Raw genomic sequence first — 56,190 nt, forward strand, 5'->3', positions numbered from 1 at the left:
ACCCCACTCGGCCGCACCGGCGAGCTCGGGACCGCCCGGCCGGTCATCGCCGGTATCCGGCCCGAACGGCTGCGGCTCGGTGGCACCGCGGGCTGCATCGGCGGCACCGTGCGGCGGGTCGAGAACCTCGGCGGCGAGGAGCTCGTGCAGCTCGCGGTCGGCGCGACCGAGCTGTGCGTGCGGGCCCCGCGCCCGGCCGGGGTCCGGGTCGACGAGTCCGTCACCGTGCGGGCCGATCCCGCCGACATCCACCTGTTCGACCCCGGCACCGGCCTGCGGCTGACTTGGCAGGCGCCGCAGGAGAACTCGCTCTCGCGACCGGCGGCGGCCGTGCCCGTCGCCTGACCCAGGCACCCATCACCCAGGCACCCATCGATGAGGAGAACCACCATGACACGCACCCGGCCCGTCCTGGGCGCGGTGTTGGCCACCGTGCTCGCAGTGAGCGGCTGCGGCCTGGGCGGCACCGCGTCCCCCGGTCCCGCGAACACCACGCGAATCCCGGAACTCGCGCCCGGACAGCAGGTCTCGATCGTCTTCGAGTCCTACAACTACGGGATGGCCGGGGCCTGGACCGACACCTTCGACGCCCTGCTCGCCGAATTCGGCGAGCGGTATCCGAATATCACCGTCACCGCGCGGAAGCCGCAGGGCAACAGCCCGAATCCGGCCACCGACACCATCTCCAGTATCCAGAACCAGCTGGTCGCGGGCGCGCCACCGGATGTCGCCCAGCTCGGTTTCAGCGATCTGGACTTCACCGTGCGTCAGCTGGGAGCGGCCCCGCTGGATCTGCTGGTCGGGCGCGACGAGGTCGACCGCGCCTTCGACGGCGCACGCCATCCCTACGCCCCGCGCGCCCGCACCCTCGACGACTGGGACGGCCACACCTACGGCATGCCGTTCGTGTTCTCCACGCCCGTCCTGTACTTCAACGCCTCGCTGTTCACGGCGGCGGGGCTCGACCCGGAGCGGCCGCCCACCACCTGGGCCGAGGCCGCCACCGCGGCCGCCCGGATCGCCGAGCGCACCGGCCGCGGCGGCATCTACCTCGACTGCCTGACCAAGTCCGCCATGGACTGGTGCTTCCAGTCGCTGGTGCGGTCCAACGGCGGCCGCGTCATCTCGCCGGACCGGCGCACCCTCACCTACGCGGAGGACCCCGCCGTCGAGGTGACCCGGATGGCGCGGGATCTGGTGACCTCCGGCGCCATGCCCGTGCTGAACCAGAAGCAGGGCTACGAGGCGTTCGCCCGCGGCGAGGAGTCCTATACCCGGATCGCCCGCGACATCGGCTATCTGCCGCTGCGCACCGGTCTGCTGGGCGAGCCCGGCGCGCTCGCGGAGTGGGCCGCGGCGGACCCGCTGCTGGCGCCGAATGTCGCCCAGCTCGCCACCATGGAGCCGTGGGTCTCGATGCCCGGCGACAACTATCTGCAGGTGCGCGACGGGATGATGGAGGCGGTCGAGGCGATCGTGTTCCAGGGCAGCGATCCCCGGTCCACGCTGGCCGCCGCGCAGGCGGCGGGCACCGCACTGCTGCCCGCGTCATGAGCGGGTTCACGCTGGTCCAGCTCACCGACACGCACCTGCGCCCGGCCGGGGAGCTCGTCCACGGCGCGGTGGACACCGACCGGAATCTGCGCCGGGTCCTCGACCAGCTGCGCGGCGCGGACCGGCACGTGGATGCGCTGGTGCTCTCCGGCGACCTCGCCGACACCGGGGCGCCCGCGGCCTACCGGCGGCTGCGGGCCCTGGTCGAACCGGTCGCGGCCGAGCTCGGCGCCGCCATCGTCTATGTGATGGGCAATCACGACGACCGGGCCGCCTTCGCCGCCGAACTCCTCGACCACGATCCGGTGGACCCCGCCGTGCCGCTCGACCAGCACACCGAGGTGGCCGGGGTGCGTATTCTCGCGCTCGACAGCACCACCCCGGGCCGCCACGACGGCAGGCTCGAACCCGGTCAGCTGGATCGGCTGGTCACCCACCTGCGCACCCCCGCCCCGCGGGGCACGGTGCTGGTGCTGCACCATCCCCCGCTGCCCGCGGCCGTGGCCACCGTCGACGCCCTCAAGCTCTCCGGCGCCGACCGGCTGGCCGAAGTCGTGGCCGGGTCGGATGTGCGGATGATCCTGTGCGGGCACAACCATCTCACCGGTGCCGCGGCGCTGGCGGGGATCCCGGTGTGGATCGGGCCCGCGCTGTCCTACCGGATCGATCCGATGGCACCGGTGGGCAGGCACCGGGGTTTCACCGGATTCGGCTACAGCCGTATCGATCTCGTCGGGTCGACCATGCTGGCCACCGCGATCGAGGCGACCCCGGCGACCCCGCTCTACGACCGGGCCGAAGCCGAGGTGCTCGCCCAGCTGGCGGCGCTCACCGAACGGGCGGGCTGACATGTTCGTCCTCGATCCCGAACCCGTCACCGTCTCCCCCGTCCCGGCGCGCCGCCGGGTCACCCGGCGCGCGGCGGCCCGGCTCGTCGCTCCCTACCTGTATCTGGCTCCGGCGCTGATCCTGCTGGTGGTGTGGACGTATCAGCCGCTGGTGCAGGCCGTGCAGTTGTCGACCTCGTCGTGGAATCTGCTGCCGACCGCGCCGATCCGTCCGGTCGGCACGGCGAATTACGCGCGGCTGCTGGACCTTCCGGCGTTCTGGGGCTCGCTGGGCCGCACCGCCACGCTGATCCTGGCCTGCTGCCGTTCACGGTGGTGCTGCCGGTGCTGCTCGCCCCGGCCGCCCAGCGGGTGTCCGGCCGGGCGCGCACGCTCTATCAGGCGCTGGTGTTCGCGCCGTTTCTCGTCGCGCCCGTCGCGGCGGCCGCGGTGTGGCGGTGGCTGCTGCATCCGGGGACCGGCTTCGTCGACCGGCTGGCCGGGTCCGGGCGCAACTGGGTCTACGACACCGCGACCGCGCAGGCGGTGATCGTGGTGATCACCGGCTGGCAACTGCTCGGATTCGCGGTGCTGGTGGTGGCGGCCGGGCTGGCGGGCATCCATGGCGACTACGGCGAGGCGGCGCGGGTCGACGGGGCCACGCCGGGGCAGATCCGGCGCTGGATCACTCTGCCGCTGCTCTCGCCCACCGTGCTGTTCCTGGTGTGGATCTCGGACAGGGTGGCCGTCCATGATGATTGACCGATTCCGCCGCGCGGGCAGCCACCTGCTGCTCGCCGGGACGGCACTGGTGTGCGTGTTCCCGATCTACTGGCTGTTCGCGACCTCGCTGCGCACGCCCCAGGATGTGGGGTCGCTGACGCCGGTGCCCTGGCCGCTGTCGATCGAGAACTATCTCGACGCGGCGCGGAAGGTGGACGTCGCCGGGTTGATCCTCAATACCGGTGTGGTGGCGACACTCTCGGCGGCCGGGCAACTGCTGATCGCGCTGCTCGGCTGCGTGCTGCCCACCCTCTGCTCGGCGCTGGCGATCCTGCTGCTGCGCCAGCACATGGACGGATTCCCCAAGGAACTCGTCGCCGCCGCGAAGATGGACGGCCGCGGCTCCTGGTCCATCCTCTGGACCGTCGTCGTGCCCACCCTGCGCCCCGCCCTGGCCGCGCTGGCCATCCTGCTGTTCATCAACGCCTGGAACGAGTACTTCTGGCCCGCGGTGGTCCTGCGCCGCTCCGATGCCGTGCTCCAGCTGGGGTTGCGCAGCTTCATGAGCACCGAGGGCGATCAGTGGGGTCCGCTCATGGCCCTGGCCGCCCTCGCCTGCCTGCCCGTGCTGCTGCTCTACCTCGTGCTCCAGCGCCACATCGCCGACGCCTTCGTCCGGTCGGGCCTGCGATGAGACCCGACCGGGCGATCACTGGCGGTAGGTGGCCAGGAAGCGGCCGATGCGTTCGATGATGGCCTCGAGCTCGTCGGCGTGCGGCAGGGTGACGATGCGGAAGTGGTCGGGGCGCGGCCAGTTGAAGCCGGTGCCCTGGACGATGTGCATCTTCTCCTGCAGCAGCAGGTCGAGGACGAACTTCTCGTCGTCGTGGATCGGGTACATGTCCAGATCGATGCGGGGGAAGGCGTAGAGCGCGCCCTTGGGCTTCACGCACGAGACACCCGGGATGGCGTTGAGGGCCTCCCAGGCGCGGTCGCGCTGTTCGCGCAGGCGGCCGCCGGGCAGGGTGAGGTCGTAGATGCTCTGATGCCCGCCGAGAGCGGCCTGAATGGCTTGCTGGGCAGGGACATTCGCGCACAGGCGCAGACCGGCCAGCATGGTCAGGCCCTCGAGGTAGCTCGCGGCGTGCTGAGTGGGGCCGGAGACCACCAGCCAGCCCGAGCGCAGACCGGCGGCGCGATAGTTCTTGGACAGACCCGAGAATGTCAGGCACAGCAGGTCGGGGGCCAGCGAGGCGATGGCGGTGTGTGCCAGGTCGTCGTAGTAGATCTTGTCGTAGATCTCGTCGGCGAAGACCACCAGATTGTGCCTGCGGGCGATCTCGAGGATTTCGCGCAGGACCTCGGGCGGATACACCGCCCCGGTCGGATTGTTCGGGTTGATCAGGACGATGGCACGGGTGCGGTCGGTGATCTTGGCGGTGATATCGGCCAGGTCGGGGTACCAGTCGGCGCCCTCGTCGCACAGGTAGTGCACGGGAGTGCCTCCGTTGAGGGCGGTCGCGGCGGTCCACAGCGGGAAGTCCGGGGCCGGGACGAGGACCTCGTCGCCGGTCTCGAGCAGGGCCGTCATCGCCATCATGATCAGCTCCGAGACACCGTTGCCCAGGAAGACCTCCTCGACATCGACATCGTCGACACCGAGGGTCTGGTAGTACTGCACCACCGCGCGCCGGGCCGAGAGCAGCCCCTTCGAGGAGGTGTAGCCGGTCGAGGACGGCAGCGTACGGACCATGTCCTGCAACAGGTCCGGGGGCGCGTCGAAACCGAAGATCAACGGGTTGCCGGTGTTGAGCTTGACGACGTGATGCCCCTCGGCCTCGAGCCGCGCGGCCTCCTCCGCGACCGGGCCGCGGATCTCGTACGACACTCCCGACAGCTTGCTGGACTGCTTGACCTGCATGAACATCCCTCCGAACCGTGGTTGCCGCACACACTACTTGGTATTTCCAAGATTTCACTTGGTTTTTCCAAGCCACTGGTTAAAGTAGTACACGTGCCACGCCGAAGCTACGACCACTACTGCGCGGTCAGCCGTGCCCTCGACCTCGTCGGCGACCGGTGGACCCTGCTCGTGGTCCGGGAACTGTGTTCCGGGCCGCGCCGCTACAGCGATCTGTTCGCCGATCTGCCCGGGATCAGCACCGATATGCTCGCCACCCGTCTCAAGGATCTCGAACGCGAGGGCCTGCTCACCCATCACCGCAACGGTATGCGGTCCAGTTACGAGCTGACCGCGTCGGGGCAGGCGCTGCGGCCGGTGCTCGACGCGCTCTCGGCCTGGGGCGCCCCGCTGCTCGGCGAGCGCAAGCCCACCGACGCGGTGCGCGCGCACTGGCTGGCGCTGCCGCTGGGTCGCGCGGTCGCCGCCCTGGTCCCCGAGGGGACCGTGACGGTCCACATCGGCGAGACGGTGCTGCACTACGTGATCACCGCCGACGGCGTCACCCACCACGAGGGCCCGGCGCACGCGCCCGATCGGGAGCTGCGGCTGGATCTGGCCGAAGCCACCGAGATCGCCACCGGCGCCCGCGCGCTCACCGCGGGCTAACGGCGCCGGAAGGGTTCGGCCAGCTGGTCGAGATAGCCCACCGGATAGTCCGGATGCGCGGCCATGCCGAGCCGCGCTCATCCGGACAGCTCGGTGGACGGGTGCACGGTCCGGAGGCTAGCCGGGATCTCAGGCCGACAGTGCCGTCACCTCGTCGGCGGCGTCCAGGCACGCCAGGAACAGCGAGACGGCGGGGTTGACCTCCTCGGCCCGCCACACCGCGTACACGTCCAGGGTCGGCACCGGGTCGACGAGTTTCACCGCCACCGCGTGACCCTGCGCCGCGCCCATCCCCATCGCCACGGCCCGCGGCAACGAGGCGAAGCCGACCAGCGGACGGACCGACACCAAGTGCGCGGTGGCGCCGGGATCGTCGGCGGTGTGGGTGATGTGCAGGGCGATGCCGCTCGCGGACGCCGACCGCAGGATCGTGTCGTACATAGCCGGGCACTGGTCGCGGCCGAACAGCACGCATTCCTGGTCGCGCAGCTCGGCGAAGGAGACTCCGGGGCGATCGGCCCAGCGATGCCGCCTGCCGACCACCGCCACCAGCGGAATCCGGTGCAGCAGGCGGCGGTGCCGGAACTCCGCGGTGCCGGGATGCCCGTAGACCAGGGCCACGTCCAGCGAGCCGTCGGCCAGCCCGGCCAGTTGCGGTCCGGTGCGCTTCTCCCACAGCGAGACAACGACATCGGGATGCCGTTCGGTCATCGTGGTCAGCGCACCCGGAAGCACGTGCTCTTCGGCGATGGCGATGAACGAGACGAGGTGCCGTAATTCCATGACGCCGGGCTCCTTCCGCGTCCCTTCACGCTAACGGGGGCGGATAACCGGCGGTGAATGCCGGATGACATCGCGGCGCTCACTTGGCGTCGCCGTAGCAGTCCACCACCGCGGTGGTGAAGGGGAAGCGCACCGGCGTGGGGCCGAAGGCGAGCAGGCCCGCGGTGTCGGCGGCGGTGGCGATCGCCGCGACGACGGTCGCGGCCTCCGGGGCCGGGCAGTGCACGATCACCTCGTCGTGCTGGAAGAAGACCAGTTCGGCGCGCAGCCCGGCCTGCGCGATGCTCCGGCGCAGGCCAGCCAGCACCAGCAGCGCCCAGTCCGCGGCACTGCCCTGCACCACGAAGTTGCGGGTGAACCGGCCCCTGGCCCGGGCGGCGGGGGTGCCGGTGAAGCCGGACAGGTTCTCCTCGGCGGGCACCGGTGGACAGGTGCGGCCCAGCCAGGTGCGCACCAGCCTGCCCTCGACCCCGGCGTGGGCGGCATCGTCGACGTAGGCCACGGCCGCCGGATAGCGGCGGCGCAGGGCGGCCAGGTGGGTGAGGGCGTCGCCGGAGGTCTGGCCGTAGATGGCGCCGAGCAGCGCGAGTTTCGCGCGGGCGCGGTCGCCGCCGAACCCGCGGGCGGCCAGGTCGGCGTAGAGGTCCTCGCGACGGCCCGCGGCGTCCATCAGCGCGGGATCGCGCGAGACGGCGGCCAGCACCCGCGGCTCCATCTGCGCGGCGTCGGCGACCACCAGCGTCCAGCCCGGGTCGGCGCGGATGGCCTGCCGGATGATCTTCGGGATCTGCAGGGCGCCACCACCATTGGTGGTCCAGCGCCCGGAAACCGTGCCGCCGGGCAGGTATTCGGGGCGGAACCGGCCGCCGTGCACCCACTGGTCGAGCCAGGACCAGCCGTGCGCGGTGTGCACGCGATACAGCGATTTATAGGCCAGCAGCGGCGCGACGGCGGGATGGTCGATGCGCTGCAGTTCCCATTTCCGGGTGGAGGACACTTCGACCCCGGCGCGGGCGAAGGCCCGCACGATCTCGGCGGGCAGGTCGGGGCGCACGCGGACGCCGAAGGCTCGCGACACCTCCTCGGCCAGCTCCGCCATCCGGCGCGGTTCGAGCCCGCCGGGAAAGCGCTCCCCCAGCAGGGTGTCGAGCAGTTCGCGGTGGATGTCGGCGCGCCACGGGATCCCGGCCTGCGACATCTCCGCGGCGACCAGCATGCCCGCCGACTCGGCCGCCAGCAGCAACCGCATACGGTCCGGGTGCTCGGTCTGCGCCGTGCGGGCCAGCTGACCGGCGTATACCGCCAGCAGGGCGGCGAATTCGTCGACGCCGGGCGGCAGCGGGACCGGCGCCGAGTCGAACAGCGAGGGCTCGGTGTCGGCGGCGCGCGCGGGGGCGTCCTCCGGGACGGGCAGGTGGTGCAGCCGCGCCCAGGCCGCCGCCAGCGATCGCGCCTGGCCGGACTGTCCCTGTTCGTGCCCGATCAGTAGGGCCTCGGCGGCTTGCACGTCGTAGCAGCGCTCGACCCGCACGCCCGCGGCGAGCAGCGGGCGGTAGATCTCGGTGGTCGAGCGCCAGACCCAGCGTTCCACCTCGGGCCGGGACCGCACGGCCTCGACCAGCGACGCTTCCGTGCGCACCGGGCCCGCCGGATTGCCCTGGGAGTCGAGCGGGCACAGGCGTGCGCCACCGTCACCCGACTCCGCTATCGCCCATCGCACGGTCCGAGTCTGGCAGCGGGGTCCGACAAACTAGCGCGCTGCCCGCGCCGGGTCGAGCGCGGCGAGGAACTCGGTGACCAGCGCGTTGTAGATCGCGGGCTGTTCGAGGTTCGGGAAGTGCCCGGCGTCCTCGATGGTCACCCGGCGGCCGTAGGGCACCGCGCGCAGCAGGGTGTCGACAGTCGCGGTGAGTTCGGGGGCGTCGGCGGCGCCGTCGACGGCGAGCACCGGGACCGAGATCCGGCGGGCGCGGCGCGCGACATCGGCGACCGGTACCACCGGGTCCGGTCGCGGCTCGGCGTATTTGGCGAGGGTCCGCGCGGCCGCCCGGCGGAGGTGGTCGAGGACGGCGGGGTCCACCTCGGTGGGTGCGCGGCGCGGGCCGACCGCCCACTCGACGAAGCCGTCCAGCCAGGCCGGGAGATTCCCGCCTGCGAGGGCGGCGTCCTGGCGGGCGAGCAGTTCCCGCGACCAGCTGTCGCGGTACTCCGGTTCGCCGATGCCGCGGCCGCCCACCACCAGACCGGCCACCAGGTCGGGGTATTCGAGCGCGGTCTCGACCGCGGTCATCGCGCCCATCGAAACACCCACCAGCACGGCCGATTCCACGCCGAGGTACCGCAGCAGGGCCGCCACGTCGTCGGCCCGGCGGTACGGCCCGGTCGCGACCGCGGACGCGCCGTGCCCGCGCGCGTCGGGGGCGATCACCCGGTGCTCGCGGCGCAGGTGCGCGAGCTGGGGGCCGAACAGCGAGGAGTCCACGAAGGCCGCGTGCAGCAGGACGACCGGGCGACCGGAGCCGCCGGTGTCGCGATAGGCGAGAACGCCGCCGGGGGCGTGGAAGGTGTGGTGATCGACCGAGTCGGACATGACAACCAAGGTGTCATAGTTTCGGAATATTGACAACCCAGGTGTCATACTGAACGGCGTGACCGAACACTCGACATCCGACGATCGCGCGCGGCGGCTCCTGACAGTCTTCGCCGAGGTCGGCGTCCTCTACCGGCAGGTGTATCGCCGGATCGAGCAGGACACCCTGGCCCAGGGGATCTCCGTCGGTATCCGCGCCGTCCTGGAACTGCTCGCCGGAGGCGGGCCGCGAACCGTTCCGGAGCTGGCCCGCACGCTGGCGCTGAGCAGGCAGTTCGTGCAGCGCACCGTCAACGATGCGGCGCAGGCCGGGCTGGTCGAGATCCGGGACAATCCCCGGCACCGCCGGTCCTCGCTGATCGCGGTGACCGATCGGGGCCGGGCGGCCCTCGACACGGCGACGGCCCGCGAGCTCGCCGTGCTGCGCGATCTCGGCGGTGACCTGACCGAGGCGCAGGTCGACGCCTGCCTGGCGGTGTTACGCCACCTGCGGATGTCCTTCGCCGATTCCGAGGGCACGGCCGATGCCGCCCCGTGATTTCGGGGTTCCCATCCGCCGAACGGGGGACGACATCGGACGCACACCGCCTCGATCATGAAATCCATGTCCGCTGTACGAGTTCTCGCCGCCCTCGCGGTGACATCCCTGCTGGCCACCGGCTGTGGCCCGACGACCACGGCGTCCTCGGCGCCCACGGCCGCGGCCCTGGCCGCCCAGGCCGACGCCGTCCCCACGCCCGAGATCGCCTGGGCCCCCTGCGCCGAACCCGGCCTGGCGGGCGACGACTGCGCCCGGGTGCCGGTCCCCCTCGACTACGCGCGGCCCGACGGCCCGGCGGTGGACCTGGCCGTGGTGCGGCAGCGGGCCCTCGATCCCGCGCACCGGATCGGCACCCTGTTCACCGCGGCGGGCGGGCCCGGCAGTTCCGGCATCGACTGGGCCGCCGGGGGGCCGATGTTCCCGGGCGTGGTGAGCGAGCGATTCGACGTGGTCACCTTCGATCAGCGCGGGATCGGGCGCAGTGCCGCCGTGCGCTGCTTCGCGGATTCGCAGGCGCAACAGGACTTCTGGCTCGGCTTGCCGATTCCGCCGACCGATGGGAGCGAGGAGCAGGCCGTGACGGACGGCAGTGCCCGATTCGCCGAGGGCTGTGCGGAGTTCGGTGGTGATCTCATCGCCCATCTGACGACCGCCGACGCCGCGCGCGACCTCGAGCTGCTGCGCCGCGCCGTCGGCGACCCCGCGCTGACCTACGAGGGCGGTTCCTACGCGAGCTATCTCGGCATGACCTACGGCGCGCTGTTCCCGGATCGGGTCCGTGCCCTGCACCTGTCCTCGATCGTCGACTCCGAGGGCTACACCCTCGACACCCGCGCCGATATCGCGCGCACCGCCCGGGGCACCGAGGAGGTCCGCGTCGAGTTCGCCCGGCTGTGCGCCGAGGCCGGGGTCGCACGCTGCCCCTTCGGCGGTGGATCCGCCGACCACGTCCTCACCCGGGACACCTCGCTGCTCGAACAGTCCGCCGCGGCACCGATCCAGGTCGGGAGCGGCGACACGGCGATCACGGTGACCCACAGCCAGCTCGTCCACGCGCACGCCATGCTGCTCTACCGCCCGGACCAGGGCTGGCCCGCGCTGGCGGCCCTGCTGAGCGAGCTCGCGGCGGGCCCGGACGGCGATCCGGAGGTGGTCGGTCAGGTTCTCGGCGCGGTCACCCTCACCGGCGACTTCCTGGACTCCTTCGTCGCGATCTCCTGCGCCGACAATGCCGTCGGCCGCCACCCCCACCGCTGGCCCGAATTCGCCGCGGACAGCGCCGCGCAATCCCCGTTCTTCGGGCCGTTCTGGCTCTACCTCCGTCAGCCGTGCGCGACCTGGCCGATGCCCGAAGACGGGTTCCCCCAGCGGTTTCCGGGCCCGTGGCGCTCCTCCGTCCCGGCGCTGCTGGTGAACAACCGCTTCGATCCGGCCACACCGCTGTCCGGTGCCGAACGGGCGGCCCAGGCTTTGGGTGGGGCCCGGCTGGTGGTCGTCACCGACGGCTACGGTCACGAGCCGACCGGTGACTGCGTGACCGAGTTGCGCGAGCGCTATCTCGTCGACCTCGTCGTTCCGGCAGCCGGGACGACGTGCACGGTCGACCGGCTGCCGTTCGCGGATTAGCGCCGGGCGAAGTCCAGCAGGTCGCGGGAGAGGCGGTGACGATGGATGAGGTCCCGCACCACCTCGCCCGTGCCGGGGTCAGTCCCGCAGCAGGGGCAGCAGCTGGGAGCCCTGGCGTTCGATCTCGCGCAGGTAGGGCGTGTCGGACAGGACGAAATGGGTGATGCCGAGGTCGCGGTACTTGCGCAGGGATTTCGCGACGTCCTCGGCGGAGCCGACGAGCCAGGTGGTGCCCGCGCCGCCGCCACCGTAGCGGCCCGGGGCGGTGTAGAGGTTGTCGTCGAGCACGTCACCGCGCGCGGCCAGATCGAGCAGGCGTTGCTGGCCGACGGCTGCGCGGCGGCGTGGATTCGCGCCCGCACCGGCGCTTTTCGCCATCTCGGCGACCTTCGCCTCCGCGTCGGCCCAGGCCTGTTCGGTGGTGTCACGCACGAAAGTGGTGATGCGCAGGCCGAATTCGAGCGGAGCGTGCTCGCGGCCGAGTTCGTCGCTCAGCGCGCGCAGGCGTTCGATCCGCTCGCGGACACCGTCGAGCGGTTCGCCCCAGAACAGCTGCACATCGGCCTCGGTGGCGGCGACACGTTCGGCGGCCGCGGACGCCCCACCGAAATACAGCGTCGGATGACGGCGCTCGCCCCGGACGACGATCCGTGGCTGCACGGTGGAATCGGTGACCTGGAAGTGCTCGCCCCGGTAGGTGACGTTCTCCTCGGTCCACAGTTTGCGCACCAGCTGCAGGAACTCCCTGGTGCGCGCGTAGCGGTCGGCCTGGTCGCCCTCGCTGTCACCGTAGGCGCCCAGATCGTCCTTGCCCGAGACGATGTTCACCCGCACCCGGCCGCCGGTCAGGTGATCGAGGGTGGCGGCCGCGGCGGCGAAGTTCGCGGGCCGCCAGTAGCCGGGACGGATGGCGACGAGCGGTTCGAAGGTCTCGGTGCGCGCGGCCAGCGACGCGGCGACGGTGAGGGTGTCGGGCCTGCCCCAGCCGGTGCCGAGCAGGGCCCCCTGCCAGCCGTGCGTCTCGAGTGCCCTGGCGTGCGCGGTCAGGGTGTCGAGGCTGTTGTGCCCGGCGACGACGGGTTCCCCGCGATGACCCGGGGTGACCTGATTGGGGATGTACCAGAGGAATTCGAGGCTCACCCGCCGAGTATCGACCCGGCCGCGGCGCCCGCACCGTCGCGCGGCGGCGGCGCCGACCCCCGGCCGGGCCGCTGACCAGCGCAGATCCGCCCGATCCCGGAATAGAATCCCGCCGAGCGAGAATCAGGTGATATCGGCGCGATGGCGCAGCGTGTCCACCGCGGTGAAGGCCGCCGCCAGCAGGATCATCCCGGCCGAGACCAGCAGCGCCGCCTCGAGCCCGTGATGGAAGGCCACCTTGCCCAGCTCGAACGCCTCGGAGACCTTCGACCAGTACGGCAGGTACTGGGTGATATTGGTGCCCTCGGGAATTCCGCCCCGCTCGACGGCCTGGATGGCGTCGTACTGCAGGGTCGTCGGCAGACCCAGTTCGGTCATCCGAGCCTTGAGGTCCGCGGACAGGAACGAGCTCACCAGCGCGCCGAGCACCGCCACGCCGAAGGCCGACCCGATCTGGCGCATCGTATTGGTCACCGCGGCCGCCATGCCCGAATGCTCGGCGGGGACACCGGAGAGCACCGCGGAGGTCAGCGGCACCACGGCGATCCCGAAACCGAATCCGGCCACACCCATCGCGGCGGCCAGCCACGGATCGTCCACCGTGCCCGACAGCTCGTATCGGGTCAGCAGGATGCCGCCCGCGCCGAGCACACAGCCCAGGATCATCGGGGTGCGCGCGCCCCGGCGGGCCACCCAGTACCCGGCCACCAGCGCGCCGATCACGATGGTGACGGCCATCGGGACGAAGATCCCGGCGGTGCGCGCCCCCGAGTAGTCCCGCATCACCTGCAGATACAGCGCGGTGAAGAAGAAGATCGAGAAGATGCCGAAGTAGACGGCGAAGGCCACCACCAGCGCACTGCGCACGACCGATACCCGCAGATACCGGAAGTCGAGCATCGGTGCGCGGACCCGTTTCTCGACCAGTACGAAGCCGATCAGGGCGAGCGCGCCGATCGCGAACAGGCCGAGCACCGACGGCGAGGTGTAGCCCCAGTCCGGGCCGACGGTCGCGGCGTAGACCACCGTGCCGAAGGCGGTGGCGCCCAGCACCGCACCGGCCCAGTCGACCGGCTCCTGCCGGGGATCGGCGCTCTCGGGCACCGACCACAGCGCCGCGATCAGCGCCACCGCGCCGATCACCAGGTTGAACCAGAAGATCGAGCGCCACCCGTAGGCGTGCACCAGCACCCCGCCCAGGACCGGTCCGGCCGCCAGCGCCAGGCCCGAGACCGCCGCCCACACACCGACCGCCTTCGCGCGGGTCCGGTTGTCCGGGAAGATGTGCCGCAGCACCGACAGCGTGCCCGGTTCCGACGCCGCCGCCCCGAGGCCCATGATCGCGCGCCCGGCGATCAGCATCGCGACGCTGCTCGCCAGCGCCGAGACCACCGACCCGGCGCAGAAGATCACCAGGCCGATGATCATCACCTTCTTGCGGCCCCAGCGGTCGCCGAGCGAGCCACCGGCCAGCATCAGCCCGGCGAACACCACGGTGTAGGCGTTGACCACCCACTGCAGGCCGGTGACGTCGGCCAGCAGATCGCCGCGGATGTCACCGAGTGCCACACTCACCACGGTGGTGTCGAGGAAGGTCACGAACACCACGGCGACCACGGCGGCCAGCGCGACACCCGGCCGTCCCTGTGTCCCCGGCATTTTGATCATCGATCTCACCCGGCACACGGTACTGGCGAGTATCGCGCGGCGCCGACCCTCCGCGGCGCCGGACGGGCGGGCGCGCTCAGCCCGCGGCGGGCAGGACGCGCAGGATCGGGTCGTAGGCCCAGTTCAGGATGCGCTCGGCATCCTGCTTGGCCACGATGCTGCTGTGGTCGGAGCTGTGCAGGACCACGCCGACGAGCGGGATACCCGCGCGGACGGTCTCGAACAGCAGGCAGTGCCCGGCCGCGTCGGTATTGCCGGTCTTGATGCCGATGGTGCCCGGGTATTCGCGCAGCAGGCGGTTGGTGGTCTCCCAGGAGTGTTCCCGGTTGCCCGGTCCGGCGGGCACGAAGAAGTCCCTGGCGGCGACGATCTCCCGGAAGGCGGGCATGGTCATCGCCCGCACGGCGAGGGTGACCAGGTTCGCCGGGGTGGACAGAGTGGCGTAGTCGTGCGGCTCGGGCAGCCCGCTCGGATCGCTGAACTGGGTTCCGCCCAGGCCCATCAGCCGGGCGGTGTCGTTCATCCGGCCGATGAACGCGCCCTGGCCGGGGCCGAAGGACTCCGCGAGGGCGTAGGCGGCGTCGCAGCCCGAGGGCAGCAGCAGGCCGTAGAGCAGCTGACGGGCGGTGAGTACCTCGCCCGCGGACAGTCCGGCGGTGCTGCCGCCGTGCTTGCCGCAGTAGGCGAAGGCCTCCGCCGGGACGGTCACCGGGCGTTCCAGATCGTTGGCGGCGATCACCACGACCGCGGTCATCACCTTGGCGATGCTGGCGATCGGCACCGGGGTGTGCGCCTCGCGCGACCACAGCACGGTGCCGGTGACGCCGTCGGCCAGCGCCGCGCCCGCGGCCTGGACCCCGTCGGGTCCGGTGGCGGACCACGGTAGGAGATCGGCACTTCCGGTGGGACCGGCGGCCGCGACACCGTGACCGACCGCGACCACCACGACCCCAGCGACAACAGCGTGCAACACCCGGGCAAATGTCCGCATCGCGACATTGTGTCGCACCGGGACGCGCAAACGCGGGAACGGCACGCCGTGTTTCCGGCGCCGCCCCCCTGCCCGCGCGCGTCTGCGAGACTGGCACGGTGAGCGAATCGGATGCGGGGACCTATGTCGAAGCCGGTGAATTCCGCCGCGACACCAACTACATCACCACCCGGATCACGGCCGACGGCCGCGACGGTTATCCGGTCGAGTCCGGCCGCTATCGGCTCGTCGCGGCCCGGGCCTGTCCGTGGGCCAATCGCACGCTGATCGTGCGGCGGCTACTCGGGCTCGAGCCGGTGCTGTCGCTGGGGCTGTGCGGGCCCACCCACGACAAGCTCAGCTGGACTTTCGATCTGGACCCCGGCGCGGTGGACCCGGTGCTGGGCATCCACTACCTGCGCGATGCCTATCTGGCCCGGTTCCCGGACTATCCGCGCGGGATCACCGTGCCCGCGGTGGTCGACATCCCGACCGGACAGGTCGTCACCAACGACTACGCCCAGATCACCCTCGACTTCTCCACCGAGTGGACCGCCCACCACCGGCCGGGCGCCCCGCGGCTGTATCCGGAACCGCTGCGCGAGCAGATCGACGAGATCAATCGCGAGGTCTTCCGCGACGTCAACAACGGGGTGTATCGCTGCGGTTTCGCCGGAGCGCAGGACGCCTACGACATCGCCTACGCGCGCCTGTTCGCCGCCCTCGACCGGCTCACCGAGCGCCTGCGCACCCAGCGCTACCTGGTCGGCGACACCATCACCGAGGCCGATGTGCGGCTGTTCACCACGCTGGTCCGCTTCGATCCCGTCTATCACGGCCACTTCAAGTGCAACCGCGGCAAACTCTCCGAGATGCCGGTGCTGTGGGCCTACGCGCGGGATCTGTTCCAGACACCCGGGTTCGGCGACACCGTCGATTTCGGGCAGATCAAGGAGCATTACTACGCGGTGCACCGCGATATCAACCCGACCGGCATCGTCCCGGCCGGACCCGATCTCGCGAACTGGCTGACCCCGCACCACCGGGAGGAACTGGGCGGCAGGCCGTTCGGTGACGGCACCCCGCCTCCCCCGCCGCACCTCGCCGAGCAGGTGCCCGCGATCCCGGGGCACTAGTCCCGGGCCTTGCCATCACCGGCGCGTCCTCCTACCCTCTCCTGTCATGCGAATATTCGGTTCATAGAGTTCGAATATTCGGCACCGGAGAAACAGGGAGTCGCCCGTGTTCGACAGACTGGGCCGCGTCGCCGCGACCGCCGCGATCGGTATCACCGCACTGCTCACCGTCAGCACCGGCACCGCGACAGCGGGTTTCGGCACGCTGCCCCCGGCGAACCCGCATCTGGGCCCGCTGGGGACCGCGACCATGCACGGCGATGCCGAGTCGTCCGACGCCACCCCCTTCGCCGGGCCCGGCATAGGGAGCGTCGACAGCGACTTCCGGGAGCTCGCGGCGGCGTGCCCAACCATCCTGCAGGGTTCCGACGGGATGCCGCAGGCGCTGTGCACCAAGATCATCGACCGGGCGCCGAAGGTGTTCCTGCTCGATCCGGGCAGCGGGCAGCCGCTGGCCTCGCTCGATCTGGCCAAGGGCAGCCTGCTCGGCGGCGTGTACGCCTATCTCGACAGCGCCGACCGGATGGTCACCGTGGACGGCAGCGGCAAGCTGCTGCGGATCGGGCACCGCCGCGAGGGTGACGGCTGGCGGGTGTTCGTCGAGTCGTCCACCGAGATCGCCGCCGCGGTGACCGGCCACTGCGGCGGCGGGGACTGCGACGCGGTGAGCTCGGTGATGCCCGATTTCGACGGCCGGGTCTGGTTCGCCACCGACCACGCGGCCGCCGGGTTCGCCGATCCGGCGACCGGGGCCACCCGCTCGATCGTGCTCGGTCCCGGCGAACAGGTCGCCAACAGCATCTCCTCGGCGCCGCAGGGCGTCGCCATCGCCACCACGCACGCGCTGTACCTGGTCGACGTGGACGCGGCCGGTGCGCCGCGGGTGGTGTGGCGCCGAGCCTACGAGCGCGGTCCGGCGCGCAAACCCGGACAGCTGTCCTGGGGGACCGGCGCGACGCCGACCTTCTTCGGACCGGGCAGCGGCACCGAGTATCTGGCGATCACCGACAACGCGGTCCCCAAGGAGAACCTGCTGGTCTTCGACACCGCGACCGGCGACCAGGTGTGCGCGGTCCCGACGGTGGACGGCACGGAGAACTCCCCCATCGGCGCGGGCAACAGCCTGTTCGTCGCGAGCACCTACGGCTATCCGTACCCGGCGGTCCCGGAGGGCGCGGGGCCGAGCGAACCGGCCAACGCCGCGTTCACCGGCGGGATGGTGCGAGTGGATGTCACCGGCGGGCAGTGCCGGGTGGCGTGGACCAACAAGGCGCTCTCGGCGGCAGTGCCGCGGCTGTCGGTGGCCGACGGCAAGATCTACACCGTCACCCGGCACACCGTGATCCCGACCGGCAGCGCCGGGGTGACCGACAGCTTCCACTACACCGTCATCGACGCCGCCACCGGGCACATCGACACCGAGCAGCTCATCGGCGGGACCGCGATCCACAACACGCTGCAGATGGTGGGCACCATCTCCCCCGACCGGACGCTCTACCAGGGGACCATGAGCGGGCTGTTCCGCATCGCACCGCGCTGAGCGCCGGGCGTCCACTGTGACGGTCACCGCGTACCGCACGCGTCAGCAAATCCGTAGCATCGATCCCAGATAACCGACCCGATAGCGTTTCACATGGGAGAGAGCAGCGGTGACCACCCTCCGCGCCGAACTGGCGCATCGGCTGGACGTGCTCTACGCCGCCGCCGGGACACCGCCGCTCAAGGCGGTCGGCGCGCGCGCCACCCGGGAGATCCGGGCCCGTAATCCGCGCGGCCGGGAGGTCAGCGCGCAGCGGATCTCGGACTGGCGGCTCGGCAAGAGCGTGCCCGCGAAGTTCGACGGGCTCTCGGCGGTGGTCGGGGTGCTCGTCGCGGCGGCCCGCGCGCGGCAGCCCGAACCCGCACTGCCCGGGCTGTATTCGATGACGGCCTGGCGTGGCCTGTGGTCACGCGCGCAACAGGAACCCTCCGGCAACCGTCCGGCGACCTCGACGGTCTGTCCGTATCCCGGGCTGGCCGCGCTGACGATCAGCGACGCCGAGTTCTTCGCGGGCCGCGACAGCCAGGTCGAGGCGATGCGGACCGCGTTCCTGCGCACCCTCGGCACCGGCGATCCGCTCGTGCTGGTCGGCGATTCGGGCGTCGGCAAGTCCTCGCTGCTGCAGGCCGGGTTCGCCGCCCGCGTCCGGGACGAGTTCGATGTGCTGCTGGTGACCCCGGCGACGGTGCCCGCCGACGAACTGGCGGACTGGGCGCGCGAACGCGCCACCGACGTCAAACCGTATGTGCTGGCCGTCGACCAGGGCGAGGAACTGTTCCTGCCGCCCTTCGACGACGCGGCCGCCGACCGGTACCTGACGGTGCTGCGCGAGCTCACGGCCCCGGGTCCGCCGCGGCCGGGACGGTGCGCGGGGGTCGTCCTGGCGCTGCGTGCCGATTTCTACACGCACGCCTCGCGGCAGCCGAAGCTGGCGCGGCTGCTCGAACACCAGCAGATGCTGCTGGGTCCGCCGACCGCACAAGAACTGACCGCGGCCATCGTCGAACCGGCGAAGACACAGGGGCTCGGCATCGGGGACGGGCTGGTCGAGCTGATCCTGGCCGATCTGGGTGTCCGGGCCGACGACACTGCCATCCGGGCGGGCACCTTCCCGCTGCTCGCGCACGCGCTGCGCAGCACCTGGCAGGTCCGGGAGGGCGGGGTGCTCACGGTGCGGGCCTACGAGCAGGCGGGCGGGGTGCGCGGTGCCATCGCCGCCAGTGCCGAGCGGCAGTGGGCCTCGTTCGACGCGGCCGAGCGCGAGACCGCGCGCACATTGCTGCTGCATCTGGTCACTCCGGTGCCCGACGGCACCGCGGTCGGACGGCATGTCGACCGGGACGCGCTGCTGCGCCGCTGCGCCGATCCGGATTCCGCCGCCCGGGTGCTGCACGCGCTGGCCGAGGCCCGGATCATCACCCAGGACGCCTACGGCACCTCGCTGGCCCACGACGCGGTGATCGGGGCGTGGCCGCGGCTGGCCGAGTGGATCGAGGAGGACCGCGAGGACGCGCTCGTCCGGCATCGGCTGCACGGTGATGTCGAGGAGTGGGTGGCGGCCGGGCGGGATCGGTCGCTGCTCTACCGGGGCAGCAGGCTCGCGGTGACCGGGGCGCTACGGGCGCGGACCCCGCAGGCGCTCTCGCCGCAGGCCATCGAGTTCCTCGACGCCTCCGCCGCGGGGCTGCGCAGGCAGGCCACGGCCCGGCGAGTGCTGGCGCTGGTGCTGGTGGTGGGCGCGCTGGTGACCTCGGTGCTGGCGGTGGTGTCGATGCGGCAGAGTCAGCGGGCCGAACGCGAGCGGGCCGACGCGCAGTACGCCGCCCTCATCGCCGCGGCCCAGCGCGATCAGGCCACCGATTCCACCGAGTCGGCCCAGCTCGCGGTGGTGTCGGCGGCCGAACGTCCCGACGACCCGCGGGCGCGTGGGCTGCTGCTGGCCGCCCAGTCGGCACCGCTGGCCGCGACCGTGCCCGCGCGGCAGGGCGCGATCTACGGGTCGGCGCGGTCGTCGACCGGGGTGGTGGCCACGGCGGGATACGACAACGCGGTGCGGCTCTGGCAGCGCAGCGCCGAGGACGGCCTCGACCCGCTCGGCGCGGCGCTGCCCACCGGTTCGTGGGTGGCCGCGGTGGCCTTCGCTCCCGACGGGCGGACGCTCTACGCGACCGGCGCCTCGGGCCGGGTGGCGCGCTGGGATCTCACCGATCCGCGTCGTCCGGTGGCGCTGCCCGAGCTCGATCTCGGTCACCGCGGTACCGCGTACGCCGTGGCGGTCCGCCCGGACGGCCGCTGGCTGGCCACCGCGGGCGACGACCGCACGGTCCGCCTGCACGACCTGCTCACCGGGGTGACGCGGGTGCTCACCGGGCACGACGGAGCCGTGCGCGCCCTGGCCTTCACCCCCGACGGCGACACCCTGATCAGCGGCAGCGACGACAGCACCGCCCGGCTCTGGGACGTGACCGACCCGGACACCGCCCACGCCCTCGGCGCCCCGCTGACCGGGCACGGGCTGACCGTGCACGCGGTGGCGGTGAGCCCGGACGGGACGACACTGGCCACCGGCAGCGACGACCAGACCCTCCGGCTGTGGTCCCTGCGCGACCGTTCCCAGGTCGTCGCGACGAGCCCGGCCGTCCCGGCGCACGCCGCCGCGGTGTGGTCGCTGACCTTCTCCCCCGATGGCCGGACCCTGGCCACCGCCGCCCGCGACGGCACGGCCGAGCTGTGGAGTGTCACCGACCCGCGCGACCCGGTTCACCTGGGTGAGCCGATGAACGGCAGCCGCGGCGCGCTGGCCACGGTGTCCTTCCTCGACGACGCCACCGTGCTGACCGGCGGCCAGGCGGGCGACCTGAAGGTCTGGACCTTGTCCGCGGCTGTGGTCGGCGGGCACACCCGCCTGGTCCAGGCCCCGAGCTTCGACGCCTCCGGCCGTCTCATGGCGACCGGTTCGTGGGACGGTCAGGTGCTGCTGTGGGACACCACCGGCAAGTCACCGCGCCAGCTCGCGACCGTGCTGCCCCCGGCGGCGGACGCCCGCGTCGAGAACGTGGCCCTCGCGCCGGACGGCCGGACACTCGCGGTGAGCTTCCTCGACACCGGCGATGTCGCCCTGTTCGACACCAGCCGCCCGGCCTCCCCCGCACCCCTGCCCACCCTCGCGATCCCTGGCGCCCGCTATGCCCACTCTCTCGCCTGGGCACCCGACTCGCAGCGCCTGGTCACCGCCGCCGACGACATCAGCCTCCAGATCTGGGACTTCACCGACCGCACCCACCCGACGGCCCGCCCCGGCCCGCTGACCGGCCCCACCGGGTGGGTGAACGCCGCCCTGTTCGCCCCCGACGGCACCACGCTCTACGCCGCCTCGGCCGACCGCCGCGTACACCGCTGGAACCTCGCGGACGACACCCGCACCGCGACGGTGATCAGCGCGAGCGACGGACCGGTGAACGCGCTGTCGATCAGCGCCGACGGCACCCTGCTGGCCGCCGCCGGGGACGACCAGATCGTGCGCCTCCTGCGGCTCGCGGACGATCGCGCCGAACCCCTGGCCGAACTCCGCGGCCACACCAGCACCATCCGCTCGGTGAGTTTCGACCCGACCTCCCGCCTGCTGGCGACCGGTGCCGACGACCAGACCGTGCGGCTGTGGTCGGTGGACGATCCCGCCGCGCCGCGCGCCATCGGTGGCTCGCTCGCCCCGCCCGGCATCGTCCGCTGGCGGGTCGCGTTCAGCCCGCTGGGCATGCTCGGCGCGGGCGGCGAGGACGCCGTGCTGCGGTGGTGGAGCACCGACACCGGCGCCGCCACCGACCGGGTGTGCACGGCCAGCCGGGGCACCCATGTCACCGCGGAGACGCCACGATGGCAGGCCGAGTTCGCCGGGGCCTGCGCCCGCTGACGGCCCGTTCCGTCCGGAACGGAAGGTTCATTTACCGGCCTCTACCTGCGGAAACAGGATCGGACGGCGAGCCGGGGACGGATTCCGGATGCGACTGTGGTGTGGCGCCGAACGAGGCGCGGCTCCACTGGAAATTCGAACGACAAGGATCACCATCATGCTTTCCGGACTCACTCAGCTGTTCAACAACATCTACGCATTCGGCGGCGACTTCTTCAGCATCGCCATCAACCTGGGTCTCTGAGGAATCCGGTTCCCCCCGAGCCCGCATGCCGAGTCCTCATCCTCGGCATGCGGGCTCGTCCCGTGTTCCGGGGCGGCCCTAGGCTCCGGCCGCGAAGGGGACGTCGTGGGCCACCGCCGTCACGTGCAGGCCGTCGGCACCGGGCTGGATCTCGGTCAGCCGCGCGCCCAGCGGCAGCTGCCGCAGCGGCACGACGAAGGTGAGCACGCCGCTGAGCAGACTCAGCGGCACCGCCGGTCCGCCCACCGCCGACTGCGCCGAGACCGGCGTGACCTGGATTCCGTCCTCGGCGGGCGCGACGGTGACCACCACGACCGCGGGCACCGGCACGCCCCGCACCGGGAACGTGCCGGTGACCCGCAGTCCGTCCGCGCCGTAGTCGATCGTCGCCACGCCCTCCGGGGCGAAGACCCGCACGCTGTCGTAGGGCACCACAGCGGTCGCCGTCGCGGTGGCCGCGATCAGGTTCTCGGTGCGGCGGTCGATCAGATCCGACAGCGGCGCGGAGACCTCGTCGAGCCGCACGTTCAGCTCGTGGACGGTGATGTCGTCGCCGGTCCAGTCCCCCACCCGGATATCGACCCGGGGATAGCGCCCCTCGACGGCCTGCGTCAGGAACGGGAACCCCCCGATCTCGACCCGCGGGGGCCGCGGCAGGTCATAGGCCGCCGCCACCCGCCTGCCGATCTCGTCCTGCGCCATCACCACCGCCACCCGATCCCCGGCGACCAGCGCCACGGCCAGCACGACGATCAGTATCAGCACCGCGCGCATGCGCTCACCTGCTCGATCACCCCACCATCATGCGGGAGAACACGTGCCGTGGCGCCGGACTCGTTTGCGGCACGCCAACCCGGGTACGGCCGCAGTGGGTCCCCAGGACGGCCCACGGCCACCACGGTGGCCGAGCGAACTGTCTGAAAGGAATGCCACATGAGCTTGGCTGACAAGGCGAAGAACAAGGCCGAGGAGCTGGCGGGCAAGGCCAAGGAAGCCGCCGGTAAGGCCACCGACGACCGGGATCTGGAAGCCGAGGGGCGGACCGATCAGGCGAAGTCGGATCTGAAGAACGCCGGGGAGAAGGTCAAGGACGCCTTCCGCGACTGACCGCGCCGCCGTGGGCCGTCCCCGGTGACGGCCCACGGCACTCCTGCCGATTGCCGCCGCGAACAGGGGGTATTGCCCGGGCAGACGGCCCGTCGCGGACCGCCGGGGAGCAGGCAGGAGGACCACCGATGGACGACTCTTCCTGGAACCTCGATGCCCGCGGCGAGACCGACCTGCAACGGCTCGACCGCAACTGGGCCTCGCTGCTGCAGGAGCTGCGCGTGGTGCAGACCGGTGTGCAGCTGCTCACCGGGTTCCTGATGGTGCTGCCGTTCCAGCCGCTGTTCGCCGAGAGCGGCGTGCAGATCAAGGTGCTGTATCTGATGGTCGTCACGGCCTCCATCGGCGCGACCGTGCTGCTGGTCGCCCCGGTGGCCGCGCACCGGCTGCTGTTTCGGCAGCACCGCATCGCCTGGCTGGTGGCCTCCACCCATCGCGTCGCGATCGGCGGGGTGATCCTGCTGGGCGTCGCGCTGGTCGGGGTGGCCGTGCTGCTGTTCGGGGTGGTGGCCGGTGAGGTCGCCGCGGTGGTCGCCGGGGTGGTGTTCAGCGCGCTGTTCCTCGGCACCTGGCTGGTGTGGCCCCTGCACGAACGCGGGCGCTCGTCCCGCTGATCCGCGATCCGGAAAGGACCCTGCGATGAACACTCCGCACAACTTCCCCGACGACGAACGCACCACCCGCGCGCACGCGGGCGAATCCATCGAGGACACCCGCAACTGGCCGGGGCTGATCCTGATCGGCATCGGGCTGGTGCTGGTGGGGCTGACGCTCACCGCCGCGGGCTACGGGTTCGCCGGGTGGGCCGCGATCGCGGGCACGCTGTGCGCGATCTGCCTGGTGGGCGGGACCGTCATCGTGGTCGTCGAGCACCGGCGGGTCAAGGCCGCCGAGGGGCTGGATCTCAGCGACCAACGTGGACACTGATCCGGCTCAGCCCTCGAGGGTCGCCCGGGCCAGTTCGGTCATGACATCGGTGATCTCGTCGCGTTCGCGCAGTGCGCGCACCTGTCTGCGCGCGCCGTTGCCGCGGGCGGTGAGCGCGGCGATCGTCTCGGTGACGAACAGATGATCGCCGAACTCGTGCAGCGCCGGGGCGATGTGGGCGACCAACCGGTCCAGCAGATTCCGCTGCGGGACGACGCGGCCGTCGACGAGATCGAGACCGTTGCCGTCCAGGCCCGAGCGCGCCGCGTTCCAGTACGCGGCCCGCAACAGCTCACCCGGGATCGGGGGCGCGGCCTCACCGCGCTCGATCGAGCGCAGCCCGGTCCCGACGATGCCCCGGATCAGCGCGGCCAGCAGCGCGGATTCCGCCGCGGTGGCGGGCACGTCGCTGACCCGGATCTCGACGGTCGGGAACGACTCCGAGGGGCGGATGTCCCAATAGACCATCTTGTTGTCGAGGATGCTGCCGCTGGCCCGCATCATGGCCACGATCGATTCGTACTGGGCCAGCGAGGTGAAGTACGGGGGCGGGCCCGCGCTGGGCCAGCGCCGCCACAGGATGCTGCGCCAGCTCGCGTACCCGGTCTCGCTGCCGCGGTAGATCGCGGAGTTGGCGGTGACGGCCAGCAGCACCGGCAGCCACGGCCGTACGTGATTGCCGACCAGCACCGCGGTCTCCCGGTCGGGGACGCCGACGTGCACGTGGCACCCGCACAGCCCCTGTTCGTGCGCGATCATCCCGAAGGTGTGCGCGATGCGCTGATACCGCTCGGTCTCGGTGACCGGGTAGCCCTCCGGCACGGTCGGCGGCACCGCCACCGCGAGCAGTTGGACTCCGTGCTCGGCCGCGCATTCGGCGACCCGGCGCCGGTCCAGGCGCAGCTGGGCCAGCAGGTCACCGATATCGGTGTGTACCGCGCTGCTGGTTTCCACCTGGCAGCTGGTCAGTTCCAGCTGCAGATCGATCCCCGCCTGCCGGGCCGCCGCGGCGACCTCGGTGTTCTTCGGTGCCGGTGCCCCGGTACCGGGGTCGGTCAGCAGGAATTCCTCTTCGACACCGACCGTGAGTACGTCGTCGCGCACCGCCCGCTCCTTCGTCCGAGGTCCGTCGCTGTGCCCGGGTATTACCCCCGCGCGCACCCCACAACCGGGTGTCGTGATTGCCCAGGCGAACCGCGGGCAATCGGTCAGCAGAACCATCCCTCCGACCCCCAGGACACCAGCATGCGCCTGATCAGAGCACCCGGTGTGTACCGGCCGCAGACCGACAGCCTGCTGCTGTGCCGCGCGCTGCGCGAACTCCCGCAGCTGCCCGGCGCCCGCGTCCTCGACACCTGCGCGGGGACCGGCGTGGCCACCCTCGCCGCCGCCGCGGCGGGCGCCAGCAGCCTCACCGCCATCGACCTGTCCTGGCCCGCGCTGCTGTCGACGTGGCTGAACTGCCGGGTGCGCGGCATCGCGGTCGATCTCCTGCACGGCGATTTCACCGCCGCGCTGCGGCTGCCCCGCTTCGACGTGGTGGTGGCGAACCCGCCCTACGTCCCCGCGCCCGGCGCGCACGCGCGCGGAGCGGCGCTGGCCTGGGACGCGGGCCCCGACGGGCGCGGCGTGCTCGACCGGCTGTGCGCGACGCTGCCTGCCCTGCTCACCGAACGCGGCCGGGCACTCATCGTGCACTCGGCGATCAGCGATCCGGACCGCAGCCTGTGCCAGTTGCGCGAGCACGGCGTCGACGCCCAGGTGGTCACGGCGGGCACGGTGCCCTTCGGCCCGGTGCTGCGGGGCCGCCGCGACTGGCTGACCGAGCACGGTTATCTCCGGCCCGGTCAGCGCGAGGAGGAATTGGTGGTGATCCGCGTTGACCGCACAGCGTCGCCCGTCGTCGGCGAACGGCGGTGAGCCACGGCGGGTGGTCCTGGTCGACGGCGGCCCGGCCCTGATCGACGGACCGGTCGATCTGGTCACCGCCGAGGGCGAGGTCCTGCATTGCGACCGCTTCCGGGTCGCGCTGTGCCTGTGCCGCCGCTCCTCGATCTATCCGCTCTGCGATACCAGCCACCGGCGCAGGCATCGCCCCACTCGCACGGACGAGACGTGATGACCGCGCCCCGGCGCCCGCTGCCCGCCCCGCGTGGCGAGCTGTCCGCCCAGGTCGTCGAACTGCTCACGCGCGCACCGGGTTCCCCCGCGCCCCCGGTCGGCGAACTCGATCCCTACGGCGAGGATCTGTCGCTGACCCTGCACACCTGCTACGAACTCCACTACCAGGGCTTCGCCGAGGTCGCGGACGGCTGGGAGTGGGATCCCGGCCTGCTCGGCCTGCGCGGCGCGCTCGAGCGGCAGTTCCTCGCCGCGCTGCGTGCGGACGTCGAGGGCGGCGACGATGTCGACGGCGAACTCGCGCGGCTGCTCGAACCCACCGACGGCGACGTCGGGATCGCCGGTTATCTCGCCGAGCACGGCACCCCCGATCTGCTGCGCGAATACTTCGCGCACCGCTCGATCTACCACCACATCGAGGCCGATCCGTACGCCTGGGTGATCCCCCGGCTGCGTGGACAGCCCAAGGCCGCGCTGGTGGCGGTCGAGTTCGACGAATTCGGCGGCGGCCGTGGTGAGCGCGTGCACGCGCGACTGTTCGCCGAGCTGCTCGCCGGCGCCGATCTCGACCCCGGCTACCTGCGCTACCTCGACCTGGTACCGGCCCCGATGCTGGCCCTGGTCGACATGATGTCGCTGCTGGGCCTGCACCGTGCGCTGCGGGCCGCCTCGGTGGGCCATTTCGCGTCGGTGGAGATCACCTCGTCCCCGGCCTCGCGCAGGCTGGCCGCCCTCGCGCGCGAGCTGCTCCCCCATCCCGCCTGCGCGCGGTTCTACACCGAGCACGTCGAGGCCGACGCCGTCCACGAGCAGGTGATGCGGCACGAGGTGATCGCCGCGCTGCTGGCGGACGAACCGGGCGCGGCCGCGGACATCGTCTTCGGGATCCAGGCCACGAACCTGCTCGAGGACCGGTTCTCCGGCCATGTCCTCGGCCGCTGGGCCGCGGGCCGCACCTCGCTGCGGGAACCGCTGCCTCAGTCCGCGGCCGCCTCGACGGAGGTGTAGTACCGGAACAGCTGGCGCACACCGACCAGCAACAGCGCCCGTTCCACCTCCGGTCCCCCGGCGACCAGCCGCAGGTCGATGTCGTGCTGCGCGGCCGCGGCTTTGGCGGCGACCAGTGAGGCGGCGACCCGGATGCTCAGGAACTCGGTCGCGCGCAGATCCAGCACCATCGCCTCTGCCCCGGAGCGGATCGACCGCTCGAGCAAGGACTGCAGGCGTGGGGTATGCGCGGCGTCGAGTTCGGTCCCCGCGACCATCACCCAGCAGCCTGCCTCGCCGCGTCTGCGCAGCCGCTGCACCACACCGACCTGCCGGGACCCGCGATACCAGCGCAGGCGGCTCGCGGATCGAAGACGGGTGACGACAGCCATCGAACCTCCGAAGAGGGGAAGTTCCGCTCCGTCGTGGCGGCACGGCGAGGACCGGGATCGGCTGGGGTCTCAACCTGATCCAATTCTGGCACGTGGCCGCGCCGCTGTCACCGGCTCGCTCGAACCGGGGGCGCCCGCACTACCGCGGGTCGTTGCCGGTCGATTCGGGCTCGTCCGGTGGCCGCGGCCGCCCCTTGCGCCGCAGCACAACCACCGCGACGACAACCACCAGACCGGCGATCACCAGGAGTTCCATGCCCGGCGCGTACCCCCGCCGCGCGCACCCAACCGGTGGGCGGCCCATCCGCTGAAGCTGTTTCGGGGCCTCGCCAGCGGGCATGCCGACAGTGTGAGGTCCCGCCCACCGGATGCATACGGCGCGGGCGGATCCCCTTTTCGACAGCCGGTGTCGACACCGAAACCGCGGGAACGCGCGGGGCGCACCTGTTCGCGATGCCAACGACGTCGTCGCGGCACTGCGCCCGGGGTGTTCCCGCGGACCGACTCTCCAGGGAGGCCCGGATGGGCACAGAAATCGGCGACCATGTCCTGGCCCACCTGCGCGAATGGGGCGTCGACCAGGTCTTCGGCTACCCCGGCGACGGCATCAGCGGCCTGATCGCGGCCTTCGGCCGGGCGGACGCGCCCGCGTTCGTGCAGACCCGACACGAGGAGATGGCGGCCTTCGCCGCGACCGGATACGCGAAGTTCAGCGGGCGGCTCGGGGTGTGCGCGGCGACCTCGGGACCGGGCGCCATCCACCTGCTCAACGGGCTCTACGACGCGAAACTCGATCACGCGCCGGTCCTGGCGATCATCGGGCAGACGGTGCGGTCGGCACGCGGACTCGACTATCAGCAGGAAGTGGATCTCCAGGCCCTGTTCAAGGATGTGGCCTCGGATTTCCTGGTGGAGGTCGATGTCGCCGAGCAGCTGCCCGCCGCGCTCGACCGCGCGATCCGCGTGGCACTGACCCGACGCGCGCCCACCGCGGTCATCATTCCCGCCGATGTCCAGCACGAACAGTTCCGTCCGCCCCGGGCCGCGCCGGGCCGGGTGGTGCCGAGCGCGCCGGGCGAGACGTACTCCTCGCGGGTGCTGCCCGCCGAACCCCTGCTCGACCAGGCCGCCGAGATCCTGGACGCCGCGTTCCGGCCCGCGCTGCTGATCGGGCAGGGTGCGCGCGGCGCCGCCGACGAGGTGGTGGCGCTGGCCGACCGGCTCGGCGCCGGGGTCGCCAAGGCACTGCTCGGCAAGGACGCGCTGCCCGACGATCTGCCGTATGTCACCGGGACGATGGGGTTGCTGGGCACCCGGCCGAGCCACGAGATGATGCGCGACTGCGATGCCCTGCTGATCGTCGGCTCGAACTTCCCCTACACCGAGTTCCTGCCCGACCCGGCCGGGGCGCGCGGGATCCAGATCGATATCGACGGTGCCCGGATCGGCATGCGGTATCCGACCATGGTCAACCTGGTCGGCGACGCGGCCGCCACCTGCGCCGCGCTCGCCGCCCGGGTCTCGGACCAGCGGGATCCCAGCTGGCGCGACCAGATCCAGACCAATGTCGCGGCCTGGTGGGACACCCTGCGACGGCAGGCCATGCTCGACGCCGAGCCGGTGAACCCGATGCGCGTGGTGTGGGAACTGTCGAGCCGGTTGCCCGAAGGGGCCATCGTGACCGCCGATTCGGGGTCATCGACCACCTGGTACGCCCGGTGCCTGCGACTGCGGCGGGGCATGCGGGGCTCGCTGTCGGGCACGCTGGCGTCGATGGGGTCGGCGGTGCCGTACGCGATCGGCGCGAAGTTCGCCCATCCCGACCGGCCGGTGGTCGCGCTGGCCGGTGACGGCGCCATGCAGATGAACGGGCTCGCCGAACTGCTCACCATCCGCCGCTACGCCGCGCAGTGGGCCGACCCGCGGCTGGTGGTGTGCGTGTTCCACAACAACGACCTCAACCAGGTGACCTGGGAGCTGCGCGCGATGGCAGGTGCGCCCAAATTCCCTGACTCCCAGGATCTTCCGGATATCTCCTACGCGGCGGTGGCCCGCGAGGCCGGGCTCGGGGCCGAGACCGTGGTCGATCCGGAGCGGCTCGGCCCGGCCTGGGAAGCGGCCCTGCACGCGGACGGGCCCGTGCTGCTCGATGTGCACTGCGATCCCGATATCGCCCCGGTACCACCGCATGTCACCCGCGAACAGCTCGGGCACACCGCCCAGGCCCTGCTGCACGGCGACCCGGACGCCTGGCGGGTGGTGACCCAGGGCGTCCGGACGAAGGCGCAGGAATTCCTGCGCTGACCATCCAGTCAGGAGGACACCATGGCTCCCCTCGAACTCACCGAGCCCACCCCGCCGTTCCCGCCCGGACCGGGCCCGGACCCGATCCCGCCCACCCCGGGCGACCCGGTCCCGTCACCCTCCCCGGACCCGGCACCGTCGCCCATGCCCTCGCCGACACCTCCACCCCGGCCCACGCCCACACCGCCGCCGGTACCTCCGCCCGCGCCGGAACCCGACCCGCACCTGCCTCCGCCCACCGCATTTCACTGACGGTGCGGAGGCCGATCACATGGACCACAGCACCGCCCCGCTCCTCGCCGCCGTGGCCGAATACCACGCGCTGGGCCGCTACGGTTTCACCCCGCCCGGGCACCGGCAGGGCCGCGGCATCGACGACCGGGTGCTGCGCGCCCTGGGCACCGACGCCTTCCACAGCGACATGCTGATGACCCCCGGTCTCGACGACCGGCTGGCGCGGCAGGGCAGGCTCGCCGAGGCCGAGGAGCTGATGGCCGACGCGGTCGGCGCCGAGGCCGCGTTCTTCTCCACCTGCGGCAGCTCGCTGTCGGTGAAGGCGGCCATGATGGCGGTGGCGGGGCACGACGGCGGGCTGCTGGTGGCCCGCGACAGTCACAAATCCATTGTGGCCGGGCTCATCTTCTCCGGCGTGCAGCCGTACTGGATCACCCCGCGCTGGGATGCCGAGCGGCACTTCTCGCATCCGCCGTCACCGGAGCAGGTCGAGCGGACCTGGCGCGAACATCCCGACGCGGCGGGCGCGCTGATCGTCAGCCCCAGCCCCTACGGCACCTGCGCCGATATCCGCGGCATCGCGCGGGTCTGTCACGCGCGCGGCAAACCGCTGATCGTCGACGAGGCGTGGGGCGCGCATCTGCCCTTCCACGAGGACCTGCCGACCTGGGCGATGGATGTCGGCGCCGATGTCTGCGTGGTCAGCGTGCACAAGATGGGCATGGGATTCGAGCAGGGTTCGGTGTTCCATCTCCAGGGCGACCTGGTCGATCCGGTGCGGCTGCGCAGCTGCGCGGACCTGCTCATGACCACCAGCCCGAATGTGCTGATCTATGCCGCGCTGGACGGATGGCGCAGGCAGATGGTCGAATTCGGGCACGACCTGCTCGACGCCGCGCTGACCACGGCCCGGCGTGCCCGCGCCGAACTCGCCGAGATCGGCGGGCTGACGGTCATGCACGACGAGCTGCTCGGCGTCGAGGCCTCCCACGATCTGGACCTGCTCCAGGTGCTGGTGGATATCTCCGGCACCGGCGCCTCCGGCTACGACGCGGCCGATTGGCTGCGCACCCATCGGCACCTCGATCTGGGTCTCAGCGACCACCGCCGCATCCTGGCGACGCTGTCCTCGGCCGACGACGCGGGCACCGTGGACGCGCTCGTCGACGCCCTGGCGCTGTGGCGCGCCGGGCTCGACCGGCCGGAGCCGCCGCAGATCCGGCTGCCGACACCGGAGGACCTGCAACTGGAATCCGTGATGCTGCCGCGCGAAGCGTATTTCGCGCCCTCGGAACCGGTTCCGGCCGAGCACGCCGCCGGGCGCGTCGCCGCCGAGCAGCTGACGCCCTACCCACCCGGTATCCCCGCCGTGATCCCGGGCGAACGGCTCGGCGCGGGTGTCATGGAGTACCTGCGCACCGGGGTCGCCGCAGGCCTCAATGTCCCCGATGCGGCCGATCCACACCTGACCACCCTGCGCGTCGTCCGCGACCGCTGACCCTGCTGCGAAAGGAATTCCGATGACCGACACCCTGCGCGCCACCCGACCTGGATGGGGCATCTGTCCTCGATCGCGCAGCGCACGCTGGAGCGGCTCGACGCCGAGCTGTCCACCGCCGACGAGCAGGGCAGGCCCGCCATGTTCGGCAAGATCGGGATCGCGGCCATCGTCGGCAACGAGGACGGCGCGCACAAGATCGCCGCCGACACTTTCCAGGCGCTCGACGATGTCGGCTTCACCATCTCCGCCCACGGCTGCACCTACTGGAACGGCGAGGCGATGGGCGGCGTCGACGACAACGACCTCGCCGAGACCCCGAAGGCGGTGCGCGAGACCACCGCGACCATGGCCCGCAATGCCGCCCACCTGGCCCGGCTGCTGCGCGCCCAGAACTATCCGGCGTCGTGAGCGGTCACCGCGCCGGGTCGTCCTCGTGCGCGGTGAGCAGCACATGATCGAGGCGGGTCCGCAGCCCGGCGTCGCCACCGCCCGGCAGCCGCGCGACCACCCGCTCGGCGATGGTCCGCAGCTTCACATTCGTCTCCTGCGACCGCCACCGCAACACCCCGAACGCCTGGTCGGCGGTGATCGCGTAGGCCAGCATCAACGCGCCCTTGGCCTGCTCGATCTCCGCCCGCGCCGCCACCAGCCCCGGCAGCGCCCCCTCGATGGCCTCCCGCCGGTACGCCTCGGCCGACCCGGACACATCGATGTAATAGCCCGACGTCCCGACGAGCACCCCTGCCTCGTCGAGCATCGGCTCGGAGACGACCAGCACATCCCGCTGACGCCCCGCCGTGTCGATGATCCGGTGATGACTCGAGAACACCCCGACCCGATCGATGGAGGTGAGCATCGCCGCCACCCGCTCCCGATCCTCCGGATGCTTGTGCGCCAGCAACATCTCCAGCGTCGGCACCGTCCCCGGCGGATACCCGTGCATTCGCGCCACCTCATCGGACCACTCCCACCGCTCGGCTCCGACCCGATACCGGAACCGCCCCACCACCGAATCGTCCCGTTCGACCATCCCCCGATTATTCCCCCACCCGCACCCGTCACCCCGAGCGCGCGGTCGGCTCAGTCGGTGGTGGTGTAGGCGAGGATGCTGCGGCGGGCGGTGGTCCAGGCCGGGGAGGTGGGGTCGGCGAACTCGGCGTGGCCGGTGCCGCGGAGGATCTGGAGGACGGCGGTGGTGCCCGCGCGGGTGACGGCGTCGACGAAGCGGGTGCTCTGCGACGGGGCGACGACGCGGTCGTTGGCGCCGTGCAGGGCGGTGACGCGGATGTCGGGGGCGGGCAGGCGGTGGATGGGCGAGGCGTCGCGGTAGCGGTCGGGGACCTCGGCGGGGGTGCCGCCGAGGAGTTTCGGGACGAAGGAGTCGCGGTTGTCGGTGACGGCCGAGTCCAGATCGAGGACCGCCGCCATCAGGGTGAGGCTGCGGATCCGGATCTCCGGATGACGGGGCGGGCTCGCCGACCAGCGTCCGGCGACCCAGGCCGCGAGCTGACCACCGGCGGAATGCCCGGCCAGGTGCACCCGCCGCAGATCGAGCAGATTGCCGACCCGGGGCGCCACGGTCTCGGCCAGCGCGGCGACCGCGTCGTCGACATCGGTGAGGGTGATCGGCCAGCCGCCACCCCCGCCGACGCGCCGGTACTCGACATTCCACACCGCGACCCCGTCCCCGGCCAAGGCCCGGGCATGGGCGTCGAACTGGGCGAGCGTGCGGCCCTGCGTCCACCCGCCGCCGTGGATCAGCACGACCACCGGCAGCCGGGTGTTCGAGGTCGGCGGCAGGTAGAGATCACCGAAGGTGTCCGGCGAGTTCCCGTAGGCGATGCGCTGCACGCTCTGCGGATGTGCCACCACTTCGCTGACGACCGTCTCCGCCGGGGCGGCCAGCTCGGCGGCGCGGAGTCCGAGCACGCCCGAGGCCACACCCACCACACTCACGGCCACGAGGAACCGTCGTCGGCCTGCTGCCACCGGGAACCTCCCTTTTCCACCCCCGAGCAGCACGCTACCGCGCTTGCGACGCTCGGGCCGGGAGGCGGGAGCCCTCCGTGGCGCGGCTCACCACCAGCCGAGCAACGGTCGCAGTTCCCGGCCGAGCGGACCCGCCAGCGACCGCGAGTAGCTGGCGGTGAGGTGGTGCTCGTCGTGGTAGATGAGGATGTTGCCCTCCTCGACCAGACAGCGCGTCGGCTCGCACACCGCGTCGCTGAGGTCGATCGGGAAGACGCTGGGGAACGCCGAGGCCGGTTCCAGCCCCGGGTTCACCGGGTCCAGCGCGTCCTCGCGGGCCATACCGCAGCTGCTGCGATTGCCGCCACCGGCCAGGCAGTCGGCCGCCTTGTAGCGGACGGTGCCGCGCCGCAGCCAGGGCGTGTCGCGCACGGCGATCACATTGAGCCCGCGGTCGGACAGGGCCGTCCACACCTCGAGGTACTCGTCGGGCGTCTCGTCACCGCCGTCGTCGCGCGGCCGGGTGCCGGTGGTGAAGACCCAGTCCGGCCGGTCGGCGTCGAGGCGGTCGATCACCTCGACCGACCAGTCCCGGCAGTCGTGGTTCGCCTCGCCCTTGTACATGGCGTCCTCGGCGAGGGTCAGCGGGCAACCCATCTTCAGATACACCTGGATGCGGAAATTGTGCTCGGTCGCCAGCACCTGCAGCGCGGGCAGCCAGTGTTCGGCGTGCGAGCTACCGACCAGGGCGAGGGTGCGCTCGGCCGCGGCGTCGCCGTAGGTGCAGGTGACCAGGTCGCGGGTATCCCAGTCGGCGATACAGCCGTCGACGGTGGGCGGGGGCAGTTCGGCGGGTGCCTCGAACACCGTCGGGCGCATCGGCGCGTCCGGCACCTCGACGCCGGAGGCCAGTGCCTCGGCACCCGGATACCGCTGCGGATCCAGCACGCCCACCGCCGCGGGCGGGTTCACCCGGACCACCGCGAACTGCCACCCGGCGGCCGCGGTGATCGTCACCACCAGCAGCACGCCCACACCCGCGGTGACCAGCCTGCGCGGCCGGGCACCGCCGACCGGGCGCGCCGCCCCGCGCAGCCGCAACGGTTCCTCGATCCACCGATGCGTCAGCCAGGCCAGCAGCACCGAGACCGCGATCACCGCGGTCCCGCCGACCAGCCCGGCCCGCGGATGCCCGCGCTCGACCAGGAAGAAGATCAGGATCGGCCAGTGCCACAGATAGAGCGGATAGGCGATGTCCCCGAGCCACCGCATGGCCGGGTGCGCCAGCAGCTGGTTCACCGCGGGCCACTCGCCGACCGGCAGCTGCGACGCCGACAGGATGACCGCCAGCGCCGCGCCCACCGGCAGCAGCGCCGCCGGACCGGGGAACCGGTTCGCGCCGTCGAGCACGAGCCAGCCGCACAGCACCACCCCCGCGACACCGAGGAACGCCAGCAGCGAGCGCAGCGATCGCGAGCGCGGCAGCGACGGCGCCAGCACCGCCACCCCGGCACCGGCCAGCAGCTCCCAGCCGCGCGCCGCGCTGTCGTAGTAGTTCCAGCCCTGCTGGGTCTGCATGCCGTAGGCCGCGTAGGCGAACGAGCACACCGCGCCGACCACCACCACGCCACCGACCGCGAGCCGCACCCGATCCGACCGCGACAGCCGCGCGCACACCCAGGCCACCGCCCCGACGACGACCAGCACCGCCAGGTAGAACTGCCCCTGCACCGACATCGACCACAGATGCTGTAGCGGGCTCACCGAGGGATCGGCGGCCAGATAGTCCGACCAGGTCAGCGCGAGCTGCCAGTTCTGGTAGTAGAACAGCGAGGCCAGCACCTGCGACGCCACTGTCGACCACTGGGTGTAGGGCAGCACGAGCACCGTGGCGACGGCCACCGCGGCCAGCACCACCGCCATCGCCGGGACCAGCCTGCGCAGCGTGCGCCGCAGCACCCCGGACGCCCAGCCCGGCTCGGGCGACTGCGCCCGCCGCAACACCATGCCGGTGAAGAAGAACCCCGACAGCACGAGGAACACGTCGACGCCGCCGGACACACGCCCGAACCACACGTGGAACACGACGACCAACGCGATCGCCAGACCCCGCAATCCGTCCAGATCGAATCGGTATACCGACCGCGCACCGGCGTCCGGGGCAGGACTGATCGTCCGCCCCGGCCGCTGTGCCGAGTCGAGTTGTGGGGGCCACGCCATGACAAATCTCCTATCATGCGGCGCGAACCCGAACCATTCGTCCCTGCATCGAATGTGATCTGGCACGCACTGCCATTTCCCCAGTCTGCGGTAGCGGTGGCCGCCGTTCGGCGGCATTGCCCGCATGTCGGCGGTCGCTGCTAGGGTCGGTCGAGTTCTGACACGGGGTGCTTTGCGACCGCAAGGCTGAGAACAGACCCGGGAACCTGTTCAGGTAATGCTGACGAAGGGATGTCACGGTGTTGCGCGCCCACACCACCACGCGGAGATTCACCGACCAGCTCTGGGAGCAGACCGAGGGTCTGCGCCGGGCGATCGACGATCTCGAGTTCCTGCGCCGCCTCGGTGACGGCACCCTGCCGCTGGAGGCGTTCCGCGTCTACATCGAGCAGGACTCGCTGTATCTCACCGGCTACGCCAAGGCGCTGGCCCTGCTGGCCACCAAGGCGCCGGACCCGCAGACCGCGGCCTTCTGGGCGAACTCGTCGGCGACCGCGGCGACGGTCGAATCCGCCATGCACGAACAGCTGCTCACCGGCGGTGTGCTGCCGCCGCGCGAGGGCGAGCCGGAACACACCCCGACCTGCCTGGCCTATGTCTCCTATCTGATCGCCGCCGCGGCGACCGAGTCCTACGCCGTCGCGGCCGCGGCCGCACTGCCGTGCTTCTGGATCTACGCCGAGGTGGGCCGCGATCTGGCCGCGCGCGCGGCCCAGGTGATCGCCGCCGATCCCGCGCATCCCTACGCGCAGTGGGTCACCACCTACGGCGCCGAGGAGTTCCAGCAGTCCGCCGCCACCGCCCGCGCGCTGGTCGACGCCGCGGCCGAGTCGGCCAATGAGCACGAGCGCGCGGCCATGGCCACCGCGTTCACCCTCGCGACGCGCTACGAGCTGCTGTTCTGGGACACCGCCCTGCACCCGCGCCCCTGGCCCGCCGGATGAGCGCCCGCCTGCGCCGCGCGCTCGCGGCCGTCCTCACCGGTGTCGCCGTGCTCTCGGCGCTGACCGCCTGCGGATCCGGGGGCGGCTCCGCCGACACCATCCGTTTCGCGCTGGACTGGACCCCGAACACCAACCACACCGGCCTCTACGTGGCTTTGCAGCGCGGCTACTTCGCCGACGCGGGCCTGGACGTGCAGGTGCTGCCGTATAACAACACCTCCGTGGACACCGTGATCGACGCCGGGAACGCGGAATTCGGCATCAGCACCCACAATTCGTCGACCTTCGCCCAGGCCACGGGCGCGCAGGTCCGGTCGGTGCTGGCACCGCTGCAGCACTGGGCGACCGGGATCGGCGTGCGCGCCGACCGCGCCGATCTGGCGAGCCCGAAGGACCTCGACGGCAAGACCTACGCCGGTTTCGGTGATCCGGGCGAGCGGGAGGCGCTGCAACAGGTCATCCGCAACGACGGCGGCACCGGCGATTTCACCTCCGTGATGCTGGGTTCCTCGGCCTATGAGGCCGTCTACTCCGGCAAGGCCGATTTCACCGTCTCCTATCTGGCGTGGGAGGGCATCGAGGCCGAACACCACGGCACCCCGATGCGGTACTTCCGCTACACCGATTTCGGTTTCCCGGATGCCTACGCCATCGTGATCGACGCCAACCGGGGCTGGCTCGCCGCCAACCCCGAGCGCGCGGCGAAGTTCGTGCGGGCGCTGCAACGCGGCTACCAGTTCGCCGCCGACAACCCGGACCAGGCCGCCCAGGATCTCCTGGACGCCAACCCCGGCGCGTTCACCGACGAGAAGCTGGTCTTCGAGAGTCAGCGCATGCTGGCCGAGCAGTTCATGAAGGACGGCACCGGCCGAGTGGGCACCCAGACCGTGCAGCAGTGGTCGGCCAACTCCGGTTTCCTCTACCGCGGCGGCCTGCTCAACGGCCCCGACGGCAAGCCGCTCACCACCGAACCCGATTGGTCGACGTACTTCACCGATGAGTACCTCGCCACCTCCTGAGCTGTCGGTCGCCGCGGCGCCGACGGCCCGTTCCGCCCGGGCGCGCGGGGCGGGTCTGCGGTGGGCGCTGCCGTCGGTGCTCACGGTGGCGGTGCTCGTGGTGCTGTGGCAGGTCTATGTGACCACCAGCGGGATCCGCCCGCAGGTGCTGCCCTCGCCGATGCGCGTGCTCGAGCAGGGCTGGGCGCATCGCGACGACATCGCCACCCACGCCGCCGCGACCCTGCAGGTGACCCTGCTCGGTTTCGCGGTCTCACTCACCCTGGCCTGGGTGCTGGCGATCGTCGTCGACTTCTCGCCGTGGTTGCGCCGGGCGCTGGTGCCGCTGTTCGTGGCCTCGCAGACGGTGCCGATCATCGCCGTCGCGCCGCTGATGATCATCTGGTTCGGCTTCGGGTTGCTGCCGAAGATCCTGGTGGTCTCGCTGGTCACCTTCTTCCCGATGGCCATCGGACTGATCGAGGGGTTCGCCGCCGCGGATCGGGAGGCGGGCGCGCTGCTGCGCAGCATGGGCGCCTCGCGGGTGCAGGTGTTCCGGTATGTGCGGCTGCCCTCGGCGATCCCGCGGTTCTTCACCGCGCTGCGGATCGGAATCACCTACGCGGTGGTCGGGGCCGTGTTCGCCGAGTACGTCGGGGCCAGTGAGGGCCTGGGCATCTATATGAGCCTGCAGAAGAACTCGTTCCGCACCGACCTGGTGCTGGCGGCGGTCCTGGTGACGGCCCTGCTCAGCATCGCGCTGTATCTGGCGACCTTCGCGGTGGAACGCCTCGTCGCGCCGTGGTCACGCGCGCGGAACAGGAGCGGACATGACTGACGACGCCGACGTCCGCATCGTCGCCGACGAGCTCACCAAATCGTTCGCACCCGCCGGGCGGGGTGGGACGGCGCTCGCGGTGCTGGGCGGGGTGTCGTTCACGGTCCGCGCGGGCGAGTTCGTCACCGTCATCGGGCCCAGCGGCTGCGGCAAGAGCACCGTGTTCAACATGCTGGCCGGGCTCGAGTCCCCCGATTCCGGCAGTGTCCGCTGCCACGCCGACGATGCCGCGGACACCGGCGCGCACTGCGCCTACATGCCGCAGAAGGATCTGCTGTTCCCCTGGCGCTCGGTCCTGGACAACACCGTCCTGGGCCTGCAGGTGCAGGGGGTGCCCAAGGCCGAGGCCCGCCGCCGCGCCCGCGCGCTGTTCCCCGCGTTCGGCCTGGCCGGATTCGAGGACGCCCGCCCCGCGCAGCTCTCCGGCGGCATGCGCCAGCGCGCCGCCCTGCTGCGCACCGTCGTCCAGGAACGCGAACCACTGCTGCTCGACGAACCCTTCGGCGCCCTGGACTCGCTGACCCGCACCGAGATGCAGTCCTGGCTGCAGGAGGTGTGGCAGCGCTACCGCTGGACGGTCCTGATGATCACCCACGACATCCGCGAGGCCGTCTACCTGTCCGACCGCGTCCTGGTGCTGTCCGCGCGCCCCGCCACCGTCCGCCACGAACTGCACGTCGACCTCCCCCGCCCCCGCGACCTGTCCCTCATCACCACCCCCGAATTCGCCGCCCTGGAGGCCGAACTCCTCGAGATCCTGCACGAGGAGTCCCGCCGCGCCCTCGCCCAGCAGCGGATGCCGGGCAGCTGACCGATCAGAGCGGGAAGGTCAACCGGCCGGGGGCGAGGTAGTCGGCGGGATCGAGCAGGGAGCGCAGCTCTGGGCGGTATTCGGCCGGGATGCGGTCGAGTTCGGCGCGCAGCGGGGCGTCGTAGGTGGCGGCCGGGGCGGTGAAGCCGGGCAGCCAGTTGTCGTGGTGCGCGGGCACGAACAGCCGCGGGCGAACCGCCTCGATATAGGTGCGCGGATCACGCAGCCCGTTGGTGAGCTGGTTGAAGCCCTGGATGGCACCGATCTGCACCTCGGTGGGCGGGAGTCCGGCGAGCGCGTCGAACACCTGCGGCGCCTTCTCCGTCAGCGGGCCCGCCGAGTCGTGCCACACCAGCGAGAATCCGGGAACCCGGAGCTGATACAGCAGACAGCCGCCCTCCTCGTCACGCAGGCGCGGCAGGCCGACCCGCAGATCGTCGAGGGTCGGCGGGTGCTGCGCGATCGCGCACAGATCCGGGACCGGGAAGAACGGCGCCGACCCGTTCGCCGGATCGGGGGCGGTCGGCCCCGAATGCAGGTGCCGCACCGCGGTCACCGCGATCGCGCCGACGGTGAACTCGTGGACGGTGCCCGGCGCGGTGCCCGCGTCCCCGAGCGGCACGGTCGCGAAGCCCGGATCGGGGACCTGCGCCCGGATCGTGGCGCAGTGCTCGGCGGTCCCGTGCACGACCGCGCCCGCCGCCTGCGCGATCCGGCCCGCGTCGCCCGCGTGATCGAAGTGCCCGTGCCCGATCAGGATCGCAGCGGGCGCCAGATCCGCCAGCTCCTGCGCGGTCGTCGGCACATAGCCCGCGCTGCTCAGCCGCGGCACCCAGGCGTCGAGCAGCAGCACCGTCCCGGCGAAGGCCACCGCGTAGGTCGCGCAGCCCACCCAGGACAGCACCACCCGATCCGGGCGCACCTCGCCGGTCACCGGATCCACCACCTCGGGCCCGAAGAACCGCTGCCGCGCGGCCACCGTCCGCGCCTCGACCGGCGCCCCCACCGCCGGGCCCGCGCCCAGCGCCACCAGCGCTCCCCCACCGAGCATCCCGCCCAGGATCCCCCGCCTGCTCACCAGTCGCCGCGCCGCATCGCACATACCGGTACTAGAACACGGGCCCCGCCACCGGACAAGCGATTCCGGCCGGGTCCGCCGTGGGGACACGCGACCGGCGCCGGGGTCCGGAGCCGACGTGCCGAGGATGCGTACAGTGCGAATTCCGGGCTGCCGAACGAGAAAGGCGCAGGTGATGGTGACGAAACTGTGCGTCGGCGTGGTCGCCGCGGTCGGATTCGCGGTGCTGGCCGTCCATTCCGGCGGGGGTTCCCCCGCGTGCCCCACCTCGGTCGCGTGCGCGGCGGAATCGGGTCCGGCGCAGGCGGTCCGCGAGGCCCCGCCGCAGACCAAGACCCCGCCGCGGACCAAGGTCCCGTCGGGCCCCGACAAGCCGCGCATGTCGGGCTCGCCGACGACCACCAGCCACTATCAGCCGTCGGCGACCAAGCGCACGCCGCACCCGAGCCGATGAACGAGCCGCCGCCGAGCGCGATCGTGGCCGGGACCGACGGCTCGGCCGGATCGGTCACCGCCGTGCGCTGGGCCGCCCATCTCGCCGCCCGGCGCGGGCGCCCGCTGCACCTCGTGCACTGCACCGATCCGATCGCCGACCGGACCCCGCGCAGCGCCTACGACGCGTTCATCTACGCGACCATGCAGGACATCCATCTCGCCGCCGAGCGGCTGCTGGCGACCGCCCGGGAGGACGCGCTGGCCGCCGAACCGGGCCTCACCCTCACCACCGAACTCGCGACCGGCAACCCCGCCCGCACCCTGATCGCCGCCTCGGCCCACGCGCACCTGGTGGTGCTCGGGGTGCGGGACGCGGCGGGCGCGTTCGCGCATCTGGGGTCGACGCTGCTCGCGGTGACCGCGCACGCGCACGGCGCCGTGGTCATCGTGCGCGGGCCCGGCGCCGAACGCCGGGAGGGGCCGGTCGTGGTCGGGGTCGACGGCAGCGGTGTCGGCGAGCCCGCGATCGGCGCCGCGTTCGCCGAGGCCGACCAGCGCGGGACCGAGCTGGTCGCCGTGCACGCATGGAGCGATCTCTCGCGCGGGCAGTTCGCCGGTTCGGACTATCTCGAGCTGCCGATCGACGATCTGGCCGTGGCCGAGGAGGCCCTGCTGGCCGAGCGGCTGGCCGGTTGGTCCGAGCGGTATCCCGATCTGCCGGTGCGCCGGGAGGTCGAGGTGTTCGGACCGCGGGAACGGCTGGCGCAGTGGTCCCAGCGCGCGCAGCTGCTGGTCGTCGGTAGTCGCGGGCGCGGCGGGTTCCGCGGGCTGCTGCTCGGGTCCACCAGCAACTGGCTGGTCCAGCACGCCGACTGTCCCGTCATGGTGGTGCACCCCGGCTGATCCGGTGACACGGGCGCGCGGATCGTGGGCGCACGGCCGCGAGAGGACGACACTGGCTGACATGAGCGAGGAACCGGTCCCCGACCTGTCCACGATCCGCGCCGCCGTCGAGCTGGGCTGCCGGGCACCGTCGGTCCACAACACCCAGCCGTGGCTGTGGCTGTTCGACGGCGCGCGCCTGCGTCTGCGCCGCGACCCCGACCGGCAGCTCGGCGCCGCCGACCCGCACGCGCGCCAGGCGACCATCAGCTGCGGCGCGGTCCTCGACCACGTCCGGACCGCCTGCGCGGCCCGGCGCTGGGACACCGGGGTCACCCGCCTACCCGATCCCGCCGACGCCGACCTGCTCGCCACCCTCACCTTCCGGCCATGGCCGGACCCGCCCGCCGACCTGCTCGACCGCGCCGAGGCGATCCCCCGCCGGTACACCGACCGGCTGCCGATGACCGAACCGCACGGATGGGACGCGCTGCACCCGGCGCTCGACCGCCTGGCCACCAGCCACGGCCTCACCCTCGACGTGCTCACCGAGGACGCGCGACCACGCCTGAGCCACGCCTCCGAACAGGCCGGTTCGCTGCGCGCCTACGACCCGCAGTACCGGGCCGAGATCGACTGGTGGACGGGCAATCCCGGCGCTAGGGACGGCATCCCGCCGACGGCGGTGGCCTCCGATTCCGAACGCGCCCGGGTCGGGGTGGCCCGCGACTTCCCGGCGTCCGGTCCCTCGGCCCGGCGTGGCGAGCAGCAGGACCGCGCCCGCCTCGCGGTGCTCACCTCGAGCGATGAGTCGCCGCTGTCCTGGCTGCGCACCGGCGAGGCCCTGTCCGCGGTCCTGCTCGCGGGCACCGCGGCCGGGCTGTCCACCTGCCCGCTGACCCACATCACCGAACTGGTCTCCGCGCGCAGGCTGCTCGGCGGTGTCATCGGGCATCCGGGCGTCCCGCAGGTCGTGGTCCGGATCGGCACCGCCCCCGACCCCGACCGCCCGGCCCCCACCCCCCGACGCCCGCTCACCGAGGTCCTGCGCGAGGTGCCCTGAGCGGTGCTCCGGCGCACAATGAAGACATGACCACGGTATTCCTGGTCGACGACCACGAGATCGTCCGGCGCGGCGTGGCCGAGCTGCTCGCGCTCGAACCCGACCTCGAGGTGATCGGCGAGGCCGGGACCTACGCGCAGGCCCTGGCCCGCATCCCGGCCCTGCGCCCCGATGTCGCGGTGCTCGATGTCCGGCTCCCCGACGGCAGCGGGATCGAGCTGTGCCGCGAGCTGCTCTCGGCCGACCCCGCGCCGCGCTGCCTCATCCTCACCTCGTTCACCGACGAGCAGGCGATGCTGGACGCGATCCTGGCTGGCGCGAGCGGCTATGTCGTCAAGGACATCCGGAGCCTGGAACTGGTCGAGGCCGTCCGCGAGGTCGGCGCGGGCCGCTCGCTGCTGGACAACCGGGCCGCCGCGGCGCTGATGGCCAAGCTGCGCGCCGAGGCCGAGGAGAAGACCGGCCCGCTGGCCACGCTGACCGACCAGGAACGCACCCTGCTCGCCCTGCTCGGCGAGGGGCTCACCAATCGCCAGATCGCGGCGCGGATGTTCCTGGCCGAGAAGACCGTCAAGAACTACGTCTCGCGGCTGCTGGCCAAGCTCGGCGTGCAACGCCGCACCCAGGCTGCGGTGATGGCCGCCGACCTGGACCCGACGCGGCGGCGATGACCCGGCGATGCCGCCCGGCCGTGCGAGAATTCCCGCTATGGACGACGCGTCGGGCCCGCCACCGGTCGCCCTGTCCCGGTTGCCGCTGCGCGAGCGCGACCGGATGGACCGGTTGATGGAAGCCATGCTCGTGGTGACCGCGGGCCTGGACCTGGACAACACCCTGCGCACCATCGTGCACACCGCCATCGAACTGGTCGACGCCCGCTACGGCGCCCTGGGGGTGCGCGCCGCGGACACCAGCAGTGGTCAGCTCGCCGAATTCGTCTACGAGGGCATCGACGACCGCACCCGCGTGCTGATCGGTGATCTGCCGCGCGGGCACGGCGTGCTCGGCCTGCTCTTCGCCGAGCCCCGCCCGATCCGGCTGGCCGATCTGTCCGAGCACCCGGCCTCGGTGGGCTTTCCCGAGCATCACCCGCCGATGCGGACCTTCCTCGGCGTGCCGGTGCGGGTCCGCGACGAGATCTTCGGCAACCTGTATCTCACCGAGAAGGCCGGTGGGCGCGAGTTCACCGCGGACGACGAGGTGGTCGTGCAGGCCCTGGCCGCGGCGGCGGGCATCGCGATCGAGAACGCGCGCCTCTACGAACAGTCCCGGGTGCGGCAGCTGTGGCTCGAGGCCATCCGGGATGTGGCGACAGCGCTACTGGCGGGCAGCCCCTCGGCCGAGGTCCTCGGCCTGGTCGCCGCCCGCGGTCACGCGCTCACCGGGTCGGCGTGCACCTTCCTCGCGCTCCCCGAGGACCCGGATGTACCGCCCGAGGAGATCACCGAGCTGGTGGTGGTCGCGGCCGCGGGCCTGGACGCCGACGGCCTGCTCGGTACCCGTCTCCCGCTCACTGACCGGCACACCGCCGAGGCCTTCCGCTCCGGGCGGGCGGTCACCGCCGCGTGTCCCGCCGAGCATCCGATCCTCGTCGCGACCGAGCGGTTCGGCCCGGTCCTCACCCTGCCGCTGCGCGCGCACGGCGCGGTCACCGGCGTGCTGACCTCGGTCTTCCCCGCCGGTGCCGCCGCGCCCGCCGCCGCCGACCGGGCCCTGCTGACCACCTACGCCGACCAGGCCGCAGTGGCGCTGCACCTGGCCGACACCCAGCGCCGGATGCGCGAGCTCGATGTCGTCGCCGACCGCGACCGGATCGCCCGGGGACTGCACGATCACGTGATCCAGCGGCTGTTCGCCGTCGGCCTGTCGCTGCACACCACCCGGCAGCGGGCCCGCGGCGCCGATGTGCGCGACCGCCTCGACGACACCATCGACGACATCCAGGCCATTGTGCAGGACATCCGCTACTCGATCTTCGATCTGCAGTCCAATACCGCCACCGACTCGGCCACCTTCCGCAAACGCCTGCACGGCATCATCACCGAGATGACCGCCGACAGCGGCCTGCGCACCACGGTGCGGCTGGCGGGCCCGGTCACCGTGCTGGAACCGCCGCTGTCCGGCCACGTCGAAGCGGTGCTGCGCGAAGCGGTCAGCAATGCCGTGCGACACGCGCGGGCGAGCAGTGTCGCGGTGGAGCTCACGGTGCGCGACGACGTCACGATCGAGGTCACCGACGACGGCACCGGTCTCCCCGCCGACGCCGCGCACCGCGGCGGGCTGGCCAATCTCGCGGCCCGCGCCGCCGAGGTCGGCGGCACCTTCGGCATCGAGACGCCCGCGGGCGGCGGCACCGTCGTGCGCTGGTCGGCACCGCTGCCCTGACCCCCGCGACGACCTTCGGCACCGGAGCGTGGGCCCTGCGCCTCTGCCGTCCGGGGCCACCGCGGGCGCAGACTGGTGGGGACAGAAAGGCAGGCTCATGTCCACTCCTCACACCGGAAATCAGCCGATCGTGGTCGGCGTCGACGGGTCGGAGCAGGCACGGATCGCGCTGCGCTGGGGCGCGGAGTGCGCCACCCGGCACCGCGCGCCGCTGCATCTCGTCTACGCCATCGACGTGCCCGTCGACTACGGTCCCGGCCCGATCTACGACGCCGAACGCCTACGCCGCCACGGTGATTCCGTGGTCGCGACCGCGGCGGCCGAGGCCACCCAGCACACCGACGTCGAGATCTCCACCGCCGCGGTCTCGGGGTCCCCGGTCGCGGTCCTGCGCGATCGCAGCGCCACGGCCCGGCTGCTGGTGATCGGCAGCCGTGGCCTCGGGGCGTTGCGGCGCACGCTGCTCGGTTCGGTCAGTACATCGCTGGCACGCCACGCCGCGTGCCCGGTCGCGGTGATCCCGGAATCCGAACCCGCGCCCGACGCGGCCGTCGTGGTGGGTGTCGACGGCTCGGCGTGCAGCGCGGAGGCCATCGCGCTCGCCTTCGACGAGGCCGCCCGGCGGGGCGCGCGCCTCGTCGCGGTGCACGCCTGGACGGAGTTCTTCCACTACGACTCCCGGGCGACCATGCAGACCCAGGCCGAATCGCTGGTGGCCGAGAGCCTGGCCGGGTACGCGGAGAAGTATCCCGATGTCACCGTCGAGCGGCTGGTGACACAGGATCGTCCCGCCCGGGCCGTGCTCGCCGCGGGCGCGGACGCCCAGCTGATCGTGGTGGGCAGCCGCGGCCGGGGCGGATTCACCGGGATGACCCTGGGTTCGGTCGCCCAGGCCGTGCTGCACGGTGCGGACCGCCCGGTGATCGTCGTCCGGTCCGGACCCCGCTGACAGCGACGACGCGGCCACCTCGACGGGTGGCCGCGTTGTGTCCGCGATTCAGTGCGGCGCCGCGGGATTCGGGAGCACGGTCAGGATCTCCTCGACCGGACGGCGCGAGGTGACCGGCGCGGGACCGGCGTCGACGGGCGCGCGACCCACCCGGATCAGCACCTGCGGCACACCGTGGCCCGCGACCAGCTGTTCCAGCGTCCGCCGCGCACCGGGCAGTTCGGTGATGTGGGTCAGTGCGCAGGTCGCCTCACCCGCCCGGGTGAATTCCAGCAGCACCACCGACAGCGCCTCGCCGACGTGCAACCAGTCGCCGATCGTGTCACCGTCCGAACTCAGCACCACCAGTTCGGCCCGATCCTGCGCGCCGGACGGCGGCCCGGGGCTCGTGGCGGCGGGAAAGCGGCGCGCGACCGGCACCCGCTCGGTCTCCGCGCCGGTGAGCAGCGCGGCGGCCGGGATGCCCTGGTAGTCAGCCGAATGCCCGGCCCACCAGCGCAATTCGGCCTGGTAACCCATGTCGTAGCGCCGTTTGGCCTCGGCTTCGCGCGACGATTCGGCCAGGACCGGCCGGGTCTCGCCGGACAGCACGTCCAGCTCGATCCGGTGCGGGCTGGCCAGCATCCGCGCCGCGCGTAGCACCTCGCCGAAATCCTCGGGGGCCGCCAGCGGATGACGGTCGGTGCGCCGCCGTTCGATGGCGGCCGCCCGCGCGCCCACGCCCTCGGGCGGATCGGGCCACGGCCGGAAATCCAGCCGGGCCAGCAGATCCGGTCGGGCCGGATCGGGGAACCGGTCGAGATCGGTGCGCCAGCCGGTGGCGGCCAGCACGGTGCGCAGATGGTGCAGCATCGCGCCGCAGCTGATCACCAGCTGACGTCCGCTCGGATCGGCGGCGGTCAGGTGTCTGCTCTCGTCGCGGTAGAGGTACAGGTGGGTTCCGTCGAACTCCCAGCGCCACGGCTGGGAATTGTGGATCGAGGGCGCGCGGCGGGCTCGCCACAGCGCCGCGGTGATCGTCGACAGATCCGGTGCCAGGCTCGCCCTGGTGGCTGTGCTGTCGGTCATGTCCCGAGTCTGCTCCGCGCGGCGCCCGCGGCGAACAGGCCTTGGGCCCTTCCTTGGGGGCCGATGGTCACCGGTCGCCCGCACGTGATGGTCGCCACGTCTCTATGCAACTCGTTGCATAGCGGGTTTCGGTGCCCTACCGTCGGTACATCGCCTGCCGCGGCGCCGCGCCGCTCGACCCCTCCCGGAGGTACCCCATGGCTCTGCCGACCTGGCTGTCCAGCCGACTGGCCCTGCCCGCCGTCGCGTCGCCGATGTTCATCGCCTCGGGGCCCGAGCTCGTCATCGCCCAGTGCCAGGCGGGCATCGTCGGTTCCTTCCCCGCCCTCAACGCGCGCCCGGCGGCCCTGCTCACCGACTGGCTGAGCCGGATCAGCGAGGAGAACGCGGCCTACCAGGCAGCCCATCCGGAGGCGATCGTGGCGCCGTTCGCGGTGAACCAGATCGTGCACCGCTCCAACGACCGGCTCGAGGCCGACATGGCCGTCATCGTGGAGCACAAGGTGCCGATCGTGATCACCTCGCTGGGCGCGCGCGAGGAGATCAACGAGGCGGTGCACTCCTACGGCGGCATCGTCCTGCACGACGTCATCAACGACCGCTTCGCCCGCAAGGCGATCGAGAAGGGCGCTGACGGCCTCATCGCCGTCGCCGCGGGCGCGGGCGGCCACGCGGGCACCCAGTCCCCCTTCGCCCTGCTGCAGGAGATCCGCACCTGGTTCGACGGGCCGCTGCTGCTCTCGGGCGCCATCGCGCACGGCCGCTCGATCCTGGCCGCCCAGGCCGCGGGCGCCGACCTGGCCTACATCGGCTCGGCCTTCCTGTCGACCACCGAGGCCAATGTGGTGCCGGACTACCGGCAGATGATCGTCGATTCCGGCGCCGCCGACATCGTCTACAGCAACCTGTTCACCGGCGTGCACGGCAACTACCTGCGCGGCAGCATCGTCGCCGCGGGCCTGGACCCCGACAATCTGCCCGAGTCCGATCCCTCCCAGATGAACTTCGGCTCCAGCACCGACGCCAAGGCCTGGAAGGACGTGTGGGGCGCCGGTCAGGGCATCGGCGCGATCACCGCCGGTCGCAGCACCGCCGAGCTGGTGGCCACCCTGACCGAACAGTACGACCTGGCCCGCCGCGATCTCGCCGCGGTCCTCGAGCGGCCCGAGGCGCTGCCCGTCCGCTGATTCCACCCCCTCACGACGAGACCGGCCGGGAGCGCACTGCTCCCGGCCGGTCTCGTCGGTGTGCCGATCAGCTCAGCGCGGCGCCATCCGGATGGCGCCGTCGAGACGGATGGTCTCGCCGTTGAGCATCGGGTTCTCCACGATGTGGCGGGCCAGCGCGGCGAACTCGGTCGGCTGACCCAGCCGCGACGGATGCGGCACCTGCGCGCCGAGCGACTGCAGCGCCTCCTCGGGCAGGGTCTCGAACAGCGGCGTGCGGAACAGGCCGGGCGCGATCGTGACGACCCGGATCTTGAAGCCCGCCAGGTCGCGCGCGATCGGCAGCGTCATGCCGACGATGCCGCCCTTGGACGCGGAGTAGGCGGCCTGGCCGACCTGCCCATCGAACGCGGCGACCGAGGCCGTGTTGACGATGACACCGCGCTCCTCGCCCACCGGCTCGCCCGCGGCCATGCGCTCGGCCGCCAGCCGGATCACATTGAAGGTGCCGAACAGGTTGACATTGACGACCTTGGTGAAATCGGCCAGCGGGAACGCGCCCTTCTTGCCGACGGTCTTGATCGCGTTGCCGATACCCGCGCAGTTCACCACGATCCGCAGCGGCGCCAGCGCTTCGGCCGCGTCCAGCGCCGCCGACACCGCCGCCTCGTCGGTCACATCCGCGGCCGCGAAGACCACGCCGTCACCGAGTTCCTTGGCGATGGCCGCGCCGTTGGACGAGGCCAGGTCGACGATGACGACCTTGGCGCCCTGGGCGTGCAGTTCCCGCACGGTGGCCAGGCCGAGGCCCGACGCACCACCGGTGACCAGTGCGGACGAGTTGACGAAATCCATGCTCTCTACTCCTCTGGGGGTCTGCTCCGCCGCAATATTGACACACTTCGCCAAAACTGTTTGGCTTTCGGCGTGACCCGGCCCGATCGCCGCCGCCCCGGCCGCCCCTCCGTGCTGAACATCCGCGCCGTGGGCGCGGACGCGCTGCGGCTGTGGACCGAACGCGGATTCGCCGCCACGAACTGGAACGACCTGGCCGAGGCGACCGGCATCAGCACCCGAACCCTGTTGCGGCACTTCCCCTCCCGCGCCGAGATCGCCTGGCTCGGCGTGGCCCCCGCGACCGACCGGTTGCGCGAGGTGCTCACCCGCGCCGCCGACGACGCCCCCGTCGCCGTGGTGGTGCGCACCGCCATCGTCGAATCGGTCTCGCGCGACCCGCAGATCCACGAGCTGGCCCCGGCCTGGCTGCGCCTGATCTCCGCCGAACCCACGCTGGCCGCCACCGCGCCCGCGGTCTATCAGCCCTGGATCGACACCCTCACCGGCTATCTCGCGCGCCGCCTGCCCGGCGCTCCCACCGCCATCTGCCGCGCGCTGGCCACCGCCTACCAGGCCGCCACCTTCGCCGCCCTCACCGAGTGGGCCGAATCCGGCGCGCACGGCGACGCCGCCGACTCGGTCGACCGGATGCTGCGCTGGCTCGACGTCCACACACCGGGCACGGTCCCGGACGGACCGGCGCGGGAGCCGTAGGCTTTCGGGATGGCCCACGACACGGACGCGCCGGTCGACATCAAGCCCCGCTCCCGCGACGTCACCGACGGACTCGAGAAGACCGCGGCCCGCGGCATGCTCCGCGCGGTCGGCATGGGAGACGAGGACTGGGAGAAACCGCAGATCGGGGTGGCTTCCAGCTGGAACGAGATCACCCCCTGCAATCTCTCGCTGGACCGGCTGGCCAAGGCCGTCAAGGAGGGCGTGCACGCCGCCGGGGGCTATCCCCTCGAATTCGGCACCATCTCCGTCTCCGACGGGATCTCGATGGGCCACGAGGGCATGCACTTCTCGCTGGTCAGCCGCGAGATCATCGCCGACTCGGTGGAGACGGTCATGATGGCCGAGCGCCTGGACGGCTCGGTGCTGCTGGCTGGCTGCGACAAGAGCCTGCCCGGCATGCTGATGGCGGCCGCGCGCCTGGATCTGTCGAGCGTGTTCCTCTACGCGGGCTCGATCATGCCGGGCAATGTGGACGGCCGTGACGTCACCATCATCGACGCGTTCGAGGCCGTCGGCGCCTGCCTCAAGGGACTGATCAGCCGAGCGGAGGTCGACCGCATCGAGCGGGCGATCTGCCCCGGTGAGGGCGCCTGCGGCGGCATGTACACCGCCAACACCATGGCCTCGGTGGCCGAGGCGCTGGGCATGAGCCTGCCCGGCTCGGCCGCCCCGCCCGCCCCGGATCACCGCCGCGACGAGTACGCGCGCAAGTCCGGCGAGGCCGTGGTCGAGCTGCTGCGCCGGGGCATCACCGCGCGCGACATCATGACCATGGCGGCGTTCGAGAACGCCATCACCATCGTCATGGCGCTGGGCGGATCCACCAATGCCGTGCTGCACCTGCTGGCCATCGCCCGCGAGGCCGGTGTCGAGCTCACCCTCGCCGATTTCAACCGCGTCGGTGACCGGGTGCCGCATCTGGGCGATCTCAAGCCGTTCGGCCGCTATGTCATGAACGACGTCGACAAGGTCGGCGGGATCCCGGTGGTGCTCAAGGCACTTCTCGACGCGGGGCTGCTGCACGGCGATGTCATGACCGTGACCGGCAAGACCATGGCCGAGAACCTCGCCGCCATCGACCTCGGTCTCGACGGCGAGGTGATTCGCCCGCTCGAACGCCCCATCCACGCCTCCGGTGGCCTCACCATCCTGCACGGCTCGCTCGCCCCCGAGGGCGCCGTGGTCAAGAGCGCGGGCTTCGACTCCGATGTCTTCCGGGGCACGGCCCGGGTCTTCGACGGCGAACGCGCGGCCATGGACGCACTCGAGGACGGCACCATCGTGGCGGGCGATGTGGTGGTCATCCGCTACGAGGGCCCCAAGGGTGGCCCCGGGATGCGCGAGATGCTGGCCATCACCGGCGCCATCAAGGGCGCGGGGCTGGGCAAGGACGTGCTGCTGCTCACCGACGGCCGGTTCTCCGGCGGCACCACCGGCCTGTGCGTCGGCCATGTCGCGCCGGAGGCCGTCGACGGTGGCCCTATCGCTTTCGTCCGCGACGGCGACCCGATCATCCTCGATGTCGCGGGCCGCCGCCTCGACGTCAAGATCGACGAGGCCGAACTCGCTGCCCGCGCGGTGGGTTTCGAGCCGCTCCCGCCGAAATACACCTCGGGCGTCTTGGCCAAATACCGCAAACTGGTCAGCTCCGCCGCGCACGGAGCCGTCACCGGCTAGGTCGCGATCAGGGTGCGGATCGGCAGGGTCCGCACCCACTCCCCGGCCAGGTCGCGCGGCTTGATCTCGGTCGACGCGTCGTGGCGGGCGTGCTCGCCGACCTGGGTGGCGCCCCGGGCGGCGAGCTTCGCCGCGGCGAGCTCGCCGCCGCGATTGAAGGTGTCGCCGTACACCGAGTCACCGAGGCCGAAGACCGCGAAGCGCAGCCCGGTCAGGTCCGGGCGCACGATCTCGACCCGATCGAAGAAAGCCTCGGCGGCGGTGGGCAATTCGCCGTCGCCGTAGGTCGAGCAGACCACGATCAGGAATTCCACGCCGTCCAGATCGCGCGGATCGAACTCGGCCATGTCGTAGACCGACACCGCCCCGTCGAACCCGGTCCGGTCGGCGAGATGTTCGGCCACCGCCTCGGACGTACCGAGTTCGGACCCGAACAGAATCACGAGGGACAAGGAGATTCCTTTCACGCGTCGGATAAGCCTAGGCTTACCTTAGCGCTTCTCCCGGCCGAGGTGGTTCGCTACGACTGCCGGACGAACTCGAACCGCCCCGGCTTGTGCGGCGCGTCGGTGGTGATCGTGCCGACGATGCGGCCGGGCCCCGGATCGAATTCGATCTGGGTACCACCGGTTCCGTAGATCCGCTGCCACACGGTTCCGGCCGCGCCGGTGTCGAGATTGCGCCAGTGCACGCCCGCGTCGACCGAGCACGGACCGACCCCGTGCAGTGCGCTGACCAGGCCGAAGTAGCGCGTCTCCGTGCCGAAGACGGTCTCGAAATGGATGTGCCCCACGCAGAATCCGGCACTGGTCAGGGTGATCGCGTCGTCGAGCAATCCGGCGTCGGCCGCGGCGACCGGCGCCACCGCCAGCGCCGGACCCGCGAGGAGCGCGGTCACCAGCAGCGATCGAAGGGTTTTCCGGCCGAACGACATGGCATTCCTCCCGGGACGCACGAAAACGGTCCCGTCAGTCGTACCACCCGCGGCGCCCGGAGGCCCGGACCTCAGCGCCGGGCGAAGGCGTGCGCCAGGTCGGCGTCGGCGAAGGCCACCGGCACCACGCCGTCGACGCTGTAACGGTAGAGCGCGGTCTGGTAGATGCCGGTCAGCGCCGTCACCACCACCGCGGCCACCAGAATCCAGACGAATCCGGCCGCCATCACCAGCAGCGCACCGGGCACGCTCACCCCGAACAGCGCGATACTGCCGATCACCAGCAGTCCGCCGGGCACGGCGAGCAGCACACCGAACAGCCCGAGGCCCACATTGCCGACGAGGTTCTCACCCCAGGTACGTTTCATGGCTTCCGCCGAGTCCTTCACCGCGTCGACGACGCCGCGATCGGCGAGCACCATCTTCGGCAGCACCAGGAACGACACCACCTGCCAGGCCGTGCCCGCGATCGCGGTGATCAGCGAACCGAGGAACCCGACGCGGTCCTGCAGCACTCGCAGCAGCTGCGAGACCGTCGCGGAGATCAGCGCCCACACCAGGATGCGCGGCCACTTCCCCGCCGCGACCCGCACCCCGCCGCCCACGCTCGGATCCTCGCCGCGCATCGCCACATCGGCCTGGGAGATGAGCGCGGCATTGAAGAAGATGGTGACGAAGGCGGTGGCCAGATACATCAGGCCGAACAGCACATACGTCGTCGCCGAGGACTTGTCCCACAGGTCCGAGACGACGATCGGCACCAGGAAACTGGCCTCCACCACCAGGCTCGCGGCGCCCGACAGCACCGGGAACACCGCCAGTTCCTTCCGTGTCCGCAGCACAGTGGCCGAGGTCTTGAACATCTGCCACGATTGCGCGAATGCCACCGTGTACCCCCCTCAGATCGGTGGATCGTCAACGCCGAACAGCGTACTGGGCGCACGTCCGACGCACATCTCCGCACCCGATCCCCCTGCGCTACCGTCGTTTTCGCGCAACCCGACTACCATCCTCGACAGCCGACGACGAGGGAGCACGATGACCACCTACACCGACGACTGGCAGGAACTGTTCGGGATGACCCTGGACGACTGGCTGTGCACCGGAACCGTCACCGCCATTCCCCCGTCCCTCGACTGGGACCGGGTGCGCACCCACGTGGTCGACGAGGTGAACACCCGCCTGTCCCACGACTGGACCGCCACCCTCGACCCGGCGGGCACCATCACCAGCACCTCCCCCGCCCTCTTCGCGCCGGGCACCATGAAGACGATCGTCGCCGCCGTCCGCGTCGACACCATCGACAGCCCCACCTGGATGTCCCAGCCCGCCTTGCAGACTCACCCGAGCGGGTCCCGCCGGTAACCGGCGACGGCGGCCACCATCAGCAGGATGACCCCGCAGGCGACGACGAGCACCCAACCGGGCACGGCCGCGGTCACGAAGCGGTCGGGCGGTACGTCAGCGACCAGACTTCCCGCCGCCGCGACCCCGACCGCGGTGCCGAGCTGCCGCGCGGTGGAGGCGGTACCACCGGCGACCCCGGCCCGGTCCGCGGGAAGTCTGTCGACGGCGGTGGCGGTGATGGGCGCGTTGGCGAATCCCACCCCCGCGCCGATCATGAGATACGCGGTCAGCAACAGCGGCAGGCTCGTCCCGGCACCGGGGCAGAGCAACAGCGCACCGCCCAGACTCAGGAAGCTCCCCGCGAGCAGCAGCGGCCTGCGCGGACCGAAATCGGCGACCAGCCGACCGGACAGCGGCGCGCACACCATGACCGCCAGCGCCATCGGCAGGGTGGCGGCGCCCGCCGACGCGGCGCTCCACCCCTGCGCGTGCTGCAGCGACAGCGTCGTCAGCAGCAAGGTCGCACTGAACGCGACGAAGACGACGACCGCGCCCACCACCGCCCCGGCGAAGCGCGGGACCAGGAACAGGCCCGGCTCGATCAACGGCTGGTTCCGGCGCGTCTCCACCCGGACGAACGCGACCGTGAGCACGACCAGCGCGCCGTAGCCGCCGAGCACCACCGGCGCCGTCCACCCACAGCGCGGCCCTTCGATCAGCAGCGTCACCGCGAGCCACAGCAGCGCGACCAGCAGCAGCTGTCCGAGCGGATCCAGCCGCCGCACCCGCTGCCCGCGCGATTCGGGCACCACCGCCTGGACCAGCAGCAACGCCACCACGACCACCGGCACCGGGATCCAGAACACCGCCCGCCAATCGAGGACGGCGATCAACAGCCCACCGGTCACGGGTCCCACCGCCAGGCTCAGCCCGAACATCGCGCCCCACACGCCGATCGCCCTGGCCCGCTCGCGCGGATCCGGCATGGCGTTCACCACGATCGCTAGCGCCACCGGAGTCAGCATGGACGCGCCCACACCCTGCGCCATCCGCGCGGCGACGAGCACCGGGAGCGAGGGCGCCGCAGCGCACACCAGCGACGCGAGCGCGAACACGACCAGCCCCGTCCGGAACACCCGTCGCCTGCCGAACCGGTCGGCCAGCGCACCGGCGGTGATCAGCAGGCTCGCGAAAGTCACCGTGTAGGCGTCGACCACCCAGGCCAGGCGGTCGGCGTCCACGCCGAGACCGTGCCCGATCTCGCCTAGTGCGACGATCACGATCGTCGTATCCAGTCCCACCAGGAACAGCGCCAGCGCGCAGACCGCCAGCACCGCCCAGCGCCGCCGCGCGCTCAGCACCGGCGCGCCTGCGGCGATCGTCTCGGTCACCACGTCCACCTCTCGACACCCCGGCGGGGGCGCCGGGTGCCGTCGATGGTGCCGACCGGATGACGCTGGGGGATTTTCGATCTCGGACCGATCCGGATGACGCGGCGTCTCGAACATGTGACGAGTCAGCGGAATCCGCAGGCAGGTCGCGCGGTGTTCGCTGGTCCAGGCCGGATCCGCATCGAATCCCCGAGGACGCCATGGTCACCGATATCGCCCCGGCTCTCGCCGATACCGCCGCACCTGCCGAGCCGGACGCGTCGACCGCGCCGGTGGCGCCGTCGTGGGCGGCACCGGCCCTGCTCATCGCGGTACTCATGCTCGGCGCCGATTTCCTGGCGCTGATCCCGTTGGGGCACTGGATGGCCGAGTTCGGGATCGTCCCGGTGTGCACGGTGTACCTGGTGCACGTGCTCGGGTCCACCGCGCTCGCGGTGTGGACGGTGATCCGGATGCCGGTGCTGGACCTGGACTGCTGACACGGCCGCTCAGGCGGCTTCGAGCACCTCGTCCACCGAGCGGCGCGGCGTCGACTCCAGCGGCGCGGCGGCATACGGCATGGCGCCCACCCGGATCATGACGTGCGGGTAGGCGCATTCCTGCAGCACCGTCGCCCGGATCTCCGCGCGCAGGTCGAGCATGCCCAGCGGCTCGGACTGCAGGCTGGTCGCCAGCCCGCGCGAGGTGGCCTCGAGCAGCATCGCGCTGGTCGCCTCGCCCGCCCGCAGTTGCGCGAGCCGATGGTCGCGGGGCGTGCAGACGACCAACCAGTGCGCCGAATCCGGGGCATCGGTGAACTCGGTCAGTTCGGTGCCCGCGAACACCCGGACCGGCATCTCGCCGGACGGCCGGGCGGCCGTCGCGTTGCGGGCGGGCACCCCGATCGAGGCACCGTGGCAGCCGCTCCACTCGGCGAGCTCGGCCAGGTACTCCGGATCGTTCACGTGCCGGGCGGCCGCGCGGCGCATGGGCCGGGCGAGGTCGGGCAGCAGCTGATCCGGAACGTGCCGGGCGGCGGCACCGAAGGCCGCGGCGCGGCGCGTGATAGCGCGCAGGTCGGCACCGGC

At 71.9% G+C, this 56,190-nt stretch carries 56 protein-coding genes, 1 pseudogene and 1 riboswitch (2 of these 58 running past the window's edge); of the genes and pseudogenes, 35 read left to right on the top strand and 22 right to left on the bottom strand.

What is annotated here, in order from left to right; all coding sequences use genetic code 11:
• From WA675_RS06365 to WA675_RS06385, 5 genes are all read left to right on the top strand, one after another.
• Positions 1–345, top strand: partial view of an ABC transporter ATP-binding protein gene (locus WA675_RS06365; protein WP_336082703.1) — the 3' end only. It extends 783 nt beyond the left edge of the window; only the last 345 of its 1,128 coding nucleotides appear in the window; the start codon falls outside the window, past its left edge; the stop codon is at positions 343–345.
• 45 nt (positions 346–390) lie between these two features.
• The gene (locus WA675_RS06370; RefSeq protein ID WP_336082704.1) at positions 391–1,554 is read left to right on the top strand and encodes an extracellular solute-binding protein; all 1,164 of its coding nucleotides are present in this window, start codon (positions 391–393) and stop codon (positions 1,552–1,554) included.
• On the top strand, positions 1,551–2,402 hold the full coding sequence (locus WA675_RS06375) for a metallophosphoesterase (RefSeq protein ID WP_336082706.1): 852 nt from the start codon (positions 1,551–1,553) through the stop codon (positions 2,400–2,402). The genes WA675_RS06370 and WA675_RS06375 overlap by 4 nt, the downstream gene beginning before the upstream one ends.
• A gap of 180 nt (positions 2,403–2,582) precedes the next feature.
• Positions 2,583–3,143 (top strand): carbohydrate ABC transporter permease, encoded by a 561-nt coding sequence (locus WA675_RS06380; protein WP_336082708.1) that lies wholly within the window; start codon positions 2,583–2,585, stop codon positions 3,141–3,143.
• Positions 3,133–3,798, top strand: coding sequence for a carbohydrate ABC transporter permease (locus WA675_RS06385; RefSeq protein ID WP_336082710.1), 666 nt, complete (start codon positions 3,133–3,135; stop codon positions 3,796–3,798). Before WA675_RS06380 ends, WA675_RS06385 begins: the two co-directional genes overlap by 11 nt.
• Before the next feature lie 15 nt (positions 3,799–3,813).
• Here WA675_RS06385 and WA675_RS06390 read toward each other — a convergent pair whose 3' ends face one another.
• Positions 3,814–5,025, bottom strand: coding sequence for a pyridoxal phosphate-dependent aminotransferase (locus WA675_RS06390; protein WP_336082711.1), 1,212 nt, complete (start codon positions 5,023–5,025; stop codon positions 3,814–3,816).
• Between the two features lie 93 nt (positions 5,026–5,118).
• Between WA675_RS06390 and WA675_RS06395 the strand changes: the two genes are divergently transcribed.
• The gene (locus tag WA675_RS06395) at positions 5,119–5,673 is read left to right on the top strand and encodes a winged helix-turn-helix transcriptional regulator (RefSeq protein WP_336082713.1); all 555 of its coding nucleotides are present in this window, start codon (positions 5,119–5,121) and stop codon (positions 5,671–5,673) included.
• 129 nt (positions 5,674–5,802) lie between these two features.
• Here the strand turns inward: WA675_RS06395 and WA675_RS06400 are convergent, their stop codons facing one another.
• From WA675_RS06400 to WA675_RS06410, 3 genes are all read right to left on the bottom strand, one after another.
• Entirely contained in the window at positions 5,803–6,456 is a 654-nt protein-coding gene (locus tag WA675_RS06400) for a LysR family substrate-binding domain-containing protein (RefSeq protein WP_336082715.1), read from the bottom strand.
• Positions 6,457–6,535: 79 nt separating this feature from the next.
• A complete protein-coding gene (locus tag WA675_RS06405) occupies positions 6,536–8,176 on the bottom strand; it encodes a bifunctional 3'-5' exonuclease/DNA polymerase (protein ID WP_336082717.1) in 1,641 nt (546 codons plus the stop codon).
• Between the two features lie 30 nt (positions 8,177–8,206).
• On the bottom strand, positions 8,207–9,046 hold the full coding sequence (locus tag WA675_RS06410) for an alpha/beta fold hydrolase (protein WP_336082718.1): 840 nt from the start codon (positions 9,044–9,046) through the stop codon (positions 8,207–8,209).
• 58 nt (positions 9,047–9,104) lie between these two features.
• On the opposite strand from WA675_RS06410, the gene WA675_RS06415 reads away from it, so the two are divergent.
• Both WA675_RS06415 and WA675_RS06420 read left to right on the top strand, forming a co-directional pair.
• A complete protein-coding gene (locus WA675_RS06415) occupies positions 9,105–9,584 on the top strand; it encodes a MarR family winged helix-turn-helix transcriptional regulator (RefSeq protein ID WP_336082720.1) in 480 nt (159 codons plus the stop codon).
• Positions 9,585–9,650: 66 nt separating this feature from the next.
• Positions 9,651–11,213, top strand: a complete 1,563-nt coding sequence (locus WA675_RS06420) for an alpha/beta hydrolase (RefSeq protein ID WP_336082721.1) — start codon at positions 9,651–9,653, stop codon at positions 11,211–11,213.
• Between the two features lie 78 nt (positions 11,214–11,291).
• Here WA675_RS06420 and WA675_RS06425 read toward each other — a convergent pair whose 3' ends face one another.
• From WA675_RS06425 to WA675_RS06435, 3 genes are all read right to left on the bottom strand, one after another.
• The gene (locus tag WA675_RS06425; RefSeq protein WP_336082723.1) at positions 11,292–12,353 is read right to left on the bottom strand and encodes an LLM class flavin-dependent oxidoreductase; all 1,062 of its coding nucleotides are present in this window, start codon (positions 12,351–12,353) and stop codon (positions 11,292–11,294) included.
• A 123-nt stretch (positions 12,354–12,476) separates the two neighbouring features.
• Positions 12,477–14,021 (bottom strand): MFS transporter, encoded by a 1,545-nt coding sequence (locus WA675_RS06430; RefSeq protein WP_336082852.1) that lies wholly within the window; start codon positions 14,019–14,021, stop codon positions 12,477–12,479.
• Between the two features lie 76 nt (positions 14,022–14,097).
• Entirely contained in the window at positions 14,098–15,012 is a 915-nt protein-coding gene (locus WA675_RS06435; protein WP_336082725.1) for a D-alanyl-D-alanine carboxypeptidase family protein, read from the bottom strand.
• Between the two features lie 98 nt (positions 15,013–15,110).
• Here WA675_RS06435 and WA675_RS06440 point away from each other — a divergent pair, with 98 nt between their 5' ends.
• From WA675_RS06440 to WA675_RS06450, 3 genes are all read left to right on the top strand, one after another.
• Complete coding sequence (locus tag WA675_RS06440; RefSeq protein ID WP_336082727.1) at positions 15,111–16,127, top strand: glutathione S-transferase family protein; 1,017 nt, start codon at positions 15,111–15,113, stop codon at positions 16,125–16,127.
• 106 nt (positions 16,128–16,233) lie between these two features.
• Complete coding sequence (locus tag WA675_RS06445) at positions 16,234–17,667, top strand: hypothetical protein (protein WP_336082728.1); 1,434 nt, start codon at positions 16,234–16,236, stop codon at positions 17,665–17,667.
• A 109-nt stretch (positions 17,668–17,776) separates the two neighbouring features.
• Entirely contained in the window at positions 17,777–21,577 is a 3,801-nt protein-coding gene (locus WA675_RS06450; RefSeq protein ID WP_336082730.1) for an nSTAND1 domain-containing NTPase, read from the top strand.
• 322 nt (positions 21,578–21,899) lie between these two features.
• Here WA675_RS06450 and WA675_RS06455 read toward each other — a convergent pair whose 3' ends face one another.
• Positions 21,900–22,595, bottom strand: coding sequence for an LmeA family phospholipid-binding protein (locus WA675_RS06455; RefSeq protein ID WP_336082731.1), 696 nt, complete (start codon positions 22,593–22,595; stop codon positions 21,900–21,902).
• 159 nt (positions 22,596–22,754) lie between these two features.
• Here WA675_RS06455 and WA675_RS06460 point away from each other — a divergent pair, with 159 nt between their 5' ends.
• The 3 genes from WA675_RS06460 to WA675_RS06470 all read left to right on the top strand — a co-directional run bounded on the left by WA675_RS06460 (position 22,755) and on the right by WA675_RS06470 (position 23,855).
• Positions 22,755–22,928 carry a CsbD family protein gene (locus WA675_RS06460; RefSeq protein ID WP_336082733.1) on the top strand — a complete coding sequence of 58 codons (174 nt, stop codon included), beginning with the start codon at positions 22,755–22,757 and terminating at the stop codon, positions 22,926–22,928.
• 128 nt (positions 22,929–23,056) lie between these two features.
• Positions 23,057–23,542 carry a DUF6328 family protein gene (locus WA675_RS06465; RefSeq protein WP_336082735.1) on the top strand — a complete coding sequence of 162 codons (486 nt, stop codon included), beginning with the start codon at positions 23,057–23,059 and terminating at the stop codon, positions 23,540–23,542.
• A 25-nt stretch (positions 23,543–23,567) separates the two neighbouring features.
• Positions 23,568–23,855 (top strand): hypothetical protein, encoded by a 288-nt coding sequence (locus WA675_RS06470; protein WP_336082736.1) that lies wholly within the window; start codon positions 23,568–23,570, stop codon positions 23,853–23,855.
• A 6-nt stretch (positions 23,856–23,861) separates the two neighbouring features.
• Here WA675_RS06470 and WA675_RS06475 read toward each other — a convergent pair whose 3' ends face one another.
• On the bottom strand, positions 23,862–24,959 hold the full coding sequence (locus WA675_RS06475) for a glutamate--cysteine ligase 2 (protein ID WP_336082738.1): 1,098 nt from the start codon (positions 24,957–24,959) through the stop codon (positions 23,862–23,864).
• Positions 24,960–25,100: 141 nt separating this feature from the next.
• Here WA675_RS06475 and WA675_RS06480 point away from each other — a divergent pair, with 141 nt between their 5' ends.
• Genes WA675_RS06480 through WA675_RS06490 form a run of 3 tightly spaced genes read left to right on the top strand, consistent with a single transcriptional unit; the run spans position 25,101 to position 26,984 of the window.
• Positions 25,101–25,775, top strand: a complete 675-nt coding sequence (locus WA675_RS06480) for a HemK2/MTQ2 family protein methyltransferase (RefSeq protein WP_336082740.1) — start codon at positions 25,101–25,103, stop codon at positions 25,773–25,775.
• Entirely contained in the window at positions 25,735–25,974 is a 240-nt protein-coding gene (locus WA675_RS06485) for a CDGSH iron-sulfur domain-containing protein (protein WP_336082741.1), read from the top strand. Before WA675_RS06480 ends, WA675_RS06485 begins: the two co-directional genes overlap by 41 nt.
• Complete coding sequence (locus WA675_RS06490; protein WP_336082743.1) at positions 25,974–26,984, top strand: iron-containing redox enzyme family protein; 1,011 nt, start codon at positions 25,974–25,976, stop codon at positions 26,982–26,984. Before WA675_RS06485 ends, WA675_RS06490 begins: the two co-directional genes overlap by 1 nt.
• Here the strand turns inward: WA675_RS06490 and WA675_RS06495 are convergent.
• Positions 26,954–27,355 (bottom strand): STAS domain-containing protein, encoded by a 402-nt coding sequence (locus WA675_RS06495; RefSeq protein ID WP_336082744.1) that lies wholly within the window; start codon positions 27,353–27,355, stop codon positions 26,954–26,956. The two genes, WA675_RS06490 and WA675_RS06495, sit on opposite strands and share 31 nt — an antisense overlap.
• Before the next feature lie 139 nt (positions 27,356–27,494).
• Positions 27,495–27,695 (bottom strand): hypothetical protein, encoded by a 201-nt coding sequence (locus tag WA675_RS06500; RefSeq protein ID WP_336082745.1) that lies wholly within the window; start codon positions 27,693–27,695, stop codon positions 27,495–27,497.
• Between the two features lie 182 nt (positions 27,696–27,877).
• On the opposite strand from WA675_RS06500, the gene WA675_RS06505 reads away from it, so the two are divergent.
• The 3 genes and pseudogenes from WA675_RS06505 to WA675_RS06515 all read left to right on the top strand — a co-directional run.
• The gene (locus tag WA675_RS06505) at positions 27,878–29,659 is read left to right on the top strand and encodes a thiamine pyrophosphate-requiring protein (protein WP_336082747.1); all 1,782 of its coding nucleotides are present in this window, start codon (positions 27,878–27,880) and stop codon (positions 29,657–29,659) included.
• 271 nt (positions 29,660–29,930) lie between these two features.
• On the top strand, positions 29,931–31,391 hold the full coding sequence (locus WA675_RS06510; RefSeq protein WP_336082749.1) for an aminotransferase class I/II-fold pyridoxal phosphate-dependent enzyme: 1,461 nt from the start codon (positions 29,931–29,933) through the stop codon (positions 31,389–31,391).
• 45 nt (positions 31,392–31,436) lie between these two features.
• Positions 31,437–31,802: pseudogene (locus tag WA675_RS06515) on the top strand (flavodoxin); the annotation flags it as partial.
• Positions 31,803–31,806: 4 nt separating this feature from the next.
• Here WA675_RS06515 and WA675_RS06520 read toward each other — a convergent pair.
• The 3 genes from WA675_RS06520 to WA675_RS06530 all read right to left on the bottom strand — a co-directional run bounded on the left by WA675_RS06520 (position 31,807) and on the right by WA675_RS06530 (position 35,582).
• Entirely contained in the window at positions 31,807–32,424 is a 618-nt protein-coding gene (locus tag WA675_RS06520) for a PAS and ANTAR domain-containing protein (protein WP_336082750.1), read from the bottom strand.
• Between the two features lie 50 nt (positions 32,425–32,474).
• Complete coding sequence (locus WA675_RS06525; protein ID WP_336082751.1) at positions 32,475–33,383, bottom strand: alpha/beta hydrolase family protein; 909 nt, start codon at positions 33,381–33,383, stop codon at positions 32,475–32,477.
• 87 nt (positions 33,384–33,470) lie between these two features.
• Positions 33,471–35,582 (bottom strand): SGNH hydrolase domain-containing protein, encoded by a 2,112-nt coding sequence (locus WA675_RS06530; protein WP_336082752.1) that lies wholly within the window; start codon positions 35,580–35,582, stop codon positions 33,471–33,473.
• A gap of 153 nt (positions 35,583–35,735) precedes the next feature.
• A riboswitch (TPP riboswitch) is annotated at positions 35,736–35,831 on the top strand.
• On the opposite strand from WA675_RS06530, the gene WA675_RS06535 reads away from it, so the two are divergent.
• The 4 genes from WA675_RS06535 to WA675_RS06550 all read left to right on the top strand — a co-directional run bounded on the left by WA675_RS06535 (position 35,822) and on the right by WA675_RS06550 (position 39,173).
• Positions 35,822–36,526, top strand: coding sequence for a TenA family protein (locus WA675_RS06535; protein ID WP_336082753.1), 705 nt, complete (start codon positions 35,822–35,824; stop codon positions 36,524–36,526). Its footprint overlaps the riboswitch before it by 10 nt.
• Positions 36,523–37,545 carry an ABC transporter substrate-binding protein gene (locus tag WA675_RS06540; protein WP_336082755.1) on the top strand — a complete coding sequence of 341 codons (1,023 nt, stop codon included), beginning with the start codon at positions 36,523–36,525 and terminating at the stop codon, positions 37,543–37,545. The genes WA675_RS06535 and WA675_RS06540 overlap by 4 nt, the downstream gene beginning before the upstream one ends.
• The gene (locus WA675_RS06545; protein WP_336082757.1) at positions 37,523–38,362 is read left to right on the top strand and encodes an ABC transporter permease; all 840 of its coding nucleotides are present in this window, start codon (positions 37,523–37,525) and stop codon (positions 38,360–38,362) included. Before WA675_RS06540 ends, WA675_RS06545 begins: the two co-directional genes overlap by 23 nt.
• Positions 38,355–39,173: an ABC transporter ATP-binding protein gene (locus WA675_RS06550; protein ID WP_336082758.1), complete on the top strand. Its 819-nt coding sequence runs from the start codon at positions 38,355–38,357 to the stop codon at positions 39,171–39,173. The genes WA675_RS06545 and WA675_RS06550 overlap by 8 nt, the downstream gene beginning before the upstream one ends.
• A gap of 4 nt (positions 39,174–39,177) precedes the next feature.
• On the opposite strand, the gene WA675_RS06555 is transcribed toward WA675_RS06550, so the two are convergent.
• Positions 39,178–40,251 (bottom strand): MBL fold metallo-hydrolase, encoded by a 1,074-nt coding sequence (locus tag WA675_RS06555; protein ID WP_336082759.1) that lies wholly within the window; start codon positions 40,249–40,251, stop codon positions 39,178–39,180.
• Between the two features lie 175 nt (positions 40,252–40,426).
• On the opposite strand from WA675_RS06555, the gene WA675_RS06560 reads away from it, so the two are divergent.
• The 6 genes from WA675_RS06560 (at position 40,427) to WA675_RS06585 (ending at position 45,965) form a co-directional block, all read left to right on the top strand.
• Positions 40,427–40,705: a hypothetical protein gene (locus tag WA675_RS06560; protein ID WP_336082760.1), complete on the top strand. Its 279-nt coding sequence runs from the start codon at positions 40,427–40,429 to the stop codon at positions 40,703–40,705.
• Positions 40,702–41,589 (top strand): universal stress protein, encoded by an 888-nt coding sequence (locus WA675_RS06565; protein WP_336082762.1) that lies wholly within the window; start codon positions 40,702–40,704, stop codon positions 41,587–41,589. The genes WA675_RS06560 and WA675_RS06565 overlap by 4 nt, the downstream gene beginning before the upstream one ends.
• A gap of 61 nt (positions 41,590–41,650) precedes the next feature.
• On the top strand, positions 41,651–42,631 hold the full coding sequence (locus WA675_RS06570) for an Acg family FMN-binding oxidoreductase (protein ID WP_336082763.1): 981 nt from the start codon (positions 41,651–41,653) through the stop codon (positions 42,629–42,631).
• 26 nt (positions 42,632–42,657) lie between these two features.
• Positions 42,658–43,302 carry a response regulator transcription factor gene (locus WA675_RS06575; RefSeq protein ID WP_336082765.1) on the top strand — a complete coding sequence of 215 codons (645 nt, stop codon included), beginning with the start codon at positions 42,658–42,660 and terminating at the stop codon, positions 43,300–43,302.
• 37 nt (positions 43,303–43,339) lie between these two features.
• The gene (locus tag WA675_RS06580; protein ID WP_336082767.1) at positions 43,340–45,016 is read left to right on the top strand and encodes a GAF domain-containing sensor histidine kinase; all 1,677 of its coding nucleotides are present in this window, start codon (positions 43,340–43,342) and stop codon (positions 45,014–45,016) included.
• Between the two features lie 97 nt (positions 45,017–45,113).
• Positions 45,114–45,965 carry a universal stress protein gene (locus WA675_RS06585; protein ID WP_336082769.1) on the top strand — a complete coding sequence of 284 codons (852 nt, stop codon included), beginning with the start codon at positions 45,114–45,116 and terminating at the stop codon, positions 45,963–45,965.
• Positions 45,966–46,013: 48 nt separating this feature from the next.
• Here the strand turns inward: WA675_RS06585 and WA675_RS06590 are convergent, their stop codons facing one another.
• Positions 46,014–47,033 carry an Acg family FMN-binding oxidoreductase gene (locus tag WA675_RS06590; RefSeq protein ID WP_336082771.1) on the bottom strand — a complete coding sequence of 340 codons (1,020 nt, stop codon included), beginning with the start codon at positions 47,031–47,033 and terminating at the stop codon, positions 46,014–46,016.
• 197 nt (positions 47,034–47,230) lie between these two features.
• On the opposite strand from WA675_RS06590, the gene WA675_RS06595 reads away from it, so the two are divergent.
• Positions 47,231–48,220 carry an NAD(P)H-dependent flavin oxidoreductase gene (locus WA675_RS06595; RefSeq protein WP_336082773.1) on the top strand — a complete coding sequence of 330 codons (990 nt, stop codon included), beginning with the start codon at positions 47,231–47,233 and terminating at the stop codon, positions 48,218–48,220.
• A gap of 72 nt (positions 48,221–48,292) precedes the next feature.
• Here the strand turns inward: WA675_RS06595 and WA675_RS06600 are convergent, their stop codons facing one another.
• Entirely contained in the window at positions 48,293–49,054 is a 762-nt protein-coding gene (locus tag WA675_RS06600; protein ID WP_336082775.1) for a 3-hydroxyacyl-CoA dehydrogenase, read from the bottom strand.
• A 72-nt stretch (positions 49,055–49,126) separates the two neighbouring features.
• Here WA675_RS06600 and WA675_RS06605 point away from each other — a divergent pair, with 72 nt between their 5' ends.
• Together WA675_RS06605 and ilvD are read left to right on the top strand one after the other, a co-directional pair.
• Entirely contained in the window at positions 49,127–49,750 is a 624-nt protein-coding gene (locus WA675_RS06605; protein ID WP_336082777.1) for a TetR/AcrR family transcriptional regulator, read from the top strand.
• A 9-nt stretch (positions 49,751–49,759) separates the two neighbouring features.
• Positions 49,760–51,451, top strand: a complete 1,692-nt coding sequence (ilvD, locus tag WA675_RS06610; RefSeq protein ID WP_336082779.1) for a dihydroxy-acid dehydratase — start codon at positions 49,760–49,762, stop codon at positions 51,449–51,451.
• Here ilvD and WA675_RS06615 read toward each other — a convergent pair.
• The 3 genes from WA675_RS06615 to WA675_RS06625 form a co-directional block, all read right to left on the bottom strand.
• Complete coding sequence (locus WA675_RS06615; protein ID WP_336082781.1) at positions 51,448–51,903, bottom strand: flavodoxin domain-containing protein; 456 nt, start codon at positions 51,901–51,903, stop codon at positions 51,448–51,450. The two genes, ilvD and WA675_RS06615, sit on opposite strands and share 4 nt — an antisense overlap.
• A gap of 68 nt (positions 51,904–51,971) precedes the next feature.
• Positions 51,972–52,349, bottom strand: a complete 378-nt coding sequence (locus tag WA675_RS06620; RefSeq protein ID WP_336082783.1) for a hypothetical protein — start codon at positions 52,347–52,349, stop codon at positions 51,972–51,974.
• Positions 52,350–52,456: 107 nt separating this feature from the next.
• Positions 52,457–53,272 carry a DUF6159 family protein gene (locus WA675_RS06625; RefSeq protein WP_336082784.1) on the bottom strand — a complete coding sequence of 272 codons (816 nt, stop codon included), beginning with the start codon at positions 53,270–53,272 and terminating at the stop codon, positions 52,457–52,459.
• Positions 53,273–53,423: 151 nt separating this feature from the next.
• On the opposite strand from WA675_RS06625, the gene WA675_RS06630 reads away from it, so the two are divergent.
• Positions 53,424–53,750, top strand: a complete 327-nt coding sequence (locus WA675_RS06630; protein ID WP_336082786.1) for a hypothetical protein — start codon at positions 53,424–53,426, stop codon at positions 53,748–53,750.
• On the opposite strand, the gene WA675_RS06635 is transcribed toward WA675_RS06630, so the two are convergent.
• Entirely contained in the window at positions 53,726–55,123 is a 1,398-nt protein-coding gene (locus tag WA675_RS06635) for an MFS transporter (protein ID WP_336082788.1), read from the bottom strand. The genes WA675_RS06630 and WA675_RS06635 overlap by 25 nt on opposite strands.
• Before the next feature lie 200 nt (positions 55,124–55,323).
• Here WA675_RS06635 and WA675_RS06640 point away from each other — a divergent pair, with 200 nt between their 5' ends.
• The gene (locus WA675_RS06640) at positions 55,324–55,602 is read left to right on the top strand and encodes a hypothetical protein (protein ID WP_336082790.1); all 279 of its coding nucleotides are present in this window, start codon (positions 55,324–55,326) and stop codon (positions 55,600–55,602) included.
• 9 nt (positions 55,603–55,611) lie between these two features.
• Here the strand turns inward: WA675_RS06640 and WA675_RS06645 are convergent, their stop codons facing one another.
• Positions 55,612–56,190: the 3' portion of an Acg family FMN-binding oxidoreductase gene (locus WA675_RS06645; RefSeq protein WP_336082792.1), read on the bottom strand. The gene runs 393 nt beyond the window's last position; only the last 579 of its 972 coding nucleotides appear in the window; its start codon lies off the right edge, out of view; its stop codon occupies positions 55,612–55,614.

It is taken from the genome of Nocardia sp. SSK8 (assembly GCF_037034205.1).
GTDB lineage: Bacteria > Actinomycetota > Actinomycetes > Mycobacteriales > Mycobacteriaceae > Nocardia.

Bases quoted from the DNA above. Each gene is read 5' to 3' on its own strand.
- WA675_RS06370 (WP_336082704.1), top strand. From the start codon at position 391: ATGACACGCACCCGGCCCGTCCTGGGCGCGGTGTTGGCCACCGTGCTC.
- WA675_RS06375 (WP_336082706.1), top strand. From the start codon at position 1,551: ATGAGCGGGTTCACGCTGGTCCAGCTCACCGACACGCACCTGCGCCCG.
- WA675_RS06385 (WP_336082710.1), top strand. From the start codon at position 3,133: ATGATGATTGACCGATTCCGCCGCGCGGGCAGCCACCTGCTGCTCGCC.
- WA675_RS06390 (WP_336082711.1), bottom strand. From the start codon at position 5,025: ATGCAGGTCAAGCAGTCCAGCAAGCTGTCGGGAGTGTCGTACGAGATC.
- WA675_RS06400 (WP_336082715.1), bottom strand. From the start codon at position 6,456: ATGGAATTACGGCACCTCGTCTCGTTCATCGCCATCGCCGAAGAGCAC.
- WA675_RS06410 (WP_336082718.1), bottom strand. From the start codon at position 9,046: ATGTCCGACTCGGTCGATCACCACACCTTCCACGCCCCCGGCGGCGTT.
- WA675_RS06420 (WP_336082721.1), top strand. From the start codon at position 9,651: ATGTCCGCTGTACGAGTTCTCGCCGCCCTCGCGGTGACATCCCTGCTG.
- WA675_RS06430 (WP_336082852.1), bottom strand. From the start codon at position 14,021: ATGATCAAAATGCCGGGGACACAGGGACGGCCGGGTGTCGCGCTGGCC.
- WA675_RS06435 (WP_336082725.1), bottom strand. From the start codon at position 15,012: ATGCGGACATTTGCCCGGGTGTTGCACGCTGTTGTCGCTGGGGTCGTG.
- WA675_RS06455 (WP_336082731.1), bottom strand. From the start codon at position 22,595: ATGCGCGCGGTGCTGATACTGATCGTCGTGCTGGCCGTGGCGCTGGTC.
- WA675_RS06460 (WP_336082733.1), top strand. From the start codon at position 22,755: ATGAGCTTGGCTGACAAGGCGAAGAACAAGGCCGAGGAGCTGGCGGGC.
- WA675_RS06465 (WP_336082735.1), top strand. From the start codon at position 23,057: ATGGACGACTCTTCCTGGAACCTCGATGCCCGCGGCGAGACCGACCTG.
- WA675_RS06470 (WP_336082736.1), top strand. From the start codon at position 23,568: ATGAACACTCCGCACAACTTCCCCGACGACGAACGCACCACCCGCGCG.
- WA675_RS06480 (WP_336082740.1), top strand. From the start codon at position 25,101: ATGCGCCTGATCAGAGCACCCGGTGTGTACCGGCCGCAGACCGACAGC.
- WA675_RS06490 (WP_336082743.1), top strand. From the start codon at position 25,974: ATGACCGCGCCCCGGCGCCCGCTGCCCGCCCCGCGTGGCGAGCTGTCC.
- WA675_RS06495 (WP_336082744.1), bottom strand. From the start codon at position 27,355: ATGGCTGTCGTCACCCGTCTTCGATCCGCGAGCCGCCTGCGCTGGTAT.
- WA675_RS06500 (WP_336082745.1), bottom strand. From the start codon at position 27,695: ATGCCCGCTGGCGAGGCCCCGAAACAGCTTCAGCGGATGGGCCGCCCA.
- WA675_RS06505 (WP_336082747.1), top strand. From the start codon at position 27,878: ATGGGCACAGAAATCGGCGACCATGTCCTGGCCCACCTGCGCGAATGG.
- WA675_RS06510 (WP_336082749.1), top strand. From the start codon at position 29,931: ATGGACCACAGCACCGCCCCGCTCCTCGCCGCCGTGGCCGAATACCAC.
- WA675_RS06520 (WP_336082750.1), bottom strand. From the start codon at position 32,424: ATGGTCGAACGGGACGATTCGGTGGTGGGGCGGTTCCGGTATCGGGTC.
- WA675_RS06530 (WP_336082752.1), bottom strand. From the start codon at position 35,582: ATGGCGTGGCCCCCACAACTCGACTCGGCACAGCGGCCGGGGCGGACG.
- WA675_RS06540 (WP_336082755.1), top strand. From the start codon at position 36,523: ATGAGCGCCCGCCTGCGCCGCGCGCTCGCGGCCGTCCTCACCGGTGTC.
- WA675_RS06545 (WP_336082757.1), top strand. From the start codon at position 37,523: ATGAGTACCTCGCCACCTCCTGAGCTGTCGGTCGCCGCGGCGCCGACG.
- WA675_RS06550 (WP_336082758.1), top strand. From the start codon at position 38,355: ATGACTGACGACGCCGACGTCCGCATCGTCGCCGACGAGCTCACCAAA.
- WA675_RS06560 (WP_336082760.1), top strand. From the start codon at position 40,427: ATGGTGACGAAACTGTGCGTCGGCGTGGTCGCCGCGGTCGGATTCGCG.
- WA675_RS06565 (WP_336082762.1), top strand. From the start codon at position 40,702: ATGAACGAGCCGCCGCCGAGCGCGATCGTGGCCGGGACCGACGGCTCG.
- WA675_RS06570 (WP_336082763.1), top strand. From the start codon at position 41,651: ATGAGCGAGGAACCGGTCCCCGACCTGTCCACGATCCGCGCCGCCGTC.
- WA675_RS06575 (WP_336082765.1), top strand. From the start codon at position 42,658: ATGACCACGGTATTCCTGGTCGACGACCACGAGATCGTCCGGCGCGGC.
- WA675_RS06580 (WP_336082767.1), top strand. From the start codon at position 43,340: ATGGACGACGCGTCGGGCCCGCCACCGGTCGCCCTGTCCCGGTTGCCG.
- WA675_RS06585 (WP_336082769.1), top strand. From the start codon at position 45,114: ATGTCCACTCCTCACACCGGAAATCAGCCGATCGTGGTCGGCGTCGAC.
- WA675_RS06590 (WP_336082771.1), bottom strand. From the start codon at position 47,033: ATGACCGACAGCACAGCCACCAGGGCGAGCCTGGCACCGGATCTGTCG.
- WA675_RS06595 (WP_336082773.1), top strand. From the start codon at position 47,231: ATGGCTCTGCCGACCTGGCTGTCCAGCCGACTGGCCCTGCCCGCCGTC.
- WA675_RS06600 (WP_336082775.1), bottom strand. From the start codon at position 49,054: ATGGATTTCGTCAACTCGTCCGCACTGGTCACCGGTGGTGCGTCGGGC.
- ilvD (WP_336082779.1), top strand. From the start codon at position 49,760: ATGGCCCACGACACGGACGCGCCGGTCGACATCAAGCCCCGCTCCCGC.
- WA675_RS06630 (WP_336082786.1), top strand. From the start codon at position 53,424: ATGACCACCTACACCGACGACTGGCAGGAACTGTTCGGGATGACCCTG.
- WA675_RS06640 (WP_336082790.1), top strand. From the start codon at position 55,324: ATGGTCACCGATATCGCCCCGGCTCTCGCCGATACCGCCGCACCTGCC.